Raw genomic sequence first — 53,703 nt, forward strand, 5'->3', positions numbered from 1 at the left:
GACTGGGTCGAACCGCTTTCGTCGACTTCCTCGAACGTGGCCCCGTGCGCGATCGCTTTGTAGCGGAGCTTGTTTCGGAAGGACGACCAGGACGCGTCGTAGACGCTCTTCGCCATCCTGGTTCTGGAGAGTTTCGCGGGCGACACGTTGCCGACCGCGATGTAATCGAATCGCCGCACCAGATCGAGCGCGAGCTTGTGCTGGAAGTCGGCGCGGGCATTCGCGACCTTGGCGTGCAGCTTCGCGATATGCCGCTTGTGCTTGCGTGCTCGCTGCGCTTTTGCCAGCTTTTCTGCCGCTTGCCGGCCGAACCGGTCATTGGGCAATTTCTCGCCCGTCGAAAGTGTGGCGAAGTCTTTCAGGCCGAGATCAATGCCAACACCGGAACGGACCGGGCGGGCCTGCACATCCGGCATCTCGATCACGATGTTGAGAAACCAGTTGCCGCGTGCATCCTGCGCAAAGTTGGTTCCGTCCTTGATCTTGCCTTCGGGAAGAAGCCGGCTGTTAAACACGCGGAAGGTGTTGCCGGCGAAACGAAACGCGTCGCCCTCGCGCTTCAGGTCACGCCCCTTCAGCGGCACCCAGCCCAGCGATTTCCTGCCGCGATAGCGCAGGTAGGGCCGACGGTGCTGACTGCGCGACTTCGCGTATTGCTCGCACGTCGCGTTGACCGTGCCGGAGTGAATACCGAGTTCCTTGCTGCTGCCGGTCGTCAGCACGTTCAGGTCGAATCCTGTCGGCCACTTCTTGCTCCACTTGAGCGCGTGCTTCTGCGTGTCGTTGCAGAAGTTCCAGACGTAGTTCACCGCACGGCTCTGCTTGTTGAGCAGTCCGTTGAGCGACTTCACCCGGTAGCGGTAGACAAGAATCATACCGGTGAGACTAACCCGTGGAAGAAGCTGCCTGTCAACAGCACACCTTTCCTTCCCGCCATCCGCCCCGAAGGAAGTCCCCTTGGGGGAAATGGCGGGGTTTCATGGAGCGACTGATGAACAGGAACGGCACGATCCGCATGCCGATGCGGCGGTACAGCGCGTCGTTGCCGGAGGCTGGGGAACCGGACGCAGCCGTGTGCGCGGCGTCCGCTTGCAGGGGGATTGACATCGATCGTCTCCTCGATGGATGCGAATACGGGACGAACACGAAACGCACCACCGGTCGCCGCCGCCCGCCGACGGCGACCGGCCGAAGTCGACGTTCAGTCGCGCGGCGCGGCTTCGCCTTTCACGCCGAGCATCAGCGCGACGCCGCTCGCCACCAGCAGCGCGGCCAGCAGATACACGGCGAGATCCATGCTGCCGGTGCGCGTGCGGATCGTCCCGATCACCCACGGGCTGACGATCCCGCTCGTGATCCCGATGCTGCTGATCAGCGCGATCCCGGCCGCGGCGGCGTTGCCCGACAGGTAGCGGGTCGGCACGGCCCAGAAGATCGGCAGCGCGGCGAAGATCAGCGTCGCCGCGACCGACAGGCACGCGAGCATCGCCGCGAAGCTGTGCAGATGCAGCGTCAGCGCCGCGAGCGCGAGCCCGCCGCCGATCGTGCAGCACGCGAAGTGCTTGCGGCGCTCGCCGGTGCGGTCCGACCGGCGCGCGATCAGGATCAGCCCCACCGCGCCGACCGCGTTCGGCACGACCGTGTACAGGCTCACGGCCACGACGTCGGTCACGCCGAAGTCGCGGATCATCAGCGGCATCCAGAAGTTGAGCGTCAGCGACGCGCAGGTCAGCGAGAAATAGATGAACGCGAACAGGTACACGCGCGGGTTCGCAAGCGCGGCCACGAGGCTGCGCCCGTCGTGCGCGTGGCCGTGCCCGCGGCCGTCGGCGCACAGCGCAGCGACCCGCGCCTTTTCATCCGGCGTGAGCCAGGTGGCGTCCTGCGGCCGGTCGACCAGCAACGTGAACGCGGCGAACGCGAGCAGGATCGCCGGCGCGCCTTCGATCGCGAACATCCACTGCCAGCCGTGCAGCCCGAGCACGCCGCTCATGTCGCGCATGATCCAGCCCGACATCAGGCCGCCGAGCACGCCGGCCACCGCGACGCCCGCGAAGAACACCGAGATCGCGGCCGCGCGCCGGTTCGCGGGGAACCAGTAGGTCAGGTACAGCACGATGCCGGGAAAGAAGCCCGCTTCGAACACGCCGAGCAGGAAGCGCAGCACGTAGAAATGCGACGGCTGCGACACGAACATCATCCCGGTCGACGCGATGCCCCACAGCAGCATGATCCGCGTGAAGGTGCGGCGCGCGCCGAAACGCGCGAGCAGCAGGTTGCTCGGCACTTCGCAGAACACGTAGCCGACGTAGAACACCGCGGCGCCGAGGCCGTACATCGCGTCGCTGAAGCCGAGATCGTGCTTCATCTGCAACTGCGCGAAGCCGATGTTGATCCGGTCGAGAAACGAGATGACGTAGCAGAGGAACAGGAACGGCACGATTCGCCAGGCGATCTTGCGGAACAGCAGCGCATCGTCCGTGGCGGCGGAAGCCGAAGCGCTCGCGTGCGCGAGCGTCGCTTCGGCGGGAAACGATCGAGGCATGTCTCTCTCCAAACAGGCTGCGCGATTCGAGCGCGCAGCCGTCTCCCAGGGCGTACGTGCGCCCTGCTTTCTTGTGAGATCGGATACGGCGGACGGAAAGCCGGCAGGAAGCCGTGGTCAGTCGCCGCTTCAGAAAAAAGGCGGAGCGCCCTGTCGGACACCCCGCCTGTGCAAGCCGCTCAGTCCTGCAGCGCGGCCCACATTTCCTTGTCGCGCTGCGCGGTCCAGATGCGCGGATGCGTGATGCCGCTCGCTTCGTCGAACGCACGCGACACGTCGAACGGCAAGCAGTGCTCGTAGATAAACACGTGGCCGAACTTCGGATCCATTGCCTCACGCGTGAGCGCCATCGACGCCTTCAGGTCGAGCTTCTGCTCGACGGCCTTGCGGCCCTGGGCGAGCAGCGTCGTGACGAAATCCTTCGTGTAGTCGAGGCCCTTGTTCACGTCGGCCGGGTTCAGCAGCGCGGGGCCGCGGCCCGGCACGAGCTTCTCGGCGCCGAGCGCGCGCAGCGCCTCGAGCGTGGCCGGCCATTGTTCGAGCTGTGCATCGCCGCAGTAGCACGCGGCGTCGTATTCGACGAGGTCGCCCGAGAACAGCACCTTCTGCGACGGAATCCAGACGATCGTGTCGCCCTTCGTGTGGCCCGAACCGACGTGCATGATCTTCACTTCGAGCTTGCCGAGGAACAGCGTGATCTCGCGCTCGAACACGAGCGTCGGCCAGGTCAGGCCAGGCACCGTCTCGACCCCGGCGAACAGGCGCGGGAAGCGTTCGATCTCCGACTTCATGTCGGCCTCGCCGCGCTCGACGATCATCTCGTACGTGCCGCGGCTCGCGATCACGTGCTGCGCGCCTTCGTCGAAATACGCGGATGCGCCGAGCACGCGCACCGCGTGGTAATGCGACAGCACCACGTGCTTGATCGGCTTGTCGGTCACGCTGCGGATCTTCGCGATCAGGTCCTGCGCCATTGCCGGCGTCGCGGTCGTGTCGACGATCAGCACGCTGTCGTCACCGATGATCACGCCCGAGTTCGGGTCGCCTTCGGCGGTGTACGCGTATGCGTTCTCGGACAGCTTCGTCCAGGTGACTTTCTTCTCTTCCAGATCGGCTTGGGAGGCGAATGCTTTGGCCATGTTGCGTTCCGTGGCTGCGAGCCATGTGTTGAGGGGGTGTGAGCGGATCATCTTCCCGCGCTGAATATTTGTCAATGACAAAGTCGCTTGCTATTGTCTAATACGGGTAAACCTGCGGGCTGGCGCGATAAATGGCGTCGGATACCATGCGGGGTTTCGTCAACGGAAGAATCATCGCGTGCAGAACCACGAAGTCAGCGCAGACGACGCGCCGCCCAAGGCGCAGCGCGGGATCCAAAGTGTCGAGGTCGGCGGCCGGCTGCTCGACGCGCTCGCGCGCCGGCGCAAGCCGCTCGGCCTGTCCGAGCTGGCCGCGGCGGCCGAGCTGTCGACCGCGCAGGCGCACACCTATCTCGTCAGCCTGACGCGGCTCGCGCTCGTGAAGCGCGACGCGCTCACCGGTAACTACGAGCCGGGCCCGTTGTCGCTGCGGCTCGGGCTGATGTCGATCGAGCGCCAGCCGGCCTATCGCGCGGCGCTGCCGCACGCGGCGCGGCTCGCGGAAGCGGTCGGCCTGAGCGTCGCGCTGTCGGTGCCGGGTGTGCTCGGGCCGACGATCGTGCGCATCGAGCACGGCGGCTATCCGCTGCACGTGAACCTGCACGTGGGCTCGGTGATGTCGCTCGACACGACCGCCACCGGCCGCGTGTTCCGCGCGTTCGGCGATCCCGCCCAACTCGACGCGATGGCGGCCAGCCAGGCCGGCGCGGGCGCCACGCTCGCGGGCGCCGAACAACCCGTGCCGGACGCCGGCGTGCCGCAGGCGGAACTCGAAGCGATCCGCGCACGCGGTATCGAGCGCGGCGTCGACCTGCCGAGCCCCGGCGTCAGCGCGATGTGCGTGCCGGTATTCGACGCGGAGGGCAAGCTGCAGCTCGCGTTGACGGTGATCGGTTCGACGGGATCGATCGATGTCGACTGGGACGGCCCGATCGCGGCGGCATTGCGCGACGCGGCACGGCTGGCCACCGCGTCGCTCGGCGCGGCGCACGATGCGCCTCCGCCCACCGCCAGCCTGGCGCCTGCCACCCCGCGCGTGCCGCCCGCGCTGGCCGACGATATGAAGGCGCAGCGCGGGATCAACGCGCTCGACAGCACCGGCGAACTGCTGCTCGCGCTGGTATCGGCGGGCCGCGCACTGCCACTGCGCGATCTCGCGGCGGCCGCCGGCATGCCGGCCGCGAAGGCCTTTCCGCATCTCGTCAGCCTGCAGAAGATCGGCCTGCTGAGCCGCGACGACGCCGGCTGCTTCGGCGGCGGCCCGCTCGGGCAGGCGCTCGGCCTGATCGCGATGCAGCGCGTGTCGCCGACGCGCGACGCGGAAGCGGAGATCGTCGCGCTGGCCGGCGCGACCGACATGAGCGTGGCAGCCGCGACGCTGGGGCCGCTCGGCCCGACCGTGATCCGCCTCGAAGAGTCAGCGCGACCGCAGCACGTGAGCCTGCAGGTCGGCACGGTGATGTCGCTCGTCAATACGGCGATCGGCCGGATCTTCGCGGCCGGCATGTCCGACGACGTGTTGGCCGACCTGCTCGCCAACGAGCCCGTGCGCCTCGCGGGCCGCGCCGCCGCGCCGGCCGACGACGCCTTCCGCGCGCGGCTCGCGACGATCCGCGCGGATGAATTCGATTTCGCGTTCGACGCGCCGGTGCCGGGCATCGGAACGGTCGCCGCGCCCGTGTTCGATCACACCGGCAGCATCCGGCTCGTGATCGCGATCATCGGCTCGTCGCGCGGCTTCCCGCGCGGGCCGGACAGCGACCTCGCGCAGGCATTGCTCGCCGCGACGCGCCGGCTGTCGTGGCGGTTCGGGTGGATCGGCGGGTAAGCCGCCGCCCGCCACGCCCCTCGTCCACCTCACCGCTCGAATCCCCCTCTCTTGTTCTTATGCGAGGCCGTGCAGGCGCGGCCTCGTCACGCCTGTGGGCCGCGCGCAGCATCCGATATTCATGTTGCGAAGCAGCAACACAAATTGTCAGTAATTCTCATATAACGAAATCGCATTTCACAAAGCGGAGCTGCTTCGCTATGATTAGGGTTATCCCTAACTCGCCACCTATACGGGGCTTCGTCATGCAAACGTCTAACATCTCCGACCGTTCCACCGAATCCGCTGGCTGGCTCGCACGTATGGGCGAGCTGATTGCAGAAGCCTGGGCACTCCACCTCGAGAACTGCGAAATCATCGCCGAAGCACACGCACGCCTGCCGCACTAAGCGGCGCGACCCCAGCAGGACAGGTTTGAAACGAAAGACGGCCCGTCAAGCGGGCCGACTTTCGTGAGCGGACATGCTGCCCGCCGCGGCCTGCGCCGGTCTCCCGGCCAGGTTCCTGCGACGGGTGGCCGTCAACCCTTCACCGCATGCCTCGAGGTCGCCGGCCGCGCGTCGTCATCGTCGTCGTGCCGCCGCGTCGCCTGCTGCGTGTCGCCCGGCCGCATCGGGTACGGCTTCGCACCCATCAGCCCCTTCCACAGCACCTTGTTGTATGCGACCGCATCCAGCCGGTCCTCGACCGAGAAGTCCATCCCGCGCGTGACCGCCGCCCAGTAGCGCATCCCGTGCGTCGGCTTCAGCGCCGCCGTCTTGATGTCGCCGGCCGGGATCGGCAGCTGCGTGTTCGCGAGCAGGCCCGACGCGACCGCCTTGTACGTCCACTTCGACTGACTCATGTCGAACACGTCGGTCATCGGCCCTTGCGTCGCATCGAACAGCCCGAGGTGATCCAGGTTCAGCACCTCCGTGATCGTGCGGATCATGTTGACCGTCGTGTAATGCGTGCTGACGACCGCGTTCTGCTTCACGTACGGCCCGATCACGAACGCCGTGCTGCGATGTGCGTCGACGTGGTCCGGTCCGTCCTGCGCATCGTCCTCGACGATGAAGATCAGCGTATCCGCCGCATACGGGCTGTTCGCCAGCGCCTGCGCGACGCGGCCGACCGCATAGTCGTTGTCGGCCATGTCGAGCTCCGGCGTGTTGACGCCGTCCAGCGACGACCCGAAGCTGCCGGTATGGTCATGCGGCAGGCGCAACAGCGTCAGCGCGGGCAGCTGGCCGTTGCCGACGAACTGGTTGAATTCGCGCTCCCACTCCAGCTCGCGATACAGGTCCGGATACGCGTTGTCATAACCGCGGAAATACGGATCCGTGCGATCGACGAGCGCGGGCGTCACGCTGTACCCCTGCACCTTGTTGTCGGCGAACGGCGCGCGATCCATCGGAATCGCGTTCGGGCCGCCGTTGCGCGAGATATCCATGAAGAAGCCGTAGTTGCGCACCGTCAGGCCCGCGCGCAACGCGGCGTTCCAGATGTAGCCCTGCTGTACGGCGTCGGACGGGCCGTCCGGCGCCGACACGTCTGCCGTGCCGGGCAGCAGGTCAGGATCGGCCGGCGTGAGCGGGTTCGCCGTCGTGCGTTGCGCGCCGGTCAGGCCCACGTCGACGTTTCGATTCTGGCCTTCCCAGTCGTAAGAGCCGCCGCGCGAGCCGCTGCGTGCCGGGCTGCTGGCGTAGTTGACGGGCAACATCTTCGCGCCGGCGTCGGATTCGCGTGCGCCGGTCGACCACGGCCAGCCGTTGCCGCTCACGTCGCCGGAATCGTGAAAGTTGTCGAGCGTGACGAACGTCTTCGCGAGCGCATGCATGCTCGGCGTCGTCGCGTCCGGGAACTCGGCCAGCGACGGATCGCCGTTCCCGCGGCCCAGATCGCCGAGGATCTGGTCATACGTGCGGTTCTCCTTGACGATATAGATCACGTGCTTGATCTTCTGCCGCAGCGCGTTCATCGTCGCGACGTCGGCGCTGGAGAGCGCGGCATTGAAGCTGTTGTTGTCGGCGACCTGCTTCGTCAGTAGATCGAGCGTCGCGCTGTCCGGCGCGGGCATCCACATGAAACCGCCCTTGCTCAACTGCTCGATGTACTGGTTCTCCACCAGATGCACGGGCGAGTTCTTGACCGGGCACGGCACGGTCCGGCCGCTGTCCTTGCAGTTGCCCGGATTCGGCCCCGGCATGTTCTTCGTGTAGACCATGTAGAGCGCATTGTTCGCGCCCACTGCGACATCGGACGGATACCATCCGGTCGGAATCAGTCCGGTCACTTTCGCGGTATCGCCGGACAGCGATACGACCGCGACGTCGTTGGTGCCGCGATTGGTCACGTACAGCGTGGTTTCGTCGGGCGACAGCGCGAGCCCGTTCGGCGACGCGCCGCGATACTGCATTTCGGTGACGAGCCCCGCGGGCGCAACCGTCGACACGCTCGACACGACCTTGTTCGATGTCGTATCGATCACCGACACGATGTCGGCGTTGTCCGACGCGACGTAGAGGCGACTCTGCGCCCGGTTCAGCACCATCTTGTTCGGGTTGCCCTTGACCGGGATACGCGTGACGATCTGCGGCGCATTGGTCGAGATATCGACGACGACGATCTCCCGATCGCGTTCGCTCGACACGTAGGCCGTCTTGTTGCCGACGATGCGAACCGCGTTCGGATATTCGCCGCCCGGCGTGCCCGACGCACCGCCGCTCTTGCCCGGACGGAGATCGCGTTCGGCGAGCACGGCGCCCGCGGCGAGATCGACCAGCGTGACGCTGTCGTGATAGCGGTTCGCGACGACCGCGCGCTTGCCGTCCGCCGTCACGTCGACACCGGTCGCAAGCGGCGAGCTGCCGAGACCGTTGCCGCCCTTGTGACTCAGCGCGATCGGTGCGCCGGCTTCGCCCCATACGCCTTGCGACAGCGCGAACACGTGCAGGTTGTCGTCGCCGCCGCCGGTCACGTAGAAATGCTGGCCGTCCGGCGCGAATGCGATGCCGACATAGGTATCGGGCACCGGCAGCGCCTGCTTCTTTACCGGCGTGCCGCCCGACACGTCGAACACGAACACATACTCGTTCGAGTCGGCATTGATCAGCTTGCCGCCCGCATCCAGCCGGTTGTTGTAGCCGCTCGTCAGCACGAGCAGCGTCTTGCGGTCGGGACTGAGCGCCTCCGACACCGGCTGGCCGGCGATCAGGTCCGGCACGTCCTGCAGCCCCGGATTCAGCGCGACGAGCGTCGTGCCAGGCGCAGCCGACGGCGTGATGCGCTGTCCGGTCGACAGCAGCGTCGACGTCGTGTCTCCCAACGTCGCGGTCGTGTTCACGGAATCGCTGTTGCAGGCGGTCAATGTCGCGGCAACCACTCCGGCCAGAACGAAAGTCTTGTACACGGATGCTCCTGTTTCGAACGAAAACGTTTTCACCGCCCCGTCGTAACGGGGAGTAATAGTTCGTATCGAGCAGCAGGATAGTGACCGTGAATGAACCACCGGTGACGGCAGCCTTGCCAAAGGCGTGCATGTGCTTTCGTTTTGCCTTCAATCGCAATTCGGTGCGAAGGCCGGCCAGTGAGCATTGCGCGTCGACGACGGCCAAGGACGCCGGTCGCGGCCAGCGGACAACACGCGCACCGTGCAGCCTGCACGGCGCCCGGAACGCTCACACCTGAATCGACGGCACGTCCTTCATGCAGCGCAGCGCGAACATCGAGCGGCTGTGGCGGATGCTCGAAATCTTGTACAGCTTTTCGCGCAGGAAACGCTCGTAGCCTGCCGTGCCATCCACCGCGACCTTGATCCAGTAGTCGTACTCGCCCGACACGAGATAGGCCTCGAGCACCTCGGGCAGCGCGGCGAGTTCCTCGCCGAAGCGCGCGAGCGCGTCGTCCTCGTGGCGATCGAGCGTGACTTCGAGGATCACGATGTCCGCATAGCCCAGCTTCCGCTGATTGACGAGCGCGACGTAACCGTCGATGTAGCCGTCCACCTCCAGCTGCCGCGTGCGGTTCCAGCACGCGGTGGTCGACATGCCGATCTGTTCGGCCAGTTCGGCGTTCGACAGACGCGCATTTTTCTGCAGTGCACCGAGGATCTTGCGGTCCTGGCTGTCGAGCGTTTTCGGCGAGCGTTCACGGGTGGCCATGGCGAAAAGAATCTTCTACTAAAAACTGGGATTCTATCTGAACGCCATTCCGGATTTGTGTCGGTTTGTGTGGAAAAGCGGAAGCCTTTTAATCCGGCCCCTTGATATATTTTTACCCATGCCTGCTGCCCGGCACGTTCCCCGCGACAACCCCTTCGCACCGGGACGCACAGCCGCAATCACGAGTTGCGGTGCCGGCCGCAGGCATGCGATTCCCCGCCGCCCGCGCGCCTATCCGGCCGCGCGGCTTCGGCGCCCATGTTCCTGTTCCTGCCCTACCCGTCATGTCGTTCAGGCTTTACCTCTCGTTTCTCGCGGCTTCCGCCGTTCTCGTCTACGCCCCCGGCCCCGTCAACCTCCTCACCATGAACCAGGCGCTCCGCGCCGGCTGGCGCCGCGCGCTGCCGTGCGTCTGGGGCGGCACGCTCGCCGTGCTGCTGCAACTCGCACTGACCGCGCTGTGCCTGAATTCGCTCGTGCATCTCGACGAGCGCGCGCTGACCGTGCTGCGCTGGGCCGGCGCGGCCTACCTCGTCTGGCTCGGCTGCAAGCAATGGCTCAGCCGTACGCCGGCCGGCGCACCCACCGCCTCGGCCGGTTCCGCCGGAACGGCCATGCCGGACACCGACTCGCACCGCGCGCTGTTCTGGCGCGGCCTGGCGACCTCGGGCATCAATCCAAAGACGCTGCTGTTCTTCCCGTCGTTCTTTCCGCAGTTCATCAACCCCAGCGCCGACTGGAGCCTGAACCAGCAGTACCTGCTGCTCGCGGCGACGTTCGCGGTGCTGTTCGCGGGCGGCGTCGCGTCGATGGCGCTGTTCTCGCACCGGCTGAGCCGCGCGCTGCAGCGGCCCGCGCGGATGCGCGCGATGAACCGCGTCACGGGCGGCCTGCTCGTCGGGATGGGCGCGATCATGGTCGGCTGGAACTGACAGCGACCGGGCGGCCGGCGCGTGACCGGTACAATCGCGCGATGTCCGAATTGCTCACTTACGGCGGCCTGTTCGCCGTGTCGATGGTCGCCGCGACCCTGTTCCCGCTCCAGTCCGAAGCCGTGCTCGCCGGCCTGCTGATCGCCGGGCGCGAACCCGTGTGGGCACTGGTGCTCGTCGCGAGCATCGGCAACGTGGCCGGCTCGGTGATCAACTGGGCGCTCGGGCGCGGCATCGAGCACTTCCGCGAACGCCGCTGGTTTCCCGTCAAGCCCGCCGCACTCGCGCGCGCCGAGCGCTGGTATGCGCGCTACGGCCGCTGGTCGCTGCTGCTGAGCTGGGCGCCCGTGATCGGCGATCCGCTGACGATGATCGCCGGCGTGCTGCGCGAGCCGCTGCCGTCGTTCCTCGCGATCGTCACCGTTGCGAAGGTCGCGCGATATCTCGTGATCGCGTGGCTCGTGACGCACTGACACCCGCTTCTCGTCGCACACCCGCCTGACGGCCGCACCGGCTGGCGCCGCCTTCGACGACACACCGCTAAAGATTTCGCCGAAGTTGCCGTATTAACCGGTCAACGAGCGGTGACGCGTGCGTTCCGCCTCCTCTCCCTCCCCACTCAGGATGTTTCATGAGATTGACCCACTTGGGCCGGGTGAGCGTCGGCGCGCGTCTTGCGGCGCTGGCGTGCGCGCTCGTCGCCCTGCTGTTTACCGTTTTCGCGTGGACGCTCGCGCATTTCGCCGGCCAGCAGCTGGCTGAAGAAGCCCACATGCGGATCGTCGACAAGGAACAGTCGATCCGCGCGATGGTCGACCTGTTCGACAAGGCGCTGACCGCCGAAGCCAACCGCTCGATGTCGCTGTTCGCGAGCTTCCTGCCGCCTGATTTCTCGCTCGACCCGGCGCGCACCGTCGACATCGGCGGCGTCGCCGCGCCGACCCTGCTCGCGGGCGGCCAGCCGCTCGACCTCGACTATTCGATTCCCGACCAGTTCCTGAAGAAAAGCGGCGCGATCGCGACGATCTTCGCGCGCGACGGCGACGATTTCGTGCGCATCACGACGTCGCTGAAGAAGCAGGACGGCGCGCGGGCCGTCGGGACGAAACTCGACCGTGCCGGCCCCGCCTACGCGCCGCTCGTCGCCGGGCGCAGCTACACGGGCCTCGCGAAGCTGTTCGGCCGGTCGTACATCACGCAATACAAGCCCGTGACCGATGCGACCGGCCGCGTGATCGGCGCGCTGTTCGTCGGCCTCGACATCGGCAACGAACTCAAGCTCGTCGAGGACGGCATCCGCTCGCTGAAGATCGGCGACAACGGCTACTACTTCGTGCTCGATGCGTCGCAGGGCCCGTCGCGCGGCACCTTCGTCGTGCATCCGGATGCCGACGGCCGGCCTGCCGACGGCACGCGTGCGCCGTATGCACAGATGCTCGCGGCCGGCGAGGGGCGGCTCGCGTATACGTCGACCGACCCGGCCGCGCACGATGGCGGGCCGACCGCGAAATTCGTGTCGTTCACGACGATTCCGCAGTGGCAATGGCTCGTCGGCGGCATCGCGCTCGACGACGAACTGCTCGCCACCATGCGCGCCACCCGCAACCGCTTCCTGATGATCGGCGCCGTGCTCGTCGCGGCGTTCGCGACGCTGTTCGTCATCGTGGTGCGCCGCGTCGTGAGCCGGCCCCTCGATGCGGCGGCACGGGCCTCCGAACGCTATGCGGCGGGCGATCTCAGCGTGCGCATCCGTGATGGCGCGGCCACGCGCGGCCATGCGGGCGACGACGAGATCGGCCGGCTCGTGCAGGCGGTCGACGGGATCGGCGACGGCCTCGCGCGGATCGTCGCGCAGGTGCGCAACAGCTCCGCCGACATCGCGCGCGGCACGGTCGACATTGCAGCCGGCAGCAGCGACATCGCCGCGCGGATCGCGACGCAGGCGAGCAGCGTCGAACAGACGGCCGCCAGCATGGAACAGATCACCGCCGCCGTGCAGCAGAGCGCCGAGCACGCGGCGCAAGCCAATGCACTGGTCGCGGACGCGTCGGCCGCCGCGACGAACGGCGACGCCGCGGTGCAGCGCGTGGTCGCGACGATGGATGACATCGGCCGCGCGACGCGCCGGATCGCCGAAATCACGGGCACGATCGAAGGCATCGCGTTCCAGACCAACATCCTGGCGCTGAACGCGGCCGTCGAGGCCGCGCGCGCGGGCGAACACGGCAAGGGTTTCGCGGTGGTCGCGGCCGAAGTGCGCGCGCTCGCGCAGCGCAGCGCGGCCGCGGTCAAGGAGATCGACGCGCTGAGCGCCGAATCGTCGACGACCGTCGAACAGGGTTACCGGATCGCGGAGGCCGCACGCGGCACGATGCGCGACATCGTCGCGCGCGTCGACCAGGTCAGCACGCTGATCGGCGAGATCAGCGCCGCGTCGCGCGAACAGTCGACCGGTATCGAGCAGGTGAACCTGGCCGTCACGCAGATCGGCGACGCGACGCACCAGAACGCGTTGCTGATCTCGGATGCCGAACGCGCGGCCATCGCGCTGCGCGACCAGGCCGCGCACCTGTCGGACGCGGTCAGCGTGTTCCGGCTCGAACGGAACGCGTGACGGAGAACGGCTGGCCGGCGACGGCCGGCCCATCGCCTACTTCTTGTTCTTGTCGTCGCCTGCCAGATCGATCGCCTTGTCCGATCCCACCGCATTGCGCAGCTGGAACTTCTGGATCTTGCCGGTCGATGTTTTCGGCAGTTCGCCGAACCGCACGGCCTTCGGCACCTTGAAGCCCGCGAGCAGCGCCTTGCAATGCGCGACGATTTCCTCCTCGGTCGCGCTCGCGCCTTCGCGCAGCTCGACGAACGCGCACGGCACCTCGCCCCACTTCGGGTCGGGCATCGCGACGACGGCCGCCACCGCCACCGCAGGGTGCCGGTACAGCGCATCCTCGACCTCGATGCTCGAGATGTTCTCGCCGCCCGAGATGATGATGTCCTTCTTGCGATCCTTGATCCGGATATAGCCGTCCGGCATCAGCACCGCGAGATCGCCGGTATGGAACCAGCCGCCGTGGAACGCCTCGTCGGTCGCCTTCGGGTTCTTCAGGTAGCCCTTCATGCAGATGTTGCCGCGGAACATGATCTCGCCGAGCGTCTCGCCGTCGGCCGGCACCGGCGCCATCGTGTCGGGATCGAGCACCGTCGCGCCCGCCTCCAGGTGATAGCGCACGCCCTGGCGCGCATTGAGCCGCGCACGCTCCTCGTCGCTCAGTTTCTCCCAGTGCGACTGCTTCGCGCAGACGGTCGCCGGGCCATAGACCTCGGTCAGTCCGTATACGTGCAGCAGGTCGAAGCCGATCTCCTTCATCTTCGCGATCACGGCCGGCGCGGGCGCCGCGCCCGCGACCATCGCGTGCACCGTGTGATCGATGCCTTCACGGAATTCGGCCGGTGCGTTCGCGATCGCGCTCTGCACGATCGGCGCGCCGCAATAGTGCGTGATGCGTTCGCGGCGGATCAGGTCGAACACCGTCTTCGCGTCGAACTTGCGCAGGCAGACGTTCACGCCCGCGCGCGCCGCGACGGCCCACGGGAAGCACCAGCCGTTGCAGTGGAACATCGGCAGCGTCCACAGGTAGACGGCGTGCTTCGGCATGTCCCATTCGAGGAGGTTGCTGACGGCCGCGAGATACGCGCCGCGATGGTGGTAGACGACGCCCTTCGGGTCGCCGGTCGTGCCGGACGTGTAGTTCAGCGCGATCGCATCCCATTCGTCGGCCGGCGGCGTCCATGCGTAGTCGGCGTCGCCGCTCGCGACGAGCGCCTCGTAGTCGGTCGCGCCCGCGAAACGCGCGGGGTCGGCCGGCATCGCGTCGGCCACGCTGACGATCTTCAGGCCCGGCACCTCGAGCGCGGCGCGATGCGCGAACTCCGCGTATTCGGTGTCGACGATCAGCACCTTCGCCTCGCCATGACGCAGCATGAACAGCACCGACGACACGTCGAGCCGCGTGTTGATCGTGTTCAGCACCGCGCCGGCCATCGGCACGCCGAAGTGCGCCTCGACCATCGCCGGAATGTTCGGCAGCATCGCCGCGACCGTGTCGCCACGTTCGACGCCGAGCCGCGCGAGCGCGCTCGCCAGTTGCTTCGCGCGCGTGTAGGTCTCGCCCCAGGTGCGCCGCACGTCGCCGTGCACGATCGCGAGGCGCTCGCCGTAGACTTCGGCCGTCCTGACCAGGAAGTCGATCGGGGTGAGCGGCACGTAATTCGCGTCGCGGCGGCCGAGTCCGGCCTCGAACATCTGCGTCATGATCCTGTCTCCCGTGTCCTGTCGACCGGGGCGCATCCACCCCGGATCGTTTTGATGTGGTTCAATTGCCGACAGCCTAACGGGCGCTATTGTGAGCCGTCTGTCATCGAAACGACAGAGTGCCTTTCACGCGTTGCGCGTTATCCCTATCCTCGCAAACCCGCACCCATGCACGCCCCTCTCGTTGCCCCGCCCGACGCGCCCGCCCACCCGGCCGACGCGCTGCCCGAACCGGGCCCGCTGCCGGCGCTGGCCACGCTGTTCGGCCAGTGCGCCTGGTTCCGCACGCTCGCGCCCGAGCACCAGGCGCTCGTGCTCGCGCAGTCGCGCGTCGAGCAGTGCGAGGCCGGCGATGTGATCGCCCATCGGCTCGCGCCATCCGAATACTGGATCGGCGTGCACCGCGGGCTGCTGAAGCTCGCGATCTTCAACGCGTCGGGGCGCGGCTGCACGTTCTCCGGCGTGCCGTCGGGCGGCTGGTTCGGCGAAGGCAGCGTGATCAAGCGCGAGCTGCGCAAGTACGAGGTCGTCGCGATCCAGCGCTCGACCGTGCTGTTCGTGCCGGTCGACACGTTCCACGCGCTGCTCGACACGAGCCTGCCGTTCACGCGCTTCGTGATCCATCAACTGAACAACCGGATGGGCGAGTTCATCGCGTCGATCCAGAACACCCGGCTGCTCGACGTCGATGCGCGCGTCGCGCAGGCGCTCGCGCAGCTCTTCAACCCCGACCTGTACCCGGACACCGGCCCGTCGCTGTCGATCTCGCAGGAGGAACTGGGAATGCTGGTCGGCGTATCGCGGCAGCGCATCAACCAGGCGCTGCAGCAGCTCGAGAAGCTCGGCGCGCTGCGGCTCGCGTACAACCAGATCGACGTCGTCGATCTCGGTGCGCTCGCGCGCGTCGGGATGGAGCAGATCTGAGCGCGGGCCGATGAACGGAATCGCCATCGAAGCAGCACACCCATCCGGTATCGCGACCGTTTTCCGGCCGTCGCGCCGCGCTGCGTTTCCTCTGCCGAATCGGCAATCGGCCGCCCCGCCCCGACCTGACAATTCCGCCAGTTTCGCGACAGTAACCCGTTCCACGCCGACGCCTATCATTCGGGTTCCATTTACCCACGCCTGATCACCGCCCGTCCCGCTGCCTCCATGTGGATCGTCAATCTCGCGCTCAAGCGCCCCTACACGTTCATCGTGATGGCCATCATGATCGTGCTGGCCACCCCGCTTGCGTTGATGCGCACGCCGGTCGACGTGCTGCCCGCGATCAACATTCCCGTGATCAGCGTCATCTGGAATTACAGCGGCTTCTCCGCGACCGAGATGACGAACCGCATCACGTCCGTGCATGAGCGGATCCTGACGACGACCGTCAACAACATCCAGCACGTCGAATCGACGTCGTTGCCCGGCATCGCGGTCGTGAAGGTGTTCCTGCAGCCGGGCGCGAACGTGCAGACGGCGATCGCGCAGACGGTCTCGTCCGCGCAGGCGATCGTGCGACAGATGCCGCAGGGCGCGACGCCGCCGCTCGTGATCACCTATTCGGCGTCGAGCATCCCGGTGATCCAGCTCGGGCTGTCGAGCAAGACGCTCAGCGAACAGTCGCTCGCCGACATCGCGCTCAACTTCCTGCGCCCGCAGCTGATCACGGTGCCGGGCGTGCAGATCCCGTTCCCGTACGGCGGGCGCACGCGCGTGGTCGCGATCGACCTCGATCCGCAGGCGCTGCAGTCGAAGGGGCTCACGCCCGCCGACATCGTCAACGCGGTCAACGCGCAGAACCTCGTGCTGCCGACCGGCACCGCGAAGATGGGCCAGACCGAATACCGGATCGACACGAACGCGTCGGCCGATACGGTCGCCGACATCAGCAGCCTGCCGGTCCAGACGATCAACGGCGCGACCACCTACCTGCGCGAGGTGGCGTCGGTACGCGACGGCTTCGCGCCGCAGACCAACGTCGTGCGTCAGAACGGCCAGCGCGGCGTGCTCATCTCGATCCTGAAAAGCGGCGATGCGTCGACGCTCAAGGTCGTGTCGGACCTGAAGACGCTGCTGCCGAGGGTGATCCCGACGCTGCCCGAAGGGCTCACGATCACGCCGCTGTTCGACCAGTCGGTGTTCGTCAACGCGGCCGTCCAGGGCGTGATCCACGAGGCGCTGATCGCCGCCGTGCTGACCGCGATGATGATCCTGCTGTTCCTCGGCAACTGGCGCAGCACGCTGATCATCGCGATCTCGATCCCGCTGTCGATCTTCACGTCGCTGATCGCGCTGTCCGCGCTCGGCGAGACCATCAACATCATGACGCTCGGCGGGCTCGCGCTCGCGGTCGGGATCCTGGTGGACGATGCGACCGTCACGATCGAGAACATCGAGCGGCACCTGCATCTCGGCACCAACCTGCACGACGCGATCCTCGAAGGCGCGGGCGAGATCGCGGTGCCCGCGTTCGTGTCGACGCTGTGCATCTGTATCGTGTTCGTGCCGATGTTCTTCCTGACGGGCGTCGCGCGCTTCCTGTTCGTGCCGCTCGCGGAAGCCGTCGTGTTCGCGATGCTCGCGTCGTACGTGCTGTCGCGCACGCTGGTGCCGACGCTCGCGATGCTGCTGTTCCGCGCGCAGCAGGCGGGCACCGGCCCCGACCAATCGACGTCGCGCTTCGCGCGCATCCATCACGCGTTCAACGCTGCGTTCGAGCGGCTGCGGGCGTGGTACATCGTGCTGCTCAGCATCCTGCTGGTGCGTCGCCGCTTCTACGCGACGTGCTTCCTCGGTTTCTGCGTGCTGTCGACGGGCCTCGTGTTCGTGCTCGGCCGCGACTTCTTCCCGAATGCGGATTCCGGCAACATCCGGCTGCACATGCGCGCGCCGACCGGCTACCGGATCGAGGAAACCGCGCGCCTCGCCGACCAGGTCGAGCGCGTGATCCGCGAAACCGTGCCGCCCGACGAACTCGGCGCGATCGTCGACAACCTCGGCCTGCCGGTGAGCGGCATCAACCTGTCGTACAGCAACGCGGGCACGATCGGCACGCTCGACGGCGAGCTGCTGATCGCGCTGAAGCCCGGCCACCGCGCGACCCAGCACTACGTGCAGACGCTGCGCAAAGTGCTGCCCGAGCGCTTCCCGGGCGTCGAGTTCTTCTTCCAGCCGTCGGACATCATCACGCAGATCCTCAACTTCGGCCAACCGGCCGCGATCGACCTGCAGGTGCTCGGCAACGATCTCGCGAGTAACATGACTATTGCGAGCGGCCTGATGAAAAAGATCAGGCAAATCCCCGGCGCCGTCGACGTGCACGTGCTGCAGCGTAACGACGAACCGACCCTGCTGGCCGACATGGACCGTACGCGCATGCAGCAGCTCAACCTCTCCGCGCAGAACGTCGCGCAGAACATGCTGATCTCGCTGTCGGGGAGCTCGCAGACGACGCCGTCGTTCTGGATCAACCCGCGCACCGGCGTCCAGTACCCGCTGCAGATCCAGACCCCGCAATACAACATCTCGTCAGTCGACGACCTGCTCGGCACACCGATCTCGGCGAGCGGCCGCACGGGCATGCCGCTGCAACTGCTCGGCAACCTCGTGCAGGTGCGCAGCACCGCGAACCCCGCCGTGATCACGCACTACAACATCCGCCCGGCGATCGACGTGTACGTGAGCGTCGAAGGCCGCGACCTCGGCGCGGTGGCCGGCGAGATCGACCGCATCGTGTCGAATGCGCGCGCGACGCTGCCGCGCGGCACCGAGCTGACGATGCGCGGCCAGATCGAGACGATGCGCACGTCGTATATCGGCCTCGGCGCGGGCGTCGCGATGGCGATCGTGCTGGTCTACCTGCTGATCGTCGTCAATTTCCAGTCGTGGCTCGACCCGCTGATCATCATCAGCGCGATGCCGGCCGCGCTCGCCGGCATCGTCTGGATGCTGTTCATCACCGGCACGCACCTGAGCGTGCCCGCGCTGACGGGCGCGATCATGACGGTGGGCGTCGCGACCGCGAACAGCATCCTGGTCGTGTCGTTCGCGCGCCAGCGCCTCGAGGCCGGCGCGCCGCCGCTCACGGCTGCGCTGGAAGCCGGCGCGACACGGATCCGGCCGGTGCTGATGACGGCGCTCGCGATGATCATCGGGATGGTGCCGATGGCGCTCGGTCTCGGCGAAGGCGCCGAGCAGAATGCGCCGCTCGGCCGCGCGGTGATTGGCGGGCTGCTGTTCGCGACCGTGTCGACCTTGCTGTTCGTGCCGCTCGTGTTCGGCGGCGTGCATGCGCGGCTGGCCCGCCGGCGTGCGCGCCAGGCCGGCCACTGACTTTCGTCCCACTACCCGGTTGATTTGGTTGAATTCATGGAAGAGAAACATCACAGCGCCGTCGGCATCCAGGTGGACGAACACGGCATGCACCTGCCGACACGGTCGTCGGTGTCGCGACGCGGGAAAATCGTCCTGATCGTGATCGGCGTGCTGCTGGCCGCCGGCGCCGCGCGCACGGTCGTCGTCAACGTGCTGAACCACAACCGGCTCGACGCGGTCGCCCAGCAGAACACGCGCCAGTACGTGACCATCGCGCATCCGGTCGATGCGGCCACCGGCGGCAAGCTGACGCTGCCCGGCACGCTGCGCGGCTTCGTCGAGGCGCCGATCTACGCCCGCGCGAGCGGCTACGTGCTGCGCTGGCAGGCCGACATCGGCGCGCACGTGAAGCAGGGCCAGACGCTCGCCGAACTCGACACGCCCGAGCTGAACCAGGAACTCGCGCAGGCCACCGCGCAGCGCCAGCAGGCGCAAGCCGCACTCGCGCTCGCGAAGACGTCGTTCGACCGCGCGCAGCAGCTGCGCCAGCGCGATGCCGTCTCGCAGCAGGAACTCGACGACCGGCAAGGCGCGTTCAACCAGGGCACCGCGAACCTCGCCGCGGCCGATGCGAACATGCGCCGCCTCACCGAGCTGAAAGGCTTCCAGCGGATCGTCGCGCCGATCGACGGGATCGTCACGCAGCGCAACGTCGACGTCGGCGATCTCGTCAGTTCCGGCAATGCGGGCCGCTCGCTGTTCACCGTCGTGCAGGCCGACCGGCTGCGCCTCTACGTGCAGGTGCCGCAAGCGTATGCGCAGCAGGTGAAGGTCGGCCAGCACGTGAGCGTCGCGCAGGCCGAGCTGCCGGGCCGGACCTTCGACGGGACGGTCACGCGCACGTCCGAGGCGATCGACGTCGCGACGCGCTCGCTGCAGATCGAAATCACGCTGCCGAACCCGGACGGCCGGCTGCTGCCCGGCGCGTACGTGCAGGCGACGCTGCCGATGACGCCGGTCGGCCGCCTGCAGGTGCCGGCCAATACGTTGCTGTTCCGTGCCGAAGGCCCGACGGTCGCCACCATCGATGCGAATGGCCAGGTGCGCCTGAAGCAGGTGACGGTCGTGCGCACGATCGGGCAGACGCTCGAAGTCGACGGCCCGCTCACGCCGAATGACCGCCTCGTCACGAACCCGAGCGACGCGCTCGCGAACGGCGACCCGGTGATCGTCACGGCACCGGCCGCGAAGCCGGCCTCCGGCGCCGCGGAGGCGAAGTCGTGATCGCGATGCGACTCCGCCGGCGGCCTGCCGCCGTCTCCATCACGTCGGTTGCGCTCGCCGCCGCGCTCGCCGGCTGCACGGTCGGCCCTGATTACAAGCGGCCCGACGTCGACACACCGGCCGCGTGGCACCTCGACCCGGCGGATGCGTACTGGCATCCGGCCGCGCCGGCCCGCGCGCCGCTCGACCCGGCATGGTGGACCGCGTTCGGCGATCCGCAGCTCGATGCGCTTGAAGCCGACGCGCTGCGCAACAACCAGAACCTGAAAGCCGTCGCCGCGCGCTACGACCAGGCGAAGGCGACGCTCGCGTCGGTCGCCTCGGCGCAGTATCCGGCCGTCGGCCTGAACGCGAGCGGCCAGCGCTTCAAGATCTCCGCCGACCGGCCGCAGACCAACTACGCGACGAAAAGCATGTCGACCGTGCAGAACGAGATCCAGGTCGGCGCGGCCGTCAGCTACGAGCTCGACCTGTTCGGCCGCGTGCGGCGCAGCGTCGAATCGGCGCAGGCGACGACCGAGCAGGCCGGCGACGATTTCGCGAACGCGCGCCTGGTGCTGACCGCCAATCTCGCGTCGAGCTATTTCGCGCTGCGCGAATTCGATACCGAGATCGATGTCGTCAAGCGCTCGATCGACCTGCAGCAGAAAGCGCTCGACTACGTGAGCGCGCGCCACGACCTCGGCGCGGTGTCAGGACTCGACCTGCTGCAGCAGCGCGCGCAGCTCGACGCGACGCGCACGCAGGCGCAGTTGCTGCTCCAGCAGCGCGTGCAGGTCGAAACCGCGATCGCGACGCTGGTCGGCACGCCGGCCCCCGCCTTCTCGATCGCGCCGCGCGTCGTGCCGATCAACGCGCCGGCGCTGCCGGCCGGCCTGCCGAGCGACGTGCTGCAGCGGCGCCCTGACGTCGCGTCGGCCGAGCGCGCGATGGCCGCCGCGAATGCGCAGATCGGCGTCGCGCGCGCCGCATATTTCCCGCGCATCACGCTGTCGCCCGATATCGGCTGGGACGCGACGCGCTTCGCCGGCCTGTTCACCGTGCCGGCGTTGCTGTGGTCGGTCGGCGGGTCGCTCAGCCAGCCGCTGTTCCAAGGCGGCAAGCTGAAAGCCGGCGTCGATTTCGCGCAGGCCGGCTATGTCGCCGCGCAGGCCAGCTACCGGCAGACCGTACTCACCGCGTTCCAGGAGGTGCAGAATGCGGTCACGGGACTGTCGGTGCTCGCCGACGCCGCGCAGCAGGCGTCCGCGGCCGTCGACGATGCGCGCAAGCTCGTGTCGCTCGCGCAGGATCGCTACGCGGGCGGCCTGACGCCGTTCATCGACGTGCTGACGGCCCAACAGCAGTTGCTGACGAGCGAGCGCCAGGCCGTGCAGATCCAGGGCCAGCGCGCGGCGCTCGTCGTGTTTCTCGCGAAGGCGCTGGGCGGCGGCTGGGATGGCCAAGCCGCGGGCGGCCCCGCGCCGGCCGAGGTCGCCACGGCAGCGCCGACGCCGGCGCCGGACCCGGCGCACCCGAGCCCTTAACCGGATTACCCGGACAACGGATTCCCACATGAAAGTCCTGATCGTCGAAGACGAACCGAAAGTCGTTGAATACCTGAAGAGCGGCCTGACCGAGGAAGGCTGGGTCGTCGACACCGCGCTCGACGGCGAGGACGGCGCGTGGAAAGCCGTCGAATTCGACTACGACGTGGTCGTGCTCGACGTGATGCTGCCGAAGCTGGACGGCTTCGGCGTGCTGCGTGCATTGCGCGCGCAGAAGCAGACGCCCGTCATCATGCTGACCGCGCGCGACCGCGTCGACGACCGCGTGCGGGGCTTGCGCGGCGGCGCCGACGACTACCTGACCAAGCCGTTCTCGTTCCTCGAACTGATCGAGCGGCTGCGCGCACTGACGCGCCGCGCCCGCGTGCAGGAATCGACGCTGATCTCGATCGGCGACCTGCGCGTCGACCTGATCGGCCGCCGCGCGACCCGCGACGGCACGCGGCTCGACCTGACCGCGCAGGAATTCCAGCTGCTCGGCGTGCTCGCACGGCGCAGCGGCGAGGTGCTGTCGAAGACGACCATCGCCGAACTCGTGTGGGACGTGAACTTCGACAGCAACGCGAACGTCGTCGAAACGGCGATCAAGCGCCTGCGCGCGAAACTCGACGGCCCGTTCACGGACAAGCTGCTGCACACGATCCGCGGCATGGGCTACGTGCTCGAGGCGCGCGAGGACGGCGACACCGAGAGGCCCGCATGAAACGCTCGATCGTCCTGCGGCTGTCGGCGATGTTCGGCATCGTGTCGCTGCTCGTGTTCACGCTGGTGGGCTGCGGGCTGTTCGTGATGATGGAGCGCCAGCTGTTCGCCGAGCTGCGCGCGACGCTGGACACGCGCACCAAGGTTGCCGAAATGATCGTGTCGCATGCGACCACGGCCATGCGCGGACGTCTCATGCAGGAGAAACTCGCCGACCTCGAGCCGCCCGACGGCTCGACGCACTACCAGGTCGACAGCCCGAATCCGGATTTCCGCTTCGGCACGCCCGTCGACGGCGTGCCCGTCGGCGCACCGTTCGGCGCCTTCCAGCGCTACGCGCTGAACCACAGCACCTACGACGTGATGACGAAGACCGTCATGGTGGCCGGTAACGGCGAGCGGCCGACGCTGAAGCTGATCGTCGCCAGCTCGTGCGAGCGCACGCAGCGGATGCTGCGCCGCTTCGGCTGGACGCTCGCGGGGCTGATCGCGATCGCCACGATCATCACGCTGCTGCTGAGCCGCGCGGTGGCCCGCTTCGGGCTCGCGCCGCTCGACCGGCTGTCGCAGGACGCATCGGCGATCAGCCTCGCGAACCGCCGCCAGCGGCTGCAGACCGACGCGCTGCCGCCCGAGCTGCGCGACCTCGCGACGTCGTTCAACGGTGCGCTCGACCGCATCCAGCAAACCTACGCGCGGCTCGAGGCGTTCAACGCGGACGTCGCGCACGAGCTGCGCACGCCGGTCAGCATCCTGATCGGCCAGACCCAGGTCGCGCTGACCAGCCGCGACCGCACGGTCGATCGGATGCAGCGGACGCTGCAGTCGAACCTCGAGGAATTCGAGCGGCTGCGCGTGATCATCAACGACATGCTGTTCCTGTCGCGCAGCGACCGCGGCGAACGCGCGACCGACCTGAAGGACGTGTCGCTCGCCGACGAAGTGCGGCGCATGCTCGACTTCCTCGAGATCCCGCTCGACGAGGCGCAGTTGCGCGCCGAGTTGCACGGCGATGCGCGCGCGGCCGTCGATCCGTCGCTGTTCCGCCGCGCGATGACGAACCTGCTGATCAACGCGATCCAGCATTCGGCGCCCGGCGCGACGGTCAGCGTGACGATCGTGCGTCGCGACACGCTCGTCGAAATGTCCGTCGCGAACCCCGGCGAGCCGATCGACCCGGCCCGGCGCTCGCACGTGTTCGAGCGCTTCTACCGGCTCGAGGAAGCCCGCGCCAACAGCAAGGAGAACCACGGGCTCGGGCTGTCGATCGTCAAGGCCGTCGCCGAGATGCACGGCGGCAGCGTATTCGTCGCGTGTTCGGGCGGCATCAACACGTTCGGGTTCTCGGTATCGACCCAACCGGGCGCAGGCACCCCGCTGCGCCCGGCCGACGCGCGCGATGCGCGGCCGGCCCACGCGCCGCGCGCGCTGCACTGACGGCGGCCCTGCGGCCGCCCGCCGAGGGCAGTTTTCTTCAATACGGGCCTGTGCGGCTCCCGTAGTCTCGATGCGACTTTCGACCTTTCGCATGGAGACATCCAATGAGCATGCTGGTTTCGATGGCCGCGTTCGCGCTCGCCTCGTCGATCACCCCCGGCCCCGTCAACATCGTCGCGCTCAGTGCCGGCGCACGCCACGGCCTCGGCGCGAGCCTGCGCTATGCGGCCGGCGCGACGCTCGGCTTCGTCGCGCTGTTCCTGCTGATCGGCCTCGGGCTGCACGCGGCGCTCGCGCGCTGGCCGGTGCTGACGACCGCCACGCAGTGGTCGGGGATCGCGTTCCTGCTTTATATGGCGCTGCGGCTCGCGCTCGATGACGGCCGGCTGTCGGCCGACCCGGACGTGGCCGGCCCGTCGGCGGCCGCCGGCGCGGCGATGCAGTGGCTGAATCCGAAGGCGTGGCTCGCGTGCGTGGCCGCGATGGGCGCGTATGCGGCCGATGGCGACCGCACGCAGGTCTGGCAGTTCGCCGCGCTGTATCTGGTGATCTGTTTCGCGTCGATCGCGTGCTGGTCGTATGCGGGCGCGTCGCTGCGGCATCGGCTGGCGAACGCGCGGCACATGCGCGTGTTCAACCGGCTGATGGCGCTGCTGCTCGCGGGCAGCGCGCTCTTCCTGCTCGACGCCTAGGGGTTGCTGTTCAGTTCGTCGCGCTGCGGTACTGGCCGGGCGTCGCCGCCGCGATCCGCCGGAACGCACGCTGGAAATGCGCCTGGTCGGCGAAGCCCGCATCCAGCGCGACGTCGGCGATCGGCCGGCCGCGACGCAACTCCGTGCGGCCGTACTGCACGCGGCGATCGATCAGGAAGGCATGCGGCGTCATCCCGTAGCGGGCGTTGAACGCGCGGATCAGATATGACGGCGACAGATCGGCCGCCGCGCAGATCGCATCGAGCGTGACGCCCTCTCGGCAATGTGCGGCGATGTAGTCGGCCGCGCGCGCGAGCCGGGCGTTGTCGTCCCCGGCGCGCGGGCCGGGCAGTTCGCGATCGAGCGCACCGTGCAGCGCCGTGAAGAACCCGACCGCCGCGCTCTCCTTGCCGAGCGGATCGACGCCGGGCGCGACGAGCGTGCGGTAGAAGCCGCCAAATTGCGCGAACAGGTCGCGCCGCTCCGTCAACTTCTGCGAAAAGCCGTGAAAATCGCTGTTCGGATCGCGACCGAGCGAATGCTGAAGCCGCGCGAGCCACGACACGTCGACATAGACCATCCGGTACGCCCATGCGTCGGCGCCATACGGATTACACGCATGCACCTGTTCCGGATCGATGACCACGAGCACGCCGCGCCCGACGTGCTCGTTCGTCGCGCCGTTCACGTAGGTGCTCGTGCCGCCGACGATCGCGCCCACCGAAAACGTGTCGTGCGTGTGCTTCGCGTAACAGATCGCGCGGCCGTCGTCGACGGTGCGCGCCTCGATGAACGGCAGCGCGGCGTCACGCCAGAACGGCGACGGGACAACGGATCGGTTGGCGGTACGGCTCACGCGGCGGGCTCCCGGTTCGGACGGCGAACGCTCACCGTACAAGACTGTGCGGCGCCGCGCAACCGGATCGGCGGATTGCGGCTTCAATACCGGATCGCGCCGTTTCGCCTAAGCTTTGAATTCCGTCCGCCGCGGCACGCGCAGCGATTCCGTTCCTTCCTCTCCCGTCACGCACATGCAAATCGATCTGAATGGCAAGACCGCGGTCGTCACCGCCTCCACCGCCGGCATCGGGCTCGCGATCGCCGAAGGGCTCGCGCGCGCCGGCGCGCGCGTCGTCGTCAACGGCCGCAGCGATGCGTCGGTGCAGTCCGCACTCAAGCACCTGCGCGCCGCCTTCCCCGATGCAGACTTCGACGGCGTCGCGGCCGACCTGTCCGATGCCGCCGGCGTTGCGCGCATCACGCAGCACACGCCGGCGGCCGACATCCTCGTCAACAACGCGGGCATCTACGGCCTGAAGGCGTTCTTCGACATCGACGACGCCGAATGGGACCACTATTTCCAGACCAACGTGATGTCCGGCGTGCGCCTCGCGCGGCATTACCTGAAGGGGATGATCGAACGCAATGCCGGGCGCATCGTGTTCATTTCGTCGGAATCGGGCCTGAACATCCCGGTCGACATGATTCATTACGGTTTCACGAAAACCGCGCAGCTGTCGATCGCACGCGGCCTCGCGAAGCTCGCGGCCGGCACCCACGTGACCGTCAACTCGGTGCTGCCGGGGCCGACGATGTCGGACGGCGTGCGGGCACTGCTGAAGGAAACGGCCGACGAAACCGGCCGCAGCGTCGAGGACGTCGCCGTGGATTTCGTGCGTAACCACCGCTCGAGCTCGATCATCCAGCGGCCGGCGACGCCGGAGGAAGTCGCGAACATGGTCGTCTACGTGTGCTCGCCGCTCGCCTCGGCAACGACGGGCGCCGCGTTGCGGGTGGACGGCGGCGTGGTCGACACGATCGCGTAACGGCGAACGGGCAAGGCCGCCGCGCTAGCGCGAGGCGGCCTTGCCCGGCTGAAGCGTGCCCTTGCGGTCGGCGTTCATGCAGGAATCGAAGCCGTATTGCGTGACGACGCCGGCCCTGTCGAACACGACGAAATACTCGCGGTGATCGTTGCCGTGCTCGATGAAGTAGTTGTAGCAGACACCGTTGCCGTTGCGGACCATCCAAACACTGCGCGGATTGCCGGCGGCCCGGACGACATCGGCGCGTGTCGCGCCGTGCCGCGACGCGGCCCTCGCGAGCGGCGTGCGCGAATACGAGAATGGCAGCCACGAGTCGAACCACGCGCAACCGTGCAACATCAGGCAGCTGGCGGCCAGGGACAGCGTCGCTGCGGGACGGGACATCGTAATCAATCGCATGCTTGGGAAAATCGGCCGCGCCATGCCGGCGTAATCGAAAGCCCCATGCTACTCGACCTTTGGGTCCGGATCGAAAAGAAATGTAGAGATCTTTATCCGAATCCTGGCATTGCATGCTTCGGCACACGCCTGATCGGCGCCCGTCGCGGCGGCCGATGCGCGCTTGAACACGCATCCGCACCATCGCTTTCTGCCGCCTCGGCACGCATCGTCACGCATTGTCACGCGATCCATTCGGCCCACAGCATCGTCAGCACCGTCATCAGCGCGGGGCCGACGAACAGCCCGATCAGGCCGAACGTCTCGGCGCCGCCGAGAATGCCGAACAGCACGAGCAGGAACGGCAGCCGCGCGGAACTGCCGATCAGCACCGGCCGCACGAAGTGCTCGGCGACGAACACGACAACGAATCCAAGCACGGCCACCACGATGGCCCACATGGTCGCGCCCTGCACGAACAGCCAGAGCGCGGCGCCGCAGAACACGACGGGGGCGCAGAACGGCAGCATCGCGGCGATCGCCGTGACGAGGCCGAGCAGTGCCGCATGCGGGACGCCGGCCAGCGCATACGCGATACCGAGCAGCGCGCCCTCGCCGAGCCCGACGACGACGAGCCCCGTCACCGTGCCGAACACGGCCGCGACCATCCGCTCGATCAGCTCCGCGCCGCTGCGCCCGAACGCGCGCCGCGCGCCCTGCAGCAATGCCCCCGACAGCTTGTGGCCGGCGCGCAGGATCACGAACAGCGTGACGAGCATGAAGCCGAATTCGAGCAGCGCGTGCGCGAGCTTCGTGCCGAACTGCCGGCCGAACGCGAGGAATTTCTCGCTGTTGACGCCGTGCATCGCGGTGGCCGCATGCAGCGGATGGGCGAGGTTGGTCTGCCACCATTCGGTGATCTGCGCCGCGCCGTAAGGCAGCCGGGCGACCACCTCCGGCACCGGGATGCCGTTGTCCTGGATCGTGCGCAGCCACTCGCGCAGGTCGTGCGCCTGGCCGATCGCCTGGGTCGCCGCGACGGCCACCGGCAGCACGACCAGCAACGAGATCGCCGCCGTGATGACGAGCGCGATGAGCGTCGGGCGGTTGCGGAACAGCCGGTGCGATTCGAAGCGCTTCAGCATCGGCCACATCGCGATGGCGATCACGCAGGCCCACGCGATGGCGGGAATGAAATCGCGGATCACCCACAGCGCGATCACCAGCAGCGCCGCAACCAGCACGGCGCGGGAGACCTGCTGCGTGCGCGGCCGAGCGGCGGGCTCGGGAGACGACGGGACATGCGCGCCCATGGCACCTCTGTCGAAATGAAAAAAATGGCGATTCGCGCAGGCAACCGGCCTGCGCGAACCGCCATTCTATCCATCGGCGCCGGATCGGCGGCGCATGTGATGCGCGCGCCGCCCCGGCGCCCCGCCCGCTCAGGCCACCTTGTCGGCGCTCCGGTAACGCTCGAGCCAGTGCGCGTACGGCGCGGGCAGCGTCCACGACGGACGCTCGACGCCGAGTTGCTTGGCCGCGTAGTACGGCCAGTGCGGGTCGGCCAGATGCGCGCGGCCGACCATCACGAGATCGAGCTGCTCCTCCGCCACCACGCGGTTCGCCAGTTGCGGCGTGTCGATCCCCCACGCGGACGACACCGGCAGCCCGGCCTCGCGGCGCACGCGCTCGGCGATCGGCGCGAGGAACGCCGGGCCCCACGGGATCTGCGCGTCGGGCGTCGAGAAACCGATCGACACGCTCAGCATGTCGAGCCCTTCCCGCTTCAGCCGCTGCGTGAGCGCGATCGACTCGGCGAGCGTCTCCTCGTCGCGGCCGTCGTACTCGATCACGCCGAAGCGCGCGGTCAGCGGCAGATGCTCCGGCCACACCTTGCGCACGGCCGCCAGCGTCTCGACGAGGAAGCGGCCGCGGTTCTCGGCCGAGCCGCCGTATTCGTCGTCACGCTGGTTCGCATGCACGGAGAAGAAGCTCTGGCCGAGATAGCCGTGCGCGAAGTGCAGTTCGAGCCATTCGAAACCCAGGTCGCGCGCGCGCTTGGCCGACGCAACGAAGTCGGCCTGCACGCGTGCGATGTCGTCGCGCGTCATCGCGCGCGGCGTCTTCGGCAGATGCGCGCCGAACGGCACGGCCGACGGCGCGATGGTTTGCCAGCCGCGCGGATCGCCGTCGGCGATGTGGTCGTCGCCTTCCCACGGGCGGTTCGCGCTCGCCTTGCGGCCCGCGTGCGCGATCTGGATGCCCGGCACCGCGCCGGCCGCCTTGATCGCCGCGACCGACGGCGCGAACGCTTCGGCCTGCGCATCGTTCCACAGACCCGCGCAGCCCGGCGTGATGCGCCCTTCCGGCGACACGGCCGTCGCCTCGGCGATCACGAGGCCCGCACCGCCACGCGCGATGCCGGCCAGATGCACGTGATGCCAGTCGTTGACGACGCCGTCCTCGGCGACGTACTGGCACATCGGCGGCACCGCGATGCGGTTGCGCAGCGTGACATCCTTGAGTTTGAACGGTTCGAACAGGGCAGACATCCACGGCTCCTTTGCTTGGTTCTGCAAAACGACTGGAAACGCGTCGTGCAATGTGCACGACGGAATGATTCGGGCCGTCGACGGGCCGGCCTGCGCCCGGCGACGGATACGGGATGGCGCCGGCCCGGCCGGCGCCCTTGGCTCAACGGCGGCCGAGCTGCGCGAGCAGCGCCTCGGCGGCAGGCTCCGACGACGCGGGGTTCTGCCCCGTGATCAGCAGCCCGTCGGTGACGACATGCGGCGCCCAGTCGGCGCTGCGCTCGAACTCCGCGCCGTTGGTCTTCAGCATGTCCTCGACGAGGAACGGCACGACTTCCGTCAGTTCGACGGCCGCTTCCTCGCTGTTGGTGAAGCCCGTCACACGCTTGCCGCGCACGACCGATTCGCCGGTCTGCGGGTTCTTCACGTGACGCAGCACGCCCGGCGCGTGGCACACGGTGGCGACCGGCTTGCCGGCCGCCAGCGCGCGCTCGATCAGGCCGATCGAATGCAGATCCTCGGCGAGATCCCACAGCGGGCCGTGGCCGCCCGGGTAGAACACGGCGTCGTAGTCGTCCACGGACACGTCGGTCAGCTTGCGCGTCGAAGCCAGTTCGGCCTTGGCCGCCGCATCGGCGTCGAAGCGGCGCGTCGCGTCGGTCTGGGCCGTCGGATCGCTGCTTTTCGGGTCGAGCGGCGGCTGGCCGCCCTTCGGCGACGCGAGCGTCAGCTCGACGCCCGCATCCTTGAACGTGTAGTACGGCGCGGCCAGTTCCTCGAGCCAGAAGCCGGTTTTCTTGCCGGTGTCGCCGAGCGTGTCGTGCGAGGTCAGGACAACCAGAATCTTCATGATCGGACACTCCTTCGAAAAATGGATGACGGGAACGGGGCCGCTCGACCGGCAAATCCGGCCGGTCAGCGCGGCACGCCTGTGGGTTAGTCAGCTGTGACGCGGCAACGTGCGACCCGGATATCCGAATGCGGCTTGCGCCTATTAGACCAGTCGTCTAGAACAATTCGAAATAAAACGACGGCGTCTCGCTGCACCACCAGCATCCCAGCGCGAAATGGCATTCAAATGGCATTTTCGCGTCTTCGTTGCCTGCGCCGCGGACGTCGTCGCATTCATGGGAACGGATGATAGCGTCGGATTAGACCGGTCGTCTAGTAAACGGGCAATCGCCCCTGCCGTCGTCATGGCCTTTTCCGTGGAGCGCGATCCGCCGGCGTCTGCCGTCGCTCACGCCCCTCACCGGCGCCGCGGCGGCTAGCCGCGCAACGGACCGTCCGTGTCGCCCGCCTCGATCGCCGGTGCTTCGAGCCGCTGCTCGCGAACCCCGTCGCTCAGCAGCCGCAGCATCAGTTCCGCCAGTGCGCGCCCCGACGCGTGGCCGGTCGGCTGCACGACCGCCGTCACGCGATACGGATGCGCGAGGTCCGGCGGCACGCCGTCGTAGACGATCAGCGACATGTCCTCGCCCAGGCGCAGCCCGCTGTCCACGAGCGCCCGAAACGCGCCGCCGCCCGCGATATTATTGTCGACCAGCAGCGCCGTCGGCCGCTCGGTGCGCGCGAGCAGCGCTCGCGCCGCCTGCAACCCGCCATCGTGCGTAAACGGGCACTCGACCAGCAGTGCCGGATCCGGTTCGATGCCGGCTTCGCGCAGTGCCGACAGATAGCCGGCACGGCGCTGCGCGGCGAAATTCAGTGCCAGCGGCGCGCTGATCATCGCAATGCGCCGGTGCCCGAACGCCGTCAGCCGACGCACCGCGTCCCGCGCGCCGGCCTCGTTGTCGAAATCGAACCACGCATACGGCTCGGCCACCTGCGTCCGGCCGTAGGCCACGTACGGGAACGCGCTCGCCTGCAGATACGCGATGCGCGGATCGTCGACCCGCGTGCGCGCGACGATCAGCCCGTCGACGAGCTTGCCGTCGACGATGCGCCGATAGGTGTCCAGTTCCGCGTTCGGCCGCGCCGACGCGATGATGAAATCGAGATTGCGTTCCGCGAGCCGCTCGGTGATGCCCGCGACGACCTCGCCGAAACGCGGATCGCCGAGATCGCCAGCGCCGAACGGATAGACGATGCCGATCATGTCGGCCCGGCCGGTCGCCAGCCGGCGCGCGGTCGGATCGGCCACGTAGCCCATTTCCCGCGCGGCCTTCGCCACGCGCTCGCGCGTCGCCTCGCTGACGTCGTCGTAACCGTTCAACGCGCGGCTGACCGTCGTCCGCGACAGCCCGAGCGCGTCCGATAGCGCCTTCAGATTCACCTTCACCGTCGTTCCTCGCACTCGATGCGCCGCGCGGCATGCCGCTGGCCGGCAATTATTTCCGCTCGGTAGTGATTACCGTCAAATAACTATCTTTTGACGTCCAAACCGGTTTGAATTAGCATCCAAACCGGTTTGGACATCGATGCCCACTCAGCCGTTCACTTTCACCTAGCCAGGAAACAACGACGAGATGACATACTTTCCCCTTTTCCGCCCGATCGCGACCAAACGTTTGCTGCTCGCTGGCGGCGCACTCGCCACCTTCGCGTCCGTCGCGCACGCGCAGTCCAGCGGCACGGGCGCGCCCGTGCCCACGCCCCATACGCAGCAGGCCTACGATCCCGAAGGCAACTTCACGATGCGCTGGACGCGGGCGGACATCCGCCAGATCGTCGCGCAGTCGCATACCGCCGGTGCCGACAAGAACTCGCTGCCGCAGGCGCTGACGATGCCGGACATCCCGCAGGATTTCCCGCTGATCAACTCGAACGTGTGGGTGTGGGACACGTGGCCGCTGGCCGACCTGCGCGCGAACCAGCTCAGCTACAAGGGCTGGGAGGTGATCTTCTCGCTCACCGCCGATCCGCACGCGGGTTACACGTTCGACGACCGTCACGTCCATGCGCGCATCGGCTTCTTCTACCGCCGCGCGGGCATCCCCGCGTCGCAGCGCCCCGCGAACGGCGGCTGGACCTGGGGCGGCCACCTGTTCCCGGATGGCGCGAGCGCCAAGGTGTTCGGCACGTCACCGATGACCAACAACGCCGAATGGTCGGGCTCGGCACGCCTCACGAACGGCGACAACGTCAGCCTCTACTACACCGCGACGTCGTTCAACCGCTCGGCGCCCGGCGGCGCCGACATCACGCCGCCGCAGGCGATCATCACGCGCGCCGACGGCCATATCCACGCCGACGCCACGCATGTCTGGTTCAGCGGCTTCGACGATCACAAGGCGCTGCTGCAACCGGACGGCAACTACTATCAGACCGGCCAGCAGAACACCTACTTCTCGTTCCGCGATCCGTTCGTGTTCACCGATCCCGCGCACCCGGGTAAGACCTACATGGTCTTCGAGGGTAATACGGGCGGCCCGCGCGGCGCACGCACCTGCACCAACGCGGATCTCGGCTACGCGCCGAACGATCCGTACAAGGAAGATCTCAACGCGGTGATGAATTCGGGCGCAGTGTATCAAAAGGCCAATGTCGGCCTGGCGATCGCGACGAACCCGCAATTGACCGAGTGGAAGTTCCTGCCGCCGATCCTGTCGGCGAACTGCGTCGACGACCAGACCGAGCGCCCGCAGATCTACCTGAAGGACGGCAAGTACTACCTGTTCACGATCAGCCACCGCACGACGATGGCTGCCGGCGTCGACGGGCCGGACGGCGTGTACGGCTTCGTGGGCAACGGCATCCGCAGCGACTTCCTGCCGCTGAACGGCGGCAGCGGCCTCGTGCTCGGCAACCCGACGGACTTCTCCGCGCCGGCCGGCGCGCCGTATTCGCAGGACCCGAACCAGAACCCGCGTGAATTCCAGTCGTATTCGCACTACGTGATGCCGGGCGGGCTCGTCGAGTCGTTCATCGATGCGATCGGCCCGCGCCGCGGCGGCACGCTCGCGCCGACGGTGAAGGTCAACATCAACGGAACGTCGACGGCGGTCGACCGCGCCTATGGACGCGGCGGGCTCGGCGGCTACGGCGACATTCCGGCGAACCTGCCTGCAACGGGAGCCGGCCACAACTGACGGCAAACAGGGTAACCAACAATAACGAAAGCCGGTAAAGGCACGGGGTTGAGGAGGCGCTCATCGCGCGTGTCGTGTGTGCGCCTCCCTTTTTTCTTTGGACCATCGCGCATGCCGCCGTTGAAAACGGCATGCGCCCTCCTTTCCCGCTTCGCCCGACGAAGCACGGGACCGCGCATGAATTCGACGTCTTTCCGCTTTTCCTTCCTGATCGCCCGGCTGCTGCTCGCCTGCCTGGCGTGCACGCAGGCCGCCGCCGCACCGTGCAGCGCACCGGCCGACCCAGGCACGCCGCAATGGCGGCCCGCGCTCCACTACACGCCGCAGCGCAACTGGATGAACGACCCGAACGGGCTCGTCTACGACAACGGCCGCTATCACCTGTTCTATCAATACAATCCGCTCGGCAACGACTGGGGCAACATGTCATGGGGCCACGCGACGAGCACCGACCTCGTCCACTGGCGCGAGCAGCCGGTCGCGATGCGCGCGAACGCGACGGAGGAAATCTTCTCCGGCTCGATCGTCGCCGACACGCTCAACACGTCCGGCCTGGGCCAACCGGGCCACACGCCGCTCGTCGCGCTTTATACGAGCGTGTACAAGGCGGGCTCCGGTCACGCGCCGGGCGTCCAGGCGCAGTCGCTGGCGTACAGCCTCGATCAAGGCGCGACCTGGCAGCCGTACGCACGCAATCCGGTGCTGACGCTCGATCCGGAATCGAAGCAATTTCGCGATCCGAAAGTGTCGTGGTATGCGCCGGGCGGCTACTGGCTGATGACGACGGTCGTCGCCGACGCGCACGTCGTGAAGCTCTATCGCTCGGACGACCTGATCCACTGGAATTTCCTGAGCGACTTCACGCGGCCGGGCGTGCCGCACGACGGCGCGCTGTGGGAAATGCCCGACCTCGTACCGCTGCCGCTCGACGGCGACCCCGCACGCATCCGGTGGGTCATGATCGTCAACGTCAATCCGTGGTCGATCGCCGGCGGCTCCGGCGCGATGTACTTCGTCGGCGACTTCGACGGCCGCACGTTTACGCCGGATCGCATTGCGCCCGCCGGCTCCGATCCCGCGCAATTCCGCTGGGTCGACCATGGCGCGGACTTCTACGCAGCCGGCACCTTCTCGGGCGCGCCCGGCTCACGGCCGGTCGCGATCGCGTGGATGAGCAACTGGGATTACGCGGCGAAAGTGCCGACCACGCCGTGGCGCGGCGCGACGACCCTGCCGCGCGAACTGTCGCTGAAAACGATCGACGGCGAACCGACGCTCGTCGTCGCACCGGCCGCCGCGTTCGACGCCTGGGCGGACGGCAGGCCCGCCGTGCATGAAGGCGACCTCGCGGTCGACTCCACGACGCGCGTGCTGTCGGCCGCGACGCGCGGCGTCGTCCAGCGCATCACGGTCACGATCGCGCCGCAGCATGCGGCACGGGCGGGCCTGATCGTCCGGCGCTCGGCGGATGGCTCGGTCGGCACCCGGATCGTGTACGACACGGCAAAGGGCACGCTGACGCTCGACCGTTCGCAGTCCGGCGAAACGAATTTCGCCGACACGTTCAGCCGCGAACACATCGTGGACCTGCCGCTCGAGCACGGGCAGTTGCGGCTCGAGATCGTCGTCGATCGCGGTTCGGTCGAAGTGTTCGCGAACGGCGGCCGCGTGGCGCTCACCGACCTGATCTTCCCGCCGCTCGATGCGGATCGCGTGGCCGTGTTTGCCGAACACGGCCGCGCGACGTTCTCCGGGCTCACGGTGACGCAGCTCGAAGCCGGTGGTGACAGGCATGGCGCCTGTGCGGCGCGATAGATGCGATGGGCGGACGGCCGTTGGTCCTGCACATGACGAGGGCTGTCCGACCGGCATCACACCGGTCGGTAACAGCCCCCGCCGGAGCCCCACCGATCAGAGCAAGCCCATCCCGCCCGACGCGATGATCTCCGCGCCGACGATGAACGCGGATTCCGGCGCGCTGAGATGCAGCACCGTCGACGCGATCTCGTCCGGCGTGCCGAACCGGCCGACCGGGACGAGGCCCTTGATCTTCTCCGCCGTTTCGTCGAGCGTGGCCGCGTCGAGCCCGAGCTTGCCGTAGAGCGGCGTCTGCACGGGACCGGGGCTCACGACGTTCACACGCACGCCGTGCGGCAGCAACTCCGTCGACAGCGTCTTCGCGAACGAATTGACGGCCGCCTTGCTCGCCGCATACACCGACGAGCCGGGCATCCCGATGTGCGCGTTGATCGAGCCGTTGATCACGATCGACGCGCCGCGGTTCAGCAGCGGCACCAGCGACTGGATCTGGAAATATGCGCCCTTCACGTTGGTGTTGAACACGAGATCCCACATGGCCTCGTCGCTGTCGACGAACGGCGCGAGTTTCGCGACGCCCGCGTTGATGAACACGGCGTCGAGCCGCGCCCCCGCCGACGCGATCGCATCGGCCAGCGCGCGGGCGGACGCGACGCTACCGGCCTCGTTGCGGATCGCGAGCGCGTCTGCGCCGAGCGTTTGCCGCGCGGCCTCGAGCGTCTGCGCATCGCGCCCGGTGATGATGACGCGCGCACCTTCTGCCGCGAATGCCTTGGCGGCCGCCAGGCCGATACCGCTGTTACCACCCGTGACGAGGACCGTCTTTCCTTCGAAGCGTTGCATGATGTTCTCCTGTGAACCGGTGAGTTGACCGTGAACACAGGATGCGCGCCGCGCCCGGTCATGCCGTACGACGGGCGCGACGAACATGTTCGAAATTTTCGAACGTGTTCGGGCGGGTGGATTCGATTGCCTTGTCCTGTCCTGCCCAATTCCGTTCCGCGCCGCGTCAGCCGGCCACGTCGATGCCGTCGAGCAGGCGCTGCGCGAGCCGCGGCTCGCGCAATTGCTCGAGCCACCATTGCAGCGCGCGGCCGTCCCGGTCGCCGTGCCACGCGACATACAGCAGGTTCGGCTCGCGCGGATCGGCCGTCTGCCTTTCCACGAGTTCGCCGCGCGCGAGCAACGACGCCACGCGCCGGCGCGGCACCCAGCCGACGCCAAGCCCGTCGCGCTGCGCGAGGATCTTCGCGCGCATTGACGGCACCGCGAGCACGGCCTGCCCGCCGAGCAGGCCATACGCGCGGCCGACCGCGCGCCGCGACGAATCGGCGACGACGACGGCCCGGTGCGCACCGATCGCGTCCCGCGTCAGCGCGCCGCTCACGGCGGCCAACGGATGGCGCGGCGACACCGCGAACACCCACTCCATCGCGCCCAGCTCGAACCATTTGAAACCGGGAATCGCAGGCGGCTCGTTGGTCGCGCCGATCACCAGGTCCGCGCGCCCGTCGCGCAGCGCTTCCCAGGTCCCGCCGAGCACTTCGTGCGTGAATCGCAGCGACACGCCCGAGTCGAGCGCATCGAACGCGCGGACGACCGGCAGCAGCGTGTCGAACTCCAGCACCTCGTCGCTGACGATCCACAGCCGGTCCTCCCAGCCGCTCGCGACCTGCCGCACGCGCTGCGTCAGCCGCGCGACGTCCAGCGCCAGCCGCGCGGCTTCGTCGGTCAGCAACTGGCCGGCCGGCGTGAGCTGCAGCCGGTAGCCGCGGCGATCGAACAGCAGCGCGTCGAAGCGCGTTTCGAGCTGGCGCGCCGCGTGCGACACCGTCGACGGCGCCTTGCCGAGCCGCGCGGCCGCGCGCGACAGGCTGCCGGTGGCGCGGATCGCGTCGAGCAGCGCAAGTTCGTCTTCGGACAGCATGGGCTCGCTCCGGTGTGGGGTTGTCGTGGATCGTAAGGCAGCGGCGGGCCGAGGTCCAATCACTCGACCGGGCTGCATCGTCTGACGATGCCCGTCACCCCTGACGAATACCGCCGGGCCAGCGTTGCACGATGCACAGGTTCGCCGGCCGCCCGCGTCGCCCGGTCGGGATTCCTTGCACCGTGCGGCCGGTTCGTGCATCGCGCGACACCCGCGAAGCCGTCCTGCCGCGCAGAACCACCCATTCTTTCGTCGCCTTCGGTATGCTGATCGGCACGAAATGACAGCAATCGAGGTAACCACTGAGATGGACATCGCGATCCGCATCGAAGGCCGTCACGACCTGACGGGGCAGATCTTCCGGCAACTGCGCACCGCGATCGTCGACGGACGGCTCGCCGGCGGCGCGCGGCTGCCGTCGACGCGCGACCTCGCGAAACAGCTCGGCGTATCGCGCAAGACGACACTCGACGCGTTCGAGCGTCTCGTCGCCGAGGGTTACCTGACCACGCGCGCGGGCGACGGCACGTTCGTCGCCGACGGCCTTGCGCGCGTGCCGCACGCCGCGGCCATGTCGGCGCCCTCCCTCGTCGAGGACACGCCCCGCATCGACGCAGTCGATGCGCGTGCGCTGTGGGACGACCTGCCCGACGCGCTCTCGATGCCCACGCCGCAGGATGCGCCCGGCTTCGACTTCCGTGGCGGCGTGACCGACAAGGCGCTGTTCCCGTTCGACGCGTGGCGGCGCTGCCTGCATCACGCGCTGCGCCAGCAGATGCGTGGCCCCGCCCAGTACCACGACCCGGCCGGCGACCCGCAGTTGCGCGGCGCGATCGCGCGCTACGTCGCGTTCAGCCGCGCGGTCGCGTGCGGCTGGGACGACGTGCTCGTCACGCAAGGCGCGCAACAGGCGCTCGACCTGCTCGCCCGCGTCGTCGTACGGCCCGGCGATGTGGTGGCGGTCGAGGATCCCGGCTATCCACCCGCGCGCGCCGCGTTCGCGTCGCTCGGCGCGACGGTGATCGGCGTGCCGGTCGACGCACAGGGACTGGTGACGGAACGGCTGCCCGACGACGCACGCCTCGTCTACGTGACGCCGTCGCATCAGTTCCCGCTCGGGATGCCGATGACGCTGGACCGGCGTGTCGCGCTGCTCGAATGGGCGCAGCGCCGCCGCGCGGTGATCATCGAGGACGACTACGACGGCGAGTTCCGCTTCGAGGGCCGACCGGTGGAATCGCTGAAGAGCCTCGACCGCACGGGCCTCGTCGCGTACGTCGGCACGTTTTCGAAGACGATCTTTCCGGAACTGCGGATCGGCTACGCGATTCCGCCGCGTGCGCTGCGCGGCGCGCTGACCAAGGCGAAGCAGATCGTCGACTGGCATACCTGCACGCTGACGCAGGCGGCGCTCGCGCGCTTCATGCTCGAAGGCGATTTCGCGCGGCACCTGAAGCGCGTGCAAAAGCACTACGATGCGCGCCGCAAGATGCTGGTCGCGCATCTGCGCGGCGAACTCTCGCCGTGGTTCGACGCGATCGTGCCGAGCGCCGGCATCCACCTCGCGGCCTACCTGAAGCCGGGGCTCGACGAAGCGGCGCTGGTCCGCGCGGCCCGCGAGCAGGACATCGGCCTGTACGGCATCTCGGCGTTCCACGTCGGCGTACCGGTCCGTGCGGGGCTGCTGTTCGGCTATGGCGGGATCGACGCGCTGCGCATCGACACGGCGCTCGCGACGCTGGCCGGCCTGCTGGGTTCGGACCGCCTCGGCGGCTCGGCACTGGTTACCTGAATTTCCCGAAAATTGGCCATTCAAGCAGGCCAGCATGCGTCTTAAAGTGGGTCCTGTCGCGCCACCGTGCGCTCCAACCGAAAAGGACCTGCCATGCAACCGCGCCTGAACTTCTACGCCGCCAGCCCGAATGCGATCAAGGTGATGCGCAACGCCGAGGAATTCCTCGCGAAGAGTTCGATCGAGAAGCCGCTCGCCGAACTCGTCCGCCTGCGTGCATCGCAGATCAACGGCTGCGCGTTCTGCGTCGACATGCACACGACCGACGCGCGCAAGGGCGGCGAAACCGAGCGCCGGCTGGCCACCGTCGTCACGTGGCGCGAAACGCCGTTCTTCACCGAGCGCGAACGCGCGGCGCTGGAATGGACCGAGGCGCTGACGCTGGTCGCCAGCAACCACGTGCCCGATGCCGTCTGGGAAGCCGTGAAGCCGCATTTCACCGATGAAGAGCTGTTCGACCTGTCGATGCTGATCGCGACGATCAACTCGTGGAACCGCTTCGCGATCGCGTTCCGCAAGATGCCCGAATAAGGAGACGACGATGATGGACGCTACGCTCCGTCGCGCCGCCCTGTGCGCATCGCTCGCGGCCGGCGTCGCGCTGCTGCCGGCCGCTGCCCGGGCGCATGACGCCGGCGACAATGTGCACGCGATCATGCAGCAGGCCGCGCCCGAAGCGCCCGGCAAGCTCGCGGTCGTCGCGACCGTCGACTACGCGCCCGGCCAGGCGTCCGAAGCGCACCGGCACCTCGGCTCGGTGTTCGCGGTCGTGTCGAAAGGCGAAGTACTGTCGCAGGTGAACGGCGGCCCGCTGCACCGCTACCGCACCGGCGAAGGCTGGTACGAGGCGCCCGGCTCGCGCCACCAGGTGTCGCGCAACGCGAGCGCGACCGAGCCCGCTCAGCTCGTCGTGTTCGGGCTGACCGGCGAACACGTGCCGCTGACGTCGCCGATCGATCAGTAAGCGCTTTCCGGGGGGCGTGCCATCGTCCAGGCACGCGCCCCCCGCTTCGCGACCGGCTTTCCATACCGTGTGGCCCCGCCACGTCCCGCCGCATCTCCATTAGCTGCTCCCTACACTCCGCCGCCGGCTTGCCGCACCGCGCCGCATCACGTCACCTCCCCGCCCACCCGCGCCCCCGTTCGACGCTCGCCTGATCGCGATCAACTCGGGCGGAAACCCTTCCTTGAAATTAACTAACTCATCAATTAGCGTCGATTTCATGAACGCGAAATCCACCGTCGCCAGGCCGCGCGGGCGCCGCCCGTCGGTCGACGATTTCGACCTGCGCGGCCACATGCTCGACGTCGCGATGCAGTTGTTCGCCGAGCGCGGCATCGCCGCGACGACCGTCGCGCAGATCGCCGCCGCCGCCGGCGTCACGTCGGCGATGGTCCACTACTACTTCACGAATCGCGAGCAGCTGCTCGACGCGATCGTCGAGGAACGGCTCGCGCAGGCCATCGCGTTCGTGTGGCGGCCGACCGAGCCGCAGATCGAAAACGACCCGTTCGCGCTCGTCGCCGAACTCGTCGACCGCTTCTTCGACGTCACGCACCGCATGCCGTGGCTGCCGTCGATCTGGCTGCGCGAGATCATCCATGAAGGCGGGCTGCTGCGCGAGCGGATGGTCCGGCGCATTCCGCTCGAACATGTCGGGCGCTTTGCCGAACGCATCCGCGGCGCGCAGCAGGCCGGCACGCTGAACCCCGCGCTCGAACCCGCGTTCCTGTTCCACTCGATCATCGCGCTGGTGATGCTGCCGCTCGCGACCGCGAAACTGTGGCAAAGCGCGCGCGGCCTGCCGCCGATCGACCGCGACGTGCTGCATCGCCACGTCCGCGCGCTGCTCGATTCGGGCATGCAGCCGCCGGCCGCCGCGCGTCGCGCACGGACCCGCTCGCCGCGGAGGCCATCGTGAACATGGCCCGCGCGCTGCCGCTCGCGCTGGCCGCGGCCGTCGCGCTGCTCGCCGGTTGCGGACGGCAAGCGAGCAACGGCACGACCTACCAGGGCTACGTCGAAGGCGAATTCGTGTACCTGTCGTCGTCGCAATCGGGCACGCTGACGCAGTTGTCGGTCGCGCGCGGCCAGACCCTCGCCGCCGGCACGCCGGCCTTCTCGCTCGAAGCGGCCAACGAAACGGCCGCGCTGCTGCAGGCGCAGCACCAGCTCGCAGCCGCCCGCGCACAGCTTGCCGACCTGCAGACCGGCAAGCGCCCGCCGGAAATCGCGGTCACGCAGGCGCAACTCGCCCAGGCCACCGCGCAAGCCGCGCGGGCCGCCGCGCAACGCGTGCGCGACGAAAGCCAGTACGCGGCCGGCGGCTTGTCGAAACAGCAGCTCGACGATTCGCGCACGTCCGCACAAACCACCGCCGCGCAGATGCGCGAATTGCAGAAGCAGGTCGATGTCGCACGCCTGCCGGGCCGCGCGCAGCAAGTGACCGCGCAGGCCGCGCAGGTGGATGCCGCGCAGGCGGCGGTCGCCGAGGCGCAATGGAAGCTCGACCAGAAGCGCGTCGCCGCGCCCGCCGCCGGGCGCGTGTACGACACGCTGTACCGCGTCGGCGAATGGGTGCAGGCCGGCAATCCGGTCGTGCAGATGCTGCCGCCGCAAAACCTGAAGGTGCGCTTCTTCGTGCCGGAGGCCGCCGTCGCCTCGCTCGCACCGGGGCGCACGGTCGCGATCCACTGCGACGGCTGTGCGGCCGACGTGCCCGCGCGCATCACCTACGTGTCGAGCGAGGCCGAATACACGCCGCCCGTGATCTACAGCAACGAGAGCCGGACCAAGCTCGTGTTCATGATCGAGGCGCGCCCCACCGTCACCGATGCGCCGAAGCTGCATCCGGGCCAGCCCGTCGCCGTGAACGTGCCATGAACGCGCCACCCGCACCGTATGCGATCGATGTCGATCGCCTGAACAAGCATTTCGGCGACAAGCACGTCGTGAAGGACGTGTCGCTGCGCGTCGCGCGCGGCGAGATCTTCGGCTTTCTCGGCCCGAACGGCAGCGGCAAGACCACGTCGATCCGGATGATGTGCGGGCTGCTCACGCCCGACTCGGGCAGCGGCACCTGCCTCGGCTACGACATCGTGCGCGACAGCGCGCAGATCAAGCGGCGCGTCGGCTACATGACGCAGCGCTTCTCGTACTGGGAAGACCTGTCGATCCGCGAGAACCTCGACTTCGTCGCGCGCGTGTACGGGATGCCCGACCGCAAGGCGGCCGTCGCGCGCGCACTCGACGGGCTCGGCCTCGCGAGCCGCGCGGATCAACTCACCGGCGCGCTGTCGGGCGGCTGGAAGCAGCGCCTCGCGCTGGCCGCCTGCATGCTGCACGAGCCGGCGCTGCTGCTGCTCGACGAGCCGACGGCCGGCGTCGATCCGGCCGCGCGCCGCGACTTCTGGGAAGAACTGCACCGGCTGGCCGCACAAGGCATCTCGGTGCTCGTCAGCACGCACTACATGGACGAAGCCGAGCGCTGCCACAAGCTCGCGTACATCGCGTACGGCGAGCTGCTCGCGCAGGGCACGTCGGCGGAGATCGTCGCGTCGCAGAGGCTCGCGACCCGCGCGATCACCGGCGCGCATCTGAGCGAACTGTCCGCTCGGCTGCGCACGATGCCGGGCGTCGACCAGACGGTCGTGTTCGGCTCGGTGCTCCATGTGAGCGGCCGTGATCAGGCACAGCTCGACGCGACGCTCGCTCAGGTCGCGGCGCAAGCCGACGGGCCTGCCGCGCTGCAGGTCGCGCCGATCGACACCGGGCTCGAGGACGTCTTCATCTTCATGATGGGCCGCGCATCCGGGCCGTCCGGCGGAGCGTCGTCATGAACGCGTGGGCGCGCCTGCGCGATGCGTTCTCGGTCGCCCGCTGGTGGAGCATCGTGCTGAAGGAATTCCTGCAGCTGCGGCGCGACCGCGTGACGTTCGCGATGATCGTCGGCGTGCCGATCATCCAGCTCACGCTGTTCGGCTTCGCGATCAATACCGATCCGAAGCACCTGCCCACGGCCGTGATCGTCGCTGATGCGAGCCCGTTCGCGCGCAGCTTCGTCGCCGCGATGCGCAATTCCGCGTACTTCGACATCGTCGAGACGCTGCCCGACGAGGCGGCCGGCCGGCATGCGCTCGCCCGCGGCGACGTGCAGTTCGTGCTGAACGTGCCGGCCGATTTCTCGCGGCGGCTGCTGCGCGGCGAGCGTCCGTCGCTGCTCGTCGAGGCGGACGCGACCGATCCCGTCGCGACCGCGTCGGCGATCGCCGCGCTGCCGGGCCTCGTGCAGCCCGTCGCGGACAAGGACCTGACGGGCCCGCTCGCCTACCTGAACGGCCGCCCGGCCGCGTTCGACGTCGTGCTGCACCGGCTGTACAACCCCGAGGGCATCACGCAGTACAACGTCGTGCCCGGCCTGATGGGCGTGATCCTGACGATGACGATGGTGATGATGACGGGCCTCGCGATCACGCGCGAACGCGAGCGCGGCACGATGGAGAACCTGCTTGCGACGCCGGTGCGGCCGCTCGAGGTGATGACGGGCAAGATCGTCCCGTACGTGCTGATCGGGCTGATCCAGGTGTCGATCATCGTCGCCGCGGCGCGCTTCGTGTTCGAGGTGCCGTTCGTCGGCGGCGTGTTCGCGATCTACCTGTCCGCGCTGCTGTTCATCGCCGCGAACCTGACGGTCGGCATCACGCTGTCGTCGCTCGCGCAGAACCAGTTGCAGGCGATGCAGCTCGCGGTGTTCTACTTCCTGCCGAACATCCTGCTGTCAGGCTTCATGTTCCCGTTCGCCGGGATGCCGAAGTGGGCGCAATTCATCGGCAACCTGCTGCCGCTCACCTACTTCAACCGCCTCGTGCGCGGGATCCTGCTGAAAGGCAACGGCTGGAGCGACCTGTGGCCGTCGGTGTGGCCGGTCGCGCTGTTCACCGTCGTCGTGATGGGCATCGCGCTGCGCTTCTACCGGCGCACGCTCGACTAGGCGCCGCACGATGAAACCGGCTTCGCGTCGCCCCTTCCACGCCGCCCGCGGTTGCATGCTGGTCGCCGCTGCGCTGCTCGTCGCCGGATGCGCGGTCGGGCCGGATTTCCACGCGCCGGATGCGCCCGCCACGCAGCGCTACACGCGCGGCGAGCCGCCCGCGACGACGGCCTCCACCGCCGGACCGACCGGCGATGCGCAGACGTTCGCATCGGCCGCGCATACCCCGCAGCACTGGTGGACGCGGTTCGGCTCCGAACCGCTGAACCGGCTCGTCGATACCGCGTGGCACAACAGCCCGACGCTTGCGCAAGCCCGTGCGCGACTCGACGAAGCGCGGCAGAACCACGCGGCCGAAGCCGGCGCGACGATGTTGCCGAAAGTCGATGCGAGCCTGTCCGCCACACGCCAGCGAGTCGACACGACCGCGTTCGGCCTGCCCGCCAACGTGCCCAGCCCGGGACCGTTCACGCTGTACGACGCGTCGGTGAGCGTGTCGTACGTGCTCGACGTGTTCGGCGGCAACCGGCGTGCGCTCGAAGCCCTGCGCGCGCAGGTCGACTACCAGGCGTACACGCTCGACGCCGCGCGCCTGACGCTCGCGGGCAACGTCGTCGCGACCGCGATTCTGCGCGCGTCGCTCGCGCAGCAGGTCGCGCACACGCGGCAACTGATCGATGCGCAGGCGCGGCAGCTACGCATCGTCGAAGCGCGTTTCGCGGCGGGTGGCGTTTCGCGGGCCGACGTGCATGCGCAGCGCGCGCTGCTCGCGCAGACGCGGGCGTCGCTGCCACCGCTCGAGGCCCGCCTCGCGCAAGCCGGCCACCGGCTCGCGATCCTGCTCGGCGTGCCGCCGTCCGATGCCGTGCTGCCCGACCTCACACTCGATGCGCTCGCGTTGCCACGCACGCTGCCGGTCGCTTTACCGTCGACGCTCGCACGCGAACGCCCCGACATCCGCGCGGCCGAAGCCGTGCTGCACCAGGCGAGCGCGAACGTGGGCGTGGCCACCGCGAACCTGTATCCGCGCTTCTCGATTTCGGCGGGAATCGGCTCGGAGCGCACGCGCATCGCGGATCTCGTGAGCGGGCTCAATGTGTGGAATGTCGGCCTCGGGCTGACGCAACCGCTCTTTCATGGCGGTGAACTGCGCGCGAAGAAACGTGCGGCCGAAGCGGCGTACGACGCGGCCTTCGCAAGTTACCGGGAAACCGTGCTCGAGGCGCTGCAGCAGGTGGCCGATGCAATGCGCGCGGTCGAGCACGACGCGGCTGCACTGCAGGCGAGAGACACCGCCGCGCAGGAAGCGGCGGCCAGCAACCGGATTGCCGGCGACCGCTACGCGGCGGGCGGGATCAGCACGTTCGACCTGCTCGACGCGCAGCGGCAGGCGTTGCAGACGGCGCTCGACCGTACGCGCGCGCAGGCCGATCGGCTCGCCGATACGGCGGCGCTATTTCAGGCGCTGGCGGGGAGCTGGACGGACGATGCGGCGCAATGACCTGCTCGAGCGTGTCGCCGCCGCTGCACGACAAGCGCGACGCGACGTTCCTCTGCGACGGCCGGTCCATTGACGACGACCACCTCGACGCGTTCCCGTATCGACCGGCGTGCGTCATCTGCTGCCGTCGGAAGCAGCATGCCGAGTGATCGTGGACGATACGTCGGGCCGACATCCTTGAATCCTTGTTGCTTCAGCGCGCTTCAACAGATGCGGGTCATGCATCCGTCGAAGCTAGACCGTCGGAATGGTCCCGCCATCGATCACATATTCGGTGCCGCTGATCGATGCCGCGCGCGGCGATACGAGGAAGGTGATCAGGTCGGCCACTTCTTGAGGCTTCGCCGGGCGACCGAGTGGAATTCCGCCAAGCGCATCCATGATGATTTTCTTGCCGCCCTCGTAGTCGGTCCCTGCCGCATCCGCCAGCCGCTCGGCTAGCCGCATGGCGGCCTCGGTCTCGACCCACCCCGGCGAAACGCGCACGACGCGAACGCCTTTCGGCGTGACTTCCTTCGACAGGCTCTTGCTGTAAGTCGACAGTGCCGCCTTCGCCGCCGCATAGGCGGTGGTCGCCTCGGGCAGCGGCAGTGCGTTCTGTATCGACGTAACATGGATGATGACACCTGCCCCCTGTGCGATCATCGACGGGAGCAACGCCCGGTCGATGCGCACGGCCGCCATCAGGTTCAGATTGAGTGCGGCATCCCATTCATCGTCGCTCAGGACTGCGAATCCACCGCTCGGGGCGCTCGATCCCCCCAGGACATTGACGATCACGTCGATGCCGCCGAGGCGATCGAGCACTGCCTTCGACAGAATCTGGCATCCGGCCGCCGTCGTCAGATCGGCGGCGATCCAGGTGACGCCTTCAGCGGCTGTATCGGGAACCGAGCGCGCCGCGGCGACGACCGTTACGCCGGCGTTTCGCAAGGATTCGACGACAGCCGCGCCAACACCTTTCGTGCCGCCGGTGACAAGGGCCCTGCGGCCGGTAAGCTCGAGGTTGAAGGTCATGGCGTGATTTCCAGAGAGAGGATCTTGCTGCACCCGACTTGACGGCACCTTGACGAGGCACCGGATCGCCCGGTGCAATCAGGCTCGATCAGCCAGAATGATGAAGCGAAGCGCCGGAAACAGGAAGAACGCACGAAAAAGTAAGGTACTTACTCAAAGGTAAGGTTGACGTCCTCGTCCGCCTAAAGTCGGAGGATTCCCACACCTGGCGATGCACGTCCGCATCGGAGAATGTTCAGCGCAGCGTTGATATCACGATCATGCACGACACCACACTCACTGCAGGCCCACTCTCTTACTCGCAGTCCCGCGATACCTTTCGGCCGCATCGTGCTGTCTTTCGATCCGCACGCCGAACAGGACTGGGTCGAACCGCTTTCGTCGACTTCCTCGAACGTGGCCCCGTGCGCGATCGCTTTGTAGCGGAGCTTGTTTCGGAAGGACGACCAGGACGCGTCGTAGACGCTCTTCGCCATCCTGGTTCTGGCGAGTTTGACAGCCGACACGTTGCCGACCGCGATGTAATCGAAGCGCCGCACCAGATCGAGTGCCAGCTTGTGCTGGAAGTCGGCGCGGGCATTCGCGACCTTCGCGTGCAGCTTCGCGATATGCCGCTTGTGCTTTCGCGCCCGTTGCGCTTTCGCCAGCTTTTCGGCCGCGCGTCGACCGAACTGGTCATTGGGCAGCTTCTCGCCGGTCGAAAGTGTGGCGAAGTCTTTCAGGCCGAGATCGATGCCGACGCCGGAACGGATAGGTCGGGCCGGAACATCCGGCATCTCGATCACGATGTTGAGAAACCAGTTGCCGCGTGCATCCTGCGCAAAGTTGGTCCCGTCCTTGATCTTGCCTTCGGGAAGCGGTCGGCTGTTGAACACGCGAAACGTGTTGCCGGCGAAACGGAACGCGTTACCCTCGCGCTTCAGGTCACGCCCCTTCAGCGGCACCCAGCCCAGCGATTTCCTGCCGCGATAGCGCAGATAAGGGCGTCGACGCTGGCTGCGCGACTTCGCATATTGCTCGCACGTCGCGTTGACCGTGCCGGAGTGAATACCGAGTTCCTTGCTGCTGCCGGTCGTCAGCACGTTCAGGTCGAATCCTGTAGGCCACTTCTTGCCCCACTTGAGCGCGTGCTTCTGCGTGTCGTTGCAGAAGTTCCAGACGTAGTTCACCGCGCGGCCCTGCTGGTTGAGCAGTCCGTTGAGCGACTTCACGCGGTAGCGGTAGACAAGGATCATGCAGGTGATCCTAACCCGTGGCAGAAGCTGCCTGTCAACTGCGCTCCTTTCCTTCCCGCCATCAATGGCGGCGTCTCTCGGAGCAAATTCTGATGAAATCGGAAACGAAATGGACCCCGACCTCGGCCGCTGCGGGTGTCGGCCAGGTACTCAAGATGCTCGACGGAAAATGGAAGCTGGTTATCCTGTTCCATCTGTTCGGCGGCAAGGTGCTGCGATTCTCCGAACTCGAACGAGCGATCCCTGCGATCACGCAGAAGATGCTCGTTCAGCAGCTTCGCCAGATGGAGATTGACGGGGTGGTTCGCCGGATCGTTCACCCTCAGGTACCGCCGAAGGTCGAGTACGGCCTGACCGATTGGGGGCAGGCGCTCTGCCCGACGCTCGATGCGCTGCTGAAATGGGCCGCTCTACGCCCGCAGCCCGACGAGAACGAGGCCTGATTCATACGTCACGGGCGCAATCTGAATCGCGGGATGCGTGCGCGTTCTCGTGATTTGATTGCCTCGCTGTGGCGGCTATGGTGGGTGCACATAAAAAAACCGGCCCGAAGGCCGGTTCTTCATACCGCATGCCGTAAGCGGCGCTCGCGCGCCGCGCGACATCAGAAGCGGTGGATCAGGCCGACGCCGACGCCGATCTGGTTCTGCTTCGAACCTGCGCCCACGCCGTCGCCGATGGACGTCGTTGCAGCGATGATCTTGCCGCCATTGAGCGTGTTGCCGCTCGAATGCTGGTAAGCCTCAACTGCGTACAGGCCCGTGCGCTTCGACAGGCTGTAGTACTGCGACAGCGTGACCTGGTGGTACTTGGCCGAGCTGGTGATGCCGTTCGACTGCGTTGCTGCCGTGTACGAGTAGCCCGCTGCGAAGTCCCACTGAGCGGCTGCCTTCCAGTGCAGCACGGCGCCTGCCGTGTTGAAGATGGCCGTGTTGCGGAACGCCGAACCCGTGCCCGGCGTGTACTGGACGTTCGAGTACGATGCCGAAATGTCCCATGCCGGCGTGAACTGGTAGCCCGCCGTCACAGCGATACGCTGTTGCGATTGCGCCGTGGCATAGCCGTTGTTGATCGACGAAACAGCCGGCTGGTTGCCGTCGCCCGATGCCGTCAGGCCGTTCTCGACCGTCGAGTTCGCGCCCCACACGCCGCCGCCGAGCGTTGCGTTGTTGACCTTCTGATAGCCGACCGCGATGCCTGCCGGGCCGTTCAGGTACTGGATTGCCGCGCTCCACGTCGAGCCACGGTTCGTCGCGCCTGCGACGCCGCCGAACGAGTACGAACCGCCGACCGTGAAGCCGTAGAACTTCGGCGACATGTAGACGAGCGAGTTGTTCGCGCGGTAGCTGGTATCCAGCGAGTCGATATCGCCCGGGTGTGCGCCGTAGTAACCGGTCAGCCAGGTCGTCGGGCTGTACGGCGACAGCAGCGTGTAGTACGCGGTGTACTGGCGGCCGGCCGTCAGCGTACCGTACGTGCTGTTGGTCAGGCCAACCCACGCCTGACGCGTGAAGATGCCGTTGGTCCACTGCGACGAGCCGTTAGCCGTGTTGACGCCGGCTTCCAACTGGAAAATCGCCTTCGTGCCGCCGCCGAGATCTTCGCTGCCCTTCAGGCCGAAGCGGCTGCCTGCCCACACGCCGGTGGACATTTGCACCTTCGAATGACCACCCGTGGTCGCACCGACTGCCGACGAGTTGTTCTGCCAAGCGATACCGTTGTCGACGATACCGTACAGGGTCACGCTGCTCTGGGCGTGGGCGGCGGTAGCGGCTGCGAGACCGACTGCCGTCATGGCGAAAGCGACGCGCTTTTTCATTGATTCTCCGTCCTCAAAGAATGATTTCTTTTCTGGTGTGGTTTTATGACTGACACATGTGCGAGTACATGCCGACGGGATTCTGACGGATTACCGATTATTTCCCAACACGTGCAGTCGGTCATCGTATGATCGACGCAACGCAGGGGTTCACCAAGCAGTTACATAACACCTGAAAACGCTTACGCGGCGGGCTTTTCCGGCATTTCCCGGTGAAAACCCTAGCTTTACATTTTTACGGGTGCAACACGACCGTCGGATGTTGTCAGATGCCTTCGGCAACATACGTCTTACAAATGCGCGACCGTAGCTGACACCACGATTCACGCCGCCGCGAAGGATCGCTGACGTTCATGACACCCACGTTTCGCGACACGAAATAATGAAAACGTTTTTAGTCGACGCGCGAAGGGACGGAAGGTGATGGCCCGGCGAACGCGGGCCGAGGGGCGATGCCGGCACCTGTCGAGCCGGCATCGTTCAGTGCGAGTCAGCGCGTGGCCGGCTGCGCGAGATGCGCGTTTACGGCATCGGCGAGCGCAGTCAGGCGCGCACGAATCGCGGTGTTCGAGCCGACCAGCGCGAGCGACGACGCCATGATCCGGTAGACGCGCTTTCTCGGCACCTTGGCCGGCTTTGCCGGATCGAGCCACGCATCGCTGCGGGCCAGCAGCTCGAGCGTTTCGAGGCCGATCATGATCGGCCACAGGCACGCGAGCCGCAGCCGCACGAAGCGGCGCGGGATCGCGAGCGTGTACAGGCACGCGTCGCGATACTGGTCGAGCGTCACGCGCAGCAGGTCGACGAGTACGCCGCGCGCGCGCGCCGACGCATCGGGCGCCATCAGGTCGGCGACGCCGAGCCCGTGCGCACCCAGCACGTCGTCGGGCAGGTAACACCGGCCGATGCGCAGGTCCTTCCCGCAGTCGCGCAGGATGTTGGTCATCTGCAGCGCCTTGCCGAAACGGATGCCCTTCTCGCACATGTCCGGCAGGTTCCAGCCGTGCGCGGCCGGCGTGTGCATCCCCGTCATGTCGGTCCAGAACTCGCCCACGCAGCCGGCCACGAGATACGTGTAGCGGTCGAGTTCGCCGCGCGTCGGCAACGACACGACGCGCCCCGACTGCTCGTCGGGGAACGTGCGCAGGTCGAATACCATCCCCGCCGTCAGCGTCGCGACGACCTTGCGGATCGATGCGCGGTCGGCGTCCGGCTGCGTGCGCAGCAGCGCGAGCATCGGCTCCATCGAGCCGAGCAGCACGTGTTCGTGCGAATCGGTCTGCATCCGCGTCACGTCCTCGAGCGCGCGCGACAGCGCAACGCCGTCGCCGAGCCGCTCGACCTCGTCGCGCAGGTCGGTCAGCAACGCCGCCCGGCGATCCGGTGCGACGAGCGCCGTATCGGCGATCGTGTCGGCCGCGCGCGCGAGCAGGTACGCGAGGCCGACCGGGTCGCGCATGCCGTCGGGCAGCACGCGCAGCGTCAGGTAGAAGGAGCGGGAAACGTTCTTCAGCAGGTCGCCGAGCAGGAAAGCGGAATCGGTTCGAGTCGTCATGGGTCGGGAAAAATCGGCCGGCGCGGGCCCCGGACGCACATGGGCGCCGGGCGCCCGCGCCGGCCCGCGAGTCGCCGCATCGTCGCGCCAGGCGGGCGTCGGCCCCGGCGCGGCGATGCAAAATTCCCGCAAGTTTAGTGCATCCGGCGGCCAGCCTGCCCGAGACGGCCGGAATGCGCGTCACGCCAGGTCGCGGTCAACCGCCCTGCCGCGGGCATTGCACCCTAAAAATAGAGAACGGAAAGGCACAAGTAATACATATGTAATTATTCGGTGCGACGATCGCGTCCCATTCGACTCCGTGCGACACGCCGCGCCGGCCGCACCGCCGGATCGATCGCCCCCCTTTCCGACTCTCGTTTCGAAGGTTCATCGCCATGCTCTTCAAGCGCCCGACCTCCCTGCGCTACGTCCCGTTCGCCTGTGCCGCCGCGTTCCTGCTCGCCGCGTGCGGCGGCGACGACGACGTCACGTCCGATCCCACCCAGCCGATTTCCGCGAAGGTCCAGGTAGTCGGCCATCGCGGCGCGAGCGCGCTGCGCCCCGAACACACGCTCGCGTCGTACCGCAAGGCGGTCGAGGACGGCGCGGACGTGATCGAGCCCGACCTCGTGTCGACCCGCGACGGGGTGCTCGTCGCGCGTCACGAGAACGAGATCTCGGGCACGACGAACGTGTCGACGCTGCCGCAGTTCGCGAGCCGCAAGGCGACCAAGACGATCGACGGCGCGGAGCTGACGGGCTGGTTCACCGAGGATTTCACGCTCGCCGAGCTGAAGACGCTGCGCGCCCGTGAGCGCATTCCGCAGGTGCGCCCCGCAAACACCGCGTACAACGACCAGTTCGAGATCCCGACGTTCGACGAGATCGTCGCGCTCGCGAAGCAGATGTCCGCGCAGACCGGCCGCACGATCCACCTGTATCCGGAAACCAAGCATCCGACCTACTTCCAGTCGATCGGCCTGCCGCTCGAGGACCGTCTCGTCGATGCGCTGCTGAAGGACGCGTACACGGCGCGCACGGCGACCGTCTACATCCAGTCGTTCGAGGTCGCGAACCTGAAGACGATCCGCAACCGGATCAAGTCGAGCCAGCCGAACTGGAAGCTCGTGCAGCTGATGGACGAAGCCGGCCAGCGCCCGTACGACTTCGTGAAGGCGAACGACAAGCGCACCTACGGCGACCTGTCGACGCGTGACGGCATGCGCGAGATCGCGACCTATGCGAACGGCGTCGGCCCGTACAAGACGTCGATCATCGCGGTCGCCGCGGACGGCACGCTGCAGCAGCCGACGCCGTACGTGCGCTACGCGCACGAGGCCGGCCTCGTCGTGCATCCGTACACGTTCCGCCCGGAAAACAACTTCCTGCCCGCGTCGTTGAAGGACGGCGGCACGGCGGCCACGCGCAACACGGCCGGCTCGGTGCGCGAGATCCAGGCATACCTGCGCGCGGGCATCGACGGCTTCTTCACCGACGATCCGGCCGTCGGCCGCACGGCGGTCGATACGTTCAAGCGCTGACCTGCGCGTTGACCGGGCGCGACACACGACGCGCCGCGCCCGGTTGCAGCGCATCGCTCAGATCACGTTGAAGTGATGCGTGCCGTCCCGCTTCAACTGATCGACCAGTCCGTACTCCCAGTCGAGATACGCCTGCATCGCGGCCGCCGCGTTGTCGGTGCCTTCGTACGGGCGCCGGTACCGGTCGACGCGCGGTGAGGCCAGATGCGTCTCACCGCTTTCGAGCGGCAGCCCGGCGTCGATCCATGCGGCCGTGCCGCCGGTGAGCACCGAGATGTCGGCCGAAGCCGGCAGCAGCGCGCGGGCGTCGTCCGCCGCGAACCGCGCCAGCAGGCTCGATCCGCACGTGAACACATAGCGCTGCGCGGGCGGAATCGCCGCGAACGCATCACGCAACTGCGCACGCACCGCGAACCACGCGCCCGGGATATGCCGCTTCACGTAGTTCGCGCTGGCCGTCACGTCGACGATCGCCAGCTCGCCGGGCGCGGCCTCCTTCAGCCAGCCCGCGAGCGTCGCGGGCGAGATGTCCTTCACGCTCGGCGTCGCCGGCACGTCGCGCGGCGGCTGGCCGCGCTCGCCGAACTGCGCCGTGCCGTCCTCCGGTTCGACTACCCGCACGTCCCAGCCCATCTGCGCGAGCCACGACGCGGTCATGTCGGCGCGCACGCCGTCGTCGTCGGCGAGCACGATCCGCGCGCCGCGCACGGCCGCGTGATGGTCGGTCTCCTGCACGAGCTGGCCGCCCGGCGTGCTCAAAAAGCCCGGCAGGTGGCCGGCTTCGTATTCCTCCGGCGTGCGCACGTCGAAGCGGTACAGCGTGCGGCCCGGCGCGTCGAGCGCGGCGACGTCCGCGAGCGCGATGCGCGGCACGCCCGCGCGTTCGGCCACCGCGCG

46 protein-coding genes are annotated in these 53,703 nt (G+C 67.8%); 26 read left to right on the plus strand and 20 right to left on the minus strand.

From position 1 onward, the window contains the following. The 4 genes from F3J15_RS23495 to F3J15_RS23510 form a co-directional block, all read right to left on the minus strand. On the minus strand, window positions 1-875 hold an 875-nt coding region (locus F3J15_RS23495; protein ID WP_166894348.1), incomplete at its 3' end, for an RNA-guided endonuclease TnpB family protein. Between the two features lie 34 nt (window positions 876-909). Next, complete coding sequence (locus F3J15_RS23500) at window positions 910-1,107, minus strand: hypothetical protein (protein ID WP_166894346.1); 198 nt, start codon at window positions 1,105-1,107, stop codon at window positions 910-912. A gap of 94 nt (window positions 1,108-1,201) precedes the next feature. Further along, window positions 1,202-2,545, minus strand: a complete 1,344-nt coding sequence (locus F3J15_RS23505) for an MFS transporter (RefSeq protein WP_166894350.1) — start codon at window positions 2,543-2,545, stop codon at window positions 1,202-1,204. A 179-nt stretch (window positions 2,546-2,724) separates the two neighbouring features. Then, on the minus strand, window positions 2,725-3,684 hold the full coding sequence (locus F3J15_RS23510) for an MBL fold metallo-hydrolase (protein WP_089427583.1): 960 nt from the start codon (window positions 3,682-3,684) through the stop codon (window positions 2,725-2,727). Between the two features lie 178 nt (window positions 3,685-3,862). On the opposite strand from F3J15_RS23510, the gene F3J15_RS23515 reads away from it, so the two are divergent. Both F3J15_RS23515 and F3J15_RS23520 read left to right on the plus strand, forming a co-directional pair. Further along, entirely contained in the window at window positions 3,863-5,512 is a 1,650-nt protein-coding gene (locus F3J15_RS23515) for an IclR family transcriptional regulator C-terminal domain-containing protein (RefSeq protein WP_166894352.1), read from the plus strand. A gap of 245 nt (window positions 5,513-5,757) precedes the next feature. After that, complete coding sequence (locus tag F3J15_RS23520; RefSeq protein ID WP_231937907.1) at window positions 5,758-5,901, plus strand: hypothetical protein; 144 nt, start codon at window positions 5,758-5,760, stop codon at window positions 5,899-5,901. A 131-nt stretch (window positions 5,902-6,032) separates the two neighbouring features. On the opposite strand, the gene F3J15_RS23525 is transcribed toward F3J15_RS23520, so the two are convergent. Next, window positions 6,033-8,903, minus strand: coding sequence for an alkaline phosphatase family protein (locus F3J15_RS23525; RefSeq protein ID WP_166894354.1), 2,871 nt, complete (start codon window positions 8,901-8,903; stop codon window positions 6,033-6,035). Window positions 8,904-9,171: 268 nt separating this feature from the next. Beyond that, window positions 9,172-9,654 (minus strand): Lrp/AsnC family transcriptional regulator, encoded by a 483-nt coding sequence (locus tag F3J15_RS23530; protein WP_021159229.1) that lies wholly within the window; start codon window positions 9,652-9,654, stop codon window positions 9,172-9,174. A gap of 284 nt (window positions 9,655-9,938) precedes the next feature. On the opposite strand from F3J15_RS23530, the gene F3J15_RS23535 reads away from it, so the two are divergent. The 3 genes from F3J15_RS23535 to F3J15_RS23545 all read left to right on the plus strand — a co-directional run bounded on the left by F3J15_RS23535 (window position 9,939) and on the right by F3J15_RS23545 (window position 13,200). Next, on the plus strand, window positions 9,939-10,586 hold the full coding sequence (locus F3J15_RS23535) for a LysE family translocator (RefSeq protein ID WP_166894356.1): 648 nt from the start codon (window positions 9,939-9,941) through the stop codon (window positions 10,584-10,586). A 41-nt stretch (window positions 10,587-10,627) separates the two neighbouring features. Then, the gene (locus F3J15_RS23540; protein WP_046547713.1) at window positions 10,628-11,059 is read left to right on the plus strand and encodes a YqaA family protein; all 432 of its coding nucleotides are present in this window, start codon (window positions 10,628-10,630) and stop codon (window positions 11,057-11,059) included. A 158-nt stretch (window positions 11,060-11,217) separates the two neighbouring features. Further along, window positions 11,218-13,200, plus strand: coding sequence for a methyl-accepting chemotaxis protein (locus F3J15_RS23545; protein WP_166894358.1), 1,983 nt, complete (start codon window positions 11,218-11,220; stop codon window positions 13,198-13,200). A gap of 36 nt (window positions 13,201-13,236) precedes the next feature. On the opposite strand, the gene F3J15_RS23550 is transcribed toward F3J15_RS23545, so the two are convergent. After that, a complete protein-coding gene (locus F3J15_RS23550; RefSeq protein ID WP_166894360.1) occupies window positions 13,237-14,898 on the minus strand; it encodes an acyl-CoA synthetase in 1,662 nt (553 codons plus the stop codon). A 168-nt stretch (window positions 14,899-15,066) separates the two neighbouring features. On the opposite strand from F3J15_RS23550, the gene F3J15_RS23555 reads away from it, so the two are divergent. The 7 genes from F3J15_RS23555 to F3J15_RS23585 all read left to right on the plus strand — a co-directional run bounded on the left by F3J15_RS23555 (window position 15,067) and on the right by F3J15_RS23585 (window position 24,862). Next, on the plus strand, window positions 15,067-15,822 hold the full coding sequence (locus F3J15_RS23555) for a Crp/Fnr family transcriptional regulator (RefSeq protein WP_166894362.1): 756 nt from the start codon (window positions 15,067-15,069) through the stop codon (window positions 15,820-15,822). A gap of 228 nt (window positions 15,823-16,050) precedes the next feature. Further along, window positions 16,051-19,218 (plus strand): efflux RND transporter permease subunit, encoded by a 3,168-nt coding sequence (locus F3J15_RS23560; protein ID WP_166894364.1) that lies wholly within the window; start codon window positions 16,051-16,053, stop codon window positions 19,216-19,218. Between the two features lie 36 nt (window positions 19,219-19,254). Then, a complete protein-coding gene (locus F3J15_RS23565) occupies window positions 19,255-20,484 on the plus strand; it encodes an efflux RND transporter periplasmic adaptor subunit (RefSeq protein WP_166894366.1) in 1,230 nt (409 codons plus the stop codon). 5 nt (window positions 20,485-20,489) lie between these two features. Then, the gene (locus tag F3J15_RS23570; protein WP_166894368.1) at window positions 20,490-22,010 is read left to right on the plus strand and encodes an efflux transporter outer membrane subunit; all 1,521 of its coding nucleotides are present in this window, start codon (window positions 20,490-20,492) and stop codon (window positions 22,008-22,010) included. 28 nt (window positions 22,011-22,038) lie between these two features. Beyond that, window positions 22,039-22,734, plus strand: coding sequence for a heavy metal response regulator transcription factor (locus tag F3J15_RS23575; RefSeq protein ID WP_011355331.1), 696 nt, complete (start codon window positions 22,039-22,041; stop codon window positions 22,732-22,734). Next, entirely contained in the window at window positions 22,731-24,170 is a 1,440-nt protein-coding gene (locus F3J15_RS23580; protein WP_166894370.1) for a heavy metal sensor histidine kinase, read from the plus strand. Before F3J15_RS23575 ends, F3J15_RS23580 begins: the two co-directional genes overlap by 4 nt. Before the next feature lie 104 nt (window positions 24,171-24,274). Then, window positions 24,275-24,862 carry a LysE family translocator gene (locus tag F3J15_RS23585; protein WP_069251472.1) on the plus strand — a complete coding sequence of 196 codons (588 nt, stop codon included), beginning with the start codon at window positions 24,275-24,277 and terminating at the stop codon, window positions 24,860-24,862. Window positions 24,863-24,872: 10 nt separating this feature from the next. Here F3J15_RS23585 and F3J15_RS23590 read toward each other — a convergent pair whose 3' ends face one another. Continuing rightward, the gene (locus F3J15_RS23590) at window positions 24,873-25,718 is read right to left on the minus strand and encodes an AraC family transcriptional regulator (RefSeq protein WP_166894372.1); all 846 of its coding nucleotides are present in this window, start codon (window positions 25,716-25,718) and stop codon (window positions 24,873-24,875) included. Window positions 25,719-25,893: 175 nt separating this feature from the next. On the opposite strand from F3J15_RS23590, the gene F3J15_RS23595 reads away from it, so the two are divergent. Continuing rightward, window positions 25,894-26,688 carry an SDR family NAD(P)-dependent oxidoreductase gene (locus F3J15_RS23595; RefSeq protein WP_166894373.1) on the plus strand — a complete coding sequence of 265 codons (795 nt, stop codon included), beginning with the start codon at window positions 25,894-25,896 and terminating at the stop codon, window positions 26,686-26,688. Window positions 26,689-26,712: 24 nt separating this feature from the next. Here the strand turns inward: F3J15_RS23595 and F3J15_RS23600 are convergent, their stop codons facing one another. The 5 genes from F3J15_RS23600 to F3J15_RS23620 all read right to left on the minus strand — a co-directional run bounded on the left by F3J15_RS23600 (window position 26,713) and on the right by F3J15_RS23620 (window position 31,893). Next, window positions 26,713-27,111: a hypothetical protein gene (locus F3J15_RS23600; RefSeq protein ID WP_240159040.1), complete on the minus strand. Its 399-nt coding sequence runs from the start codon at window positions 27,109-27,111 to the stop codon at window positions 26,713-26,715. A gap of 197 nt (window positions 27,112-27,308) precedes the next feature. Then, entirely contained in the window at window positions 27,309-28,379 is a 1,071-nt protein-coding gene (locus F3J15_RS23605) for an AI-2E family transporter (protein ID WP_089447554.1), read from the minus strand. 129 nt (window positions 28,380-28,508) lie between these two features. Then, window positions 28,509-29,618 carry an NADH:flavin oxidoreductase/NADH oxidase gene (locus F3J15_RS23610; RefSeq protein ID WP_166894375.1) on the minus strand — a complete coding sequence of 370 codons (1,110 nt, stop codon included), beginning with the start codon at window positions 29,616-29,618 and terminating at the stop codon, window positions 28,509-28,511. Window positions 29,619-29,760: 142 nt separating this feature from the next. Next, on the minus strand, window positions 29,761-30,447 hold the full coding sequence (locus tag F3J15_RS23615) for a type 1 glutamine amidotransferase domain-containing protein (protein ID WP_069251468.1): 687 nt from the start codon (window positions 30,445-30,447) through the stop codon (window positions 29,761-29,763). 417 nt (window positions 30,448-30,864) lie between these two features. Further along, window positions 30,865-31,893 (minus strand): substrate-binding domain-containing protein, encoded by a 1,029-nt coding sequence (locus F3J15_RS23620; RefSeq protein ID WP_166894377.1) that lies wholly within the window; start codon window positions 31,891-31,893, stop codon window positions 30,865-30,867. 172 nt (window positions 31,894-32,065) lie between these two features. Between F3J15_RS23620 and F3J15_RS23625 the strand changes: the two genes are divergently transcribed. Next, window positions 32,066-33,628, plus strand: coding sequence for a glycoside hydrolase family 68 protein (locus tag F3J15_RS23625; RefSeq protein ID WP_166894379.1), 1,563 nt, complete (start codon window positions 32,066-32,068; stop codon window positions 33,626-33,628). A 177-nt stretch (window positions 33,629-33,805) separates the two neighbouring features. After that, the gene (locus F3J15_RS23630; protein WP_166894381.1) at window positions 33,806-35,443 is read left to right on the plus strand and encodes a glycoside hydrolase family 32 protein; all 1,638 of its coding nucleotides are present in this window, start codon (window positions 33,806-33,808) and stop codon (window positions 35,441-35,443) included. Window positions 35,444-35,539: 96 nt separating this feature from the next. On the opposite strand, the gene F3J15_RS23635 is transcribed toward F3J15_RS23630, so the two are convergent. Together F3J15_RS23635 and F3J15_RS23640 are read right to left on the minus strand one after the other, a co-directional pair. Then, window positions 35,540-36,289 carry an SDR family oxidoreductase gene (locus F3J15_RS23635; RefSeq protein ID WP_166894383.1) on the minus strand — a complete coding sequence of 250 codons (750 nt, stop codon included), beginning with the start codon at window positions 36,287-36,289 and terminating at the stop codon, window positions 35,540-35,542. Between the two features lie 166 nt (window positions 36,290-36,455). After that, a complete protein-coding gene (locus F3J15_RS23640) occupies window positions 36,456-37,373 on the minus strand; it encodes a LysR family transcriptional regulator (RefSeq protein ID WP_069251463.1) in 918 nt (305 codons plus the stop codon). A gap of 307 nt (window positions 37,374-37,680) precedes the next feature. Between F3J15_RS23640 and F3J15_RS23645 the strand changes: the two genes are divergently transcribed. The 9 genes from F3J15_RS23645 to F3J15_RS23685 all read left to right on the plus strand — a co-directional run bounded on the left by F3J15_RS23645 (window position 37,681) and on the right by F3J15_RS23685 (window position 45,806). Next, window positions 37,681-39,165, plus strand: a complete 1,485-nt coding sequence (locus F3J15_RS23645; protein ID WP_166894385.1) for a PLP-dependent aminotransferase family protein — start codon at window positions 37,681-37,683, stop codon at window positions 39,163-39,165. Window positions 39,166-39,258: 93 nt separating this feature from the next. Next, window positions 39,259-39,696: a carboxymuconolactone decarboxylase family protein gene (locus F3J15_RS23650; protein WP_069251461.1), complete on the plus strand. Its 438-nt coding sequence runs from the start codon at window positions 39,259-39,261 to the stop codon at window positions 39,694-39,696. Window positions 39,697-39,706: 10 nt separating this feature from the next. Then, window positions 39,707-40,129, plus strand: a complete 423-nt coding sequence (locus F3J15_RS23655; RefSeq protein ID WP_166894386.1) for a cupin domain-containing protein — start codon at window positions 39,707-39,709, stop codon at window positions 40,127-40,129. 259 nt (window positions 40,130-40,388) lie between these two features. Continuing rightward, the gene (locus F3J15_RS23660; RefSeq protein ID WP_166894387.1) at window positions 40,389-41,087 is read left to right on the plus strand and encodes a TetR/AcrR family transcriptional regulator; all 699 of its coding nucleotides are present in this window, start codon (window positions 40,389-40,391) and stop codon (window positions 41,085-41,087) included. After that, window positions 41,084-42,049 (plus strand): HlyD family efflux transporter periplasmic adaptor subunit, encoded by a 966-nt coding sequence (locus F3J15_RS23665; protein ID WP_166894388.1) that lies wholly within the window; start codon window positions 41,084-41,086, stop codon window positions 42,047-42,049. Before F3J15_RS23660 ends, F3J15_RS23665 begins: the two co-directional genes overlap by 4 nt. Continuing rightward, on the plus strand, window positions 42,046-43,005 hold the full coding sequence (locus F3J15_RS23670; RefSeq protein WP_166894389.1) for an ABC transporter ATP-binding protein: 960 nt from the start codon (window positions 42,046-42,048) through the stop codon (window positions 43,003-43,005). Before F3J15_RS23665 ends, F3J15_RS23670 begins: the two co-directional genes overlap by 4 nt. Continuing rightward, the gene (locus tag F3J15_RS23675) at window positions 43,002-44,156 is read left to right on the plus strand and encodes an ABC transporter permease (RefSeq protein WP_166894390.1); all 1,155 of its coding nucleotides are present in this window, start codon (window positions 43,002-43,004) and stop codon (window positions 44,154-44,156) included. The genes F3J15_RS23670 and F3J15_RS23675 overlap by 4 nt, the downstream gene beginning before the upstream one ends. 10 nt (window positions 44,157-44,166) lie before the next feature. Next, window positions 44,167-45,657, plus strand: coding sequence for an efflux transporter outer membrane subunit (locus F3J15_RS23680; protein WP_166894391.1), 1,491 nt, complete (start codon window positions 44,167-44,169; stop codon window positions 45,655-45,657). Continuing rightward, a complete protein-coding gene (locus F3J15_RS23685) occupies window positions 45,654-45,806 on the plus strand; it encodes a hypothetical protein (RefSeq protein ID WP_166894392.1) in 153 nt (50 codons plus the stop codon). The genes F3J15_RS23680 and F3J15_RS23685 overlap by 4 nt, the downstream gene beginning before the upstream one ends. A gap of 85 nt (window positions 45,807-45,891) precedes the next feature. On the opposite strand, the gene F3J15_RS23690 is transcribed toward F3J15_RS23685, so the two are convergent. Together F3J15_RS23690 and F3J15_RS23695 are read right to left on the minus strand one after the other, a co-directional pair. Further along, on the minus strand, window positions 45,892-46,674 hold the full coding sequence (locus tag F3J15_RS23690) for an SDR family oxidoreductase (RefSeq protein ID WP_166894393.1): 783 nt from the start codon (window positions 46,672-46,674) through the stop codon (window positions 45,892-45,894). Between the two features lie 182 nt (window positions 46,675-46,856). Further along, window positions 46,857-47,909 (minus strand): RNA-guided endonuclease TnpB family protein, encoded by a 1,053-nt coding sequence (locus F3J15_RS23695; protein ID WP_166894395.1) that lies wholly within the window; start codon window positions 47,907-47,909, stop codon window positions 46,857-46,859. A gap of 92 nt (window positions 47,910-48,001) precedes the next feature. On the opposite strand from F3J15_RS23695, the gene F3J15_RS23700 reads away from it, so the two are divergent. Beyond that, window positions 48,002-48,352, plus strand: a complete 351-nt coding sequence (locus tag F3J15_RS23700) for a helix-turn-helix domain-containing protein (protein ID WP_166894397.1) — start codon at window positions 48,002-48,004, stop codon at window positions 48,350-48,352. A gap of 161 nt (window positions 48,353-48,513) precedes the next feature. Here the strand turns inward: F3J15_RS23700 and F3J15_RS23705 are convergent, their stop codons facing one another. Next, window positions 48,514-49,728, minus strand: coding sequence for a porin (locus F3J15_RS23705; protein ID WP_069251452.1), 1,215 nt, complete (start codon window positions 49,726-49,728; stop codon window positions 48,514-48,516). Window positions 49,729-50,218: 490 nt separating this feature from the next. Beyond that, window positions 50,219-51,283, minus strand: a complete 1,065-nt coding sequence (locus F3J15_RS23710) for a phytoene/squalene synthase family protein (protein WP_166894399.1) — start codon at window positions 51,281-51,283, stop codon at window positions 50,219-50,221. Between the two features lie 377 nt (window positions 51,284-51,660). Between F3J15_RS23710 and F3J15_RS23715 the strand changes: the two genes are divergently transcribed. Next, window positions 51,661-52,806, plus strand: coding sequence for a glycerophosphodiester phosphodiesterase (locus tag F3J15_RS23715; protein ID WP_166894401.1), 1,146 nt, complete (start codon window positions 51,661-51,663; stop codon window positions 52,804-52,806). A 57-nt stretch (window positions 52,807-52,863) separates the two neighbouring features. Here the strand turns inward: F3J15_RS23715 and F3J15_RS23720 are convergent. Then, window positions 52,864-53,703 (minus strand): rhodanese-like domain-containing protein (locus F3J15_RS23720; RefSeq protein WP_275692404.1); only part of this gene is annotated, 840 nt, incomplete at its 5' end.

Origin of the sequence: Burkholderia sp. Ap-955 (assembly GCF_011753045.1) — a bacterium.
Taxonomy (GTDB): Bacteria; Pseudomonadota; Gammaproteobacteria; order Burkholderiales; family Burkholderiaceae; genus Burkholderia; species Burkholderia lata_D.

Coding starts and splice junctions, on each gene's coding strand:
- F3J15_RS23500 (WP_166894346.1), bottom strand. CDS start 1,107: ATGTCAATCCCCCTGCAAGCGGACGCCGCGCACACGGCTGCGTCCGGT.
- F3J15_RS23505 (WP_166894350.1), bottom strand. CDS start 2,545: ATGCCTCGATCGTTTCCCGCCGAAGCGACGCTCGCGCACGCGAGCGCT.
- F3J15_RS23510 (WP_089427583.1), bottom strand. CDS start 3,684: ATGGCCAAAGCATTCGCCTCCCAAGCCGATCTGGAAGAGAAGAAAGTC.
- F3J15_RS23520 (WP_231937907.1), top strand. CDS start 5,758: ATGCAAACGTCTAACATCTCCGACCGTTCCACCGAATCCGCTGGCTGG.
- F3J15_RS23530 (WP_021159229.1), bottom strand. CDS start 9,654: ATGGCCACCCGTGAACGCTCGCCGAAAACGCTCGACAGCCAGGACCGC.
- F3J15_RS23535 (WP_166894356.1), top strand. CDS start 9,939: ATGTCGTTCAGGCTTTACCTCTCGTTTCTCGCGGCTTCCGCCGTTCTC.
- F3J15_RS23540 (WP_046547713.1), top strand. CDS start 10,628: ATGTCCGAATTGCTCACTTACGGCGGCCTGTTCGCCGTGTCGATGGTC.
- F3J15_RS23545 (WP_166894358.1), top strand. CDS start 11,218: ATGAGATTGACCCACTTGGGCCGGGTGAGCGTCGGCGCGCGTCTTGCG.
- F3J15_RS23550 (WP_166894360.1), bottom strand. CDS start 14,898: ATGACGCAGATGTTCGAGGCCGGACTCGGCCGCCGCGACGCGAATTAC.
- F3J15_RS23555 (WP_166894362.1), top strand. CDS start 15,067: ATGCACGCCCCTCTCGTTGCCCCGCCCGACGCGCCCGCCCACCCGGCC.
- F3J15_RS23560 (WP_166894364.1), top strand. CDS start 16,051: ATGTGGATCGTCAATCTCGCGCTCAAGCGCCCCTACACGTTCATCGTG.
- F3J15_RS23565 (WP_166894366.1), top strand. CDS start 19,255: ATGGAAGAGAAACATCACAGCGCCGTCGGCATCCAGGTGGACGAACAC.
- F3J15_RS23570 (WP_166894368.1), top strand. CDS start 20,490: ATGCGACTCCGCCGGCGGCCTGCCGCCGTCTCCATCACGTCGGTTGCG.
- F3J15_RS23575 (WP_011355331.1), top strand. CDS start 22,039: ATGAAAGTCCTGATCGTCGAAGACGAACCGAAAGTCGTTGAATACCTG.
- F3J15_RS23580 (WP_166894370.1), top strand. CDS start 22,731: ATGAAACGCTCGATCGTCCTGCGGCTGTCGGCGATGTTCGGCATCGTG.
- F3J15_RS23585 (WP_069251472.1), top strand. CDS start 24,275: ATGAGCATGCTGGTTTCGATGGCCGCGTTCGCGCTCGCCTCGTCGATC.
- F3J15_RS23595 (WP_166894373.1), top strand. CDS start 25,894: ATGCAAATCGATCTGAATGGCAAGACCGCGGTCGTCACCGCCTCCACC.
- F3J15_RS23600 (WP_240159040.1), bottom strand. CDS start 27,111: ATGGCGCGGCCGATTTTCCCAAGCATGCGATTGATTACGATGTCCCGT.
- F3J15_RS23605 (WP_089447554.1), bottom strand. CDS start 28,379: ATGGGCGCGCATGTCCCGTCGTCTCCCGAGCCCGCCGCTCGGCCGCGC.
- F3J15_RS23610 (WP_166894375.1), bottom strand. CDS start 29,618: ATGTCTGCCCTGTTCGAACCGTTCAAACTCAAGGATGTCACGCTGCGC.
- F3J15_RS23615 (WP_069251468.1), bottom strand. CDS start 30,447: ATGAAGATTCTGGTTGTCCTGACCTCGCACGACACGCTCGGCGACACC.
- F3J15_RS23625 (WP_166894379.1), top strand. CDS start 32,066: ATGACATACTTTCCCCTTTTCCGCCCGATCGCGACCAAACGTTTGCTG.
- F3J15_RS23630 (WP_166894381.1), top strand. CDS start 33,806: ATGAATTCGACGTCTTTCCGCTTTTCCTTCCTGATCGCCCGGCTGCTG.
- F3J15_RS23635 (WP_166894383.1), bottom strand. CDS start 36,289: ATGCAACGCTTCGAAGGAAAGACGGTCCTCGTCACGGGTGGTAACAGC.
- F3J15_RS23640 (WP_069251463.1), bottom strand. CDS start 37,373: ATGCTGTCCGAAGACGAACTTGCGCTGCTCGACGCGATCCGCGCCACC.
- F3J15_RS23645 (WP_166894385.1), top strand. CDS start 37,681: ATGGACATCGCGATCCGCATCGAAGGCCGTCACGACCTGACGGGGCAG.
- F3J15_RS23650 (WP_069251461.1), top strand. CDS start 39,259: ATGCAACCGCGCCTGAACTTCTACGCCGCCAGCCCGAATGCGATCAAG.
- F3J15_RS23655 (WP_166894386.1), top strand. CDS start 39,707: ATGATGGACGCTACGCTCCGTCGCGCCGCCCTGTGCGCATCGCTCGCG.
- F3J15_RS23660 (WP_166894387.1), top strand. CDS start 40,389: ATGAACGCGAAATCCACCGTCGCCAGGCCGCGCGGGCGCCGCCCGTCG.
- F3J15_RS23670 (WP_166894389.1), top strand. CDS start 42,046: ATGAACGCGCCACCCGCACCGTATGCGATCGATGTCGATCGCCTGAAC.
- F3J15_RS23675 (WP_166894390.1), top strand. CDS start 43,002: ATGAACGCGTGGGCGCGCCTGCGCGATGCGTTCTCGGTCGCCCGCTGG.
- F3J15_RS23680 (WP_166894391.1), top strand. CDS start 44,167: ATGAAACCGGCTTCGCGTCGCCCCTTCCACGCCGCCCGCGGTTGCATG.
- F3J15_RS23685 (WP_166894392.1), top strand. CDS start 45,654: ATGACCTGCTCGAGCGTGTCGCCGCCGCTGCACGACAAGCGCGACGCG.
- F3J15_RS23690 (WP_166894393.1), bottom strand. CDS start 46,674: ATGACCTTCAACCTCGAGCTTACCGGCCGCAGGGCCCTTGTCACCGGC.
- F3J15_RS23695 (WP_166894395.1), bottom strand. CDS start 47,909: ATGATCCTTGTCTACCGCTACCGCGTGAAGTCGCTCAACGGACTGCTC.
- F3J15_RS23700 (WP_166894397.1), top strand. CDS start 48,002: ATGAAATCGGAAACGAAATGGACCCCGACCTCGGCCGCTGCGGGTGTC.
- F3J15_RS23705 (WP_069251452.1), bottom strand. CDS start 49,728: ATGAAAAAGCGCGTCGCTTTCGCCATGACGGCAGTCGGTCTCGCAGCC.
- F3J15_RS23710 (WP_166894399.1), bottom strand. CDS start 51,283: ATGACGACTCGAACCGATTCCGCTTTCCTGCTCGGCGACCTGCTGAAG.
- F3J15_RS23715 (WP_166894401.1), top strand. CDS start 51,661: ATGCTCTTCAAGCGCCCGACCTCCCTGCGCTACGTCCCGTTCGCCTGT.